Genomic DNA, 57,671 nt, shown 5'->3' with positions numbered 1-57,671 from the left:
TCATCGCGTGAGGTTGAATACCCATATTCAGCAACAGTTTGGCTAGTGCGTATTCGAATGCAAAAATCAGCGGTTGAGCATTCTGCGTCTTACGCATCTCTTCCTCTGCGACCGCTACATCTCCAGTTGGATACAACACATTTCGCAGATGTGAGTATCCCAAATGATTGAGAATCGCGAAACAGCGGTCGAGTTCACTACGGAATACCGCCTCTTGCTCATACAAGTCCCGTCCCATGTTGACATACTGCGATCCTTGACCAGGGAAGAGGAAGACGACTGGACGATTTTTCTCGCGAGAAAAATGGGTGTGTACCTTACGCGTGTCCAAAGTCTCTGAACGCAGGGCCTCTACCGCTTCCTGCACGTTCGTGACCACCAGATGACGACGATGGCTGAACAAGTTGCGTCCCGTTTGAAGCGTATACGCAACGTCCTCTAGATTCACGTCCGCTTTCAATTCCAAGAAATCGGCCAACTCGGATGTCATGTTCTTAAGCGACGCGTCCGATTGAGCAGATAACGTGAGGAGATGGGCTTCTCGACCTTGTCCCGATGGCTGACGTGGCGGTGCTTCTTCAAGCACGACATGCGCATTCGTTCCTCCGATCCCAAACGCACTCACACCCGCGCGTAGTGGAGTGTTCCACGTTCTTTCCCACTGTTTGAGTTCGGTGTTCACGTAAAACGGGCTGTTCTCGAAATCGATTTTTGGATTCGCCTTTTTAAAATGTAGAGCCGGTACCAGTTCTTTGTTATACAAAGAGAGCACCGTTTTGATGAAGCCGGTGACGCCTGCAGCTTGGTTGAGGTGCCCCGTGTTGGTCTTAGCTGATCCCAAAGCGCAAAACCCCTTTTTATCGGAGTTGAAAGCGAGTTTCAGGCCTTCAAACTCAATCGGGTCACCGAGCGTCGAACCCGCTCCGTGTGTCTCGACGTAGGTGATCGTTTCAGGATCAACTTCGGCAACATGATGGGCGGAACGAATGGCAATCATCTGACCTTTCGACGATGGTGCGGTGTAGCCGGCCTTGAGATTTCCGTCATTGTTAACCGCAGTCCCTTTAACCACCGCATAGATGTGGTCGCCGTCTTGAATCGCGTCGTCTAGCATTTTTAACACGACACATCCAGCCCCGTCACCAAACACAAGTCCGTCTGCCTCTTCATCAAATGCGCGGCAAGCCCCACTCTTTGACAACAGCATTCCCTCTGCGTACAGGTAGCCATTTTTGCGTGGAACCACGACAGAAGCGCCACCTGCGAGTGCCATGTTGCACTCGCCTGCGATCAGCGATTGGCTGGCCAGGTGGATCGCCACCAGCGAGGTCGAACAAGCGGTCTGCACGGTCAATGCTGGCCCTCTCAAGTTCAATTTGTACGCCACACGTGTACTGAATGTGTTGCTGTCGTTGAGGCTGACGATCTCAAATTGATCGTTCGGAGATTGCATATGAGGGAGCAGGTGCCCCATCCAGAAGAGATTCTGGGTATTCCCGGCGTAGAGACCGATTCTGCCTTTATATGTCTCGTTGGCATAGCCTGCGTCTTCCAGCGCTTGGTAGCAAATCTCATGGAAGAGTCTGAGCTGCGGGTCCATGTAACTCGCTTCCTTTGGGGTGTAGCCAAAAAAGGAAGCGTCAAAGTCTTCGATAGCGTCGAGGCTACCCTTTTTTTTCACGTAGTCCGGATGGCTAAGGAGTTCGGGATCGACCCCAAACTCTAGCAACTCCTCATCGGTAAACGTAGAGAGCGCGTCCACGCCCCCCCGCAGATTTTCCCAAAACTCCTGAATGTTCTTCGCTTTAGGAAAACGTCCAGACATACCAATAACGGCAATTTCTAAGCCGGTTCTCTCATCACTCACTGAATTCCACCTCGCGTGCCTGTCTTCTTCGTTTTCGATTTTCGCGATCTTTCTTTTGCTCATCGAGCCAATCGTTCTCTTCCTTGGATACGGTCTCTATTCCATTTGGTGTGACCAGATGATCGACCAGCGCACGGATCGTAGGATACGTGAACAATGTCAGCACTGGGACTTCAAGCCCTAAGACAGCTGACAGTTCCTTTGTAATCTGCACCATGTCGATCGAGGACACCCCGAGTTCAAAAAAGTTGTCATGCACACCCACTTGCTCCAAACCAAGGAATTCCTTCCATATCTCGCAAAGTTGCAGCTCCATTTGATTGGCTGGTGCAAGATAAGACGTGGTCAATTCTGGACGGGCAAACACGATGCCCGCTTCTTGCTTCTTTTCCTTATCGCTGAACTTAACCCAACTGTTGAGGCGCGGTTGCAACTCTACGGTGGAAACCAGCACCTGTGTCAGTCCCTGTTGAACCAAGATGCGTCCCAGCGCGTCACCGCCCTCGTCTGGAGCGATCATCATCTGATCATCAATCGCGAACACTTCGCGTTGCGGTTTGTTTGCGATTCGCCAGCCATCCCATGCCACACTGATCCAACGGGTCTGTGTGAGTTGCGACTGTTGCTTGGCAAACGCATCGAGGAATGCATTGGCAGCAGCATATCCCGCGTACCCGAGACCGCCAAGGATCGATGATAAGGACGATGTCAGTACAACAAAATCCAATTCACGACCACGGAGCGCCTGTTCCAACGCGAGCGTGCCGTAGACTTTCGGTGCAAATTGGGTTTCCACATCTGTTTCGGTGATGGATTCGATGGCGGTAATCGAAGTGCCCTTGGTGATACCTGCAGCGTGAATCACGCCGTGCAATGCCCCGAAGTGCCCCTCCGTTTGATTGATTGCAGCAGCGAGCTCTGCTTCGTTCGTAACATCCGCTTGCAGAAACAAGATCTTGACTCCGTGTCCTTGCAACTGTTTGGCACGCTCTAGTTGTTCGTCACTTGGTGCTGATCGACCGAGTAAGGCGAACTTCACGCCTTTACCTACACTTTTCGCGATGTATTCAGTGAGAGTCAGACCTACTCCGCCGAGACCACCCGTCAAAAGGTAGACACCATTTGCACGCAGAGGCAGGTTCTGCTGATTGTCCAATCTCCGTGGGGAGAACGACTGCAAGAGTCGTTGTCCGCCACGATACGCAACGACTGGATCGAAGGCTTTAGTTGTGAACTCCGTGATCAACTGGTCGAGCAATTGATGTTCTTGCCATCCACCTGCTATTGGCACCGTTATGTCGACAGAACGGACTTTCAGGAATGGATACTCCTGTCCAATAACTTTGAGCAAGCCAAGCAACGTAGCTTTCCCTGCTTCCACTGCCGTTTCACCCGCTACATCGTGCAATCCAGAAGAAAGCACATAGATGTCGAGCGGAGAGGAGTTTAGCACTTTCACGAGGTGCAAGAGACTATAGAAGCCACGCTCTTGCGCCTCTTGTACGTTTGGCAACGAATCAATTGTCCACGCATGAACGATTTTTTTTGGCTTTACAGTTTGTAAATGAGTGGTGAGTTCATCGTGAGAAACCGCGGTGAATACCTCGTGCCCTCTCAACTTCAACTCAATTTCCAGTCTTGTTGCCAATCCACCGCGGTCGAGAAGAAGCAACCACGTTTCTGGTTCTTCCGATGTCTCCTCTACTAACGGATTCTGTATCCATGCTGGGAGATAGAACCAATCCTCCAGCTTTTTACGCTTCGACGCATTGCCATGATGCGGAATTTCTTGACCGTTTTTCTGCATATCTAACAGTTCTTGCGCGTGTTTCCAGAAATATTGGCGCTCGAACGGATACGTTGGGAGCGGGATACGACGGCGGTTTTGTTCTCCGTAAAGGTGCGACCACTCCAGACGCAGGCCCGCAGCATACAGAGCTCCAATATTCGAGAGTAAATGTTCGCGGTCGGATGTGACATCCTGTGGATGACGGATCATATTCAAGATCGTGTGTTCGAAACGTTTGGCTGGATGTTTGCGCAACAGAGTTACAAGGGTGTGGCCCGCACCGATTTCGATAAACACCGCTTTCTCCATCGTCAGTAAACGGCCGATCCCATCACTAAAACGCACAGTATTGCGCAGATGGCCTACCCAGTAGCGGCTATCCTTCACGTCCGCTTCCGTAATCTCCTCTCCAGTCACGTTCGAGAGATATGGAATTTGTGGCGCATGGAAGGTGATTTCCCGAACTTTTTGCTCAAACTGCGCCAACATTGGTTCCATCATCGAAGAATGGAATGCGTGCGACGTATGCAATCGTGCGAAGGAATGTCCTGCCGCTTGCAAAGTACGCTCGAACGCATCCACCGCGTCGAAGGAGCCAGATACCACGCACATGCCCGGACCGTTCACGGCTGCCAATGCGAGGTTATCGCTAAGCAGCGGACGAATATCCTCTTCCGAAAGCTGAACAGCTGTCATCGCACCCGGTGCCATACGTTGCATCAATTTGCCACGCCATGCCACCAGTTTCAACGTATCTTCAAGCGACATGACCCCCGAGAGGCAGGCCGCTGTGAACTCGCCGATGCTGTGACCAATCATTACTTGCGGGCGGATTCCTAAGCTCAGCAGATATTGAGCAAGCGCGTATTCCACTGCGAAAATAGCAACTTGTGCTACTTCCGTTTGGTTGAAGCGCATAGCATCTTGCTCAGAAGGGACTGACGGATAGAAACGTTCTTTTAAATCAAAGTCCACATAGGGACGTACGAGTTTGAAACAAGAGTCCAGCGCGTCACAGAATACAGGTTCTTGCTCGTAGAGCCCACGTGCCATGTTTACATACTGCGACCCCTGTCCAGAGAACAGGAACACCACTGGCGATTCAACCGATTCCTTGGTGTGGAACGTTTGCGATTTGGATGGGTCTGTCAACGCCGCCGCCATCTCCAAAAAGTTTGAAGCGACCACTGCTCGCTTGTGTACGAACGTACGGCGACCCACTTGCAACGTATAGGCAGCATCGGCCAGGTTCAGTGTCGGATTCTCGAGGAGATACGCGGCGAGATCAGCGCTCATTGTTTCGAGTGCAGTCGCGGTCTTCGCACTGAGCAGGAACAGTTGGGCCGCTCCCGTTGACGAGGAAGAACTGTCTCGTGGAGCTTCTTCTAGAACCACATGAGCATTTGTACCTCCGATGCCAAAGGAACTGACCCCCGCCCGACGCGGTGTCGCCCCTGTCCACGAAGTGAGTGCGGTGTTTACCACGAATGGCGAGTTGGCGAAATCGATCTTCGGATTTGGCGCTTTATAGTGCAGCGTTGGCGGAATCAGACCATCACGGACGGTCAGCACCGCCTTGATGAAGCTAGCAACACCAGCGGCTGTGTTCAAATGCCCCAGGTTCGATTTGACCGAACCAATGCGACAAAATCCTGTCTGCTTCGTGTCGAACGCAACTTTCAACCCTTCAATTTCGATCGGGTCACCAATCGCTGTACCTGTGCCATGCGCTTCAATGTAGCCGATGCTTTCTGGTTCCACTTCCGCCATATAATGGGCGGCCTTGATCACTTCAGCTTGTCCTTCCACTGACGGAGCTGTGTAATCCACTTTGCGCGCACCGTCGTTGTTAGTAGCCGATCCCTTGATCACAGCATGAATTGTGTCACCATCGGCAATGGCGTCTTCGAGACGCTTTAATACGACGATCCCAACGCCATCCCCTTCCAACGTCCCTTGTGCGTCGGCATCAAACGGGCGGCAATGACCATCTGGAGAGTTGATCATGCCTTCTGTGTAGAGATACCCTTTTTTATGTGGCAGAGAAAGCGATATACCGCCAGCGAGCGCGATATCACAGCCGCCTGTCAGCAAGCCTTTGCAGGCAAGATCGATCAACACGAGCGATGTGGAGCAAGCCGTGTCGATGGTATAACTCGGTCCCGTCAAATTCAGATTGAATGAGACACGTGTAGCCAGAAAGTTTTTGTCGTTCAAGAGCCAAGCCATGTGATTGGCTTGAGCGTCATCGGAGAGCACAGGCAGTCGGTGCCAAAAATAGTTCACAGCAGCACCTGCGTAGTTCCCAATCAAACCGTTGTACGATTCACTCGCATAGCCTGCGTTTTCCAAAGCCTCATATGCGACCTCATGATAGAGGCGAATCTGCGGCTCCATCAATTCAGCCTCGCGTGGCATGTAACCGAAAAACGAAGCGTCAAACCATTCAGTTTTTTCCAAGAATCCTTTGGTTTTGACATACCGCGGGGAGCGGATCAGGTCGGGGTCTACCCCGGCCTGTTCCAGTTCCTCGTTGGTGAAGTGTGTAATGCTCTCCACACCGTTTTTCAGATTCTCCCAGTAAATCTTAACGTTGTCTGCTCCAGGGAAGCGCGATGCCATTCCAATAACCGCGATCTCCAATCCGGTGCGATCCGATTCATTCTCAGCGTGGTTTAACGTGTCCGTCATTTGGACCTCCTGTTGAGCTTTTGCAGGGTTTGTTTCATGGTCTTTTTACCTTTATCCATCGTCTCCGTGCGTTCTATCTCTACTTGTGCAGCAGCAACTTGAGGGCTTCCATCCATCTGCTCGATCAGAAATGCTGCTAAAGCTTGGATCGTCGGATACTGGAACATCTTAACAACTGGAATATCCAGCCCAAATTCTTCTTGTAACTTGCCGTTCACTTGGATCAGAGCGAGCGAACTGCCGCCGACTTTGAAAAAGTTGTCTTTCGTGCCCACGTTGATGCCCTTCTGACTTAAGTGCAAGGTGTTCTCCCAAAGTTTCAACAAGTGCTTCTCCATCTCGTTTTTCGGTGACTCGTAAGAGACGGTTATAGGCTTCTCCGTATTCTCAGGGGTTGCCGTGAGATACACTGGCAACGAAGTCAGCTTCTGACCAGTTGCATATTGGAGTGGCAACCAGTATGAACGGTGCATCAAGCGGTCTTCATTCAGCAACGTAACACGCCATTCAGGGCTCCCTTGAGTTACGGGTTCACGAATAGACTTCAGCTCTCCTAAAAGTACTTCGTAGAGATGCGGACCATTTACTCCGAAGTGTTCTCGCTCTGCTGGAATCGTAGAAACAAACAGTTCCAACACGCCAGAACCTGGTCTGCTCAGGCGCACCCGGTGATCTACAGCTTGCAGATCATTCGCTTGGCTATAGCCAAGCGCTTTAAAGAAAGCCTGTGTCGAATACAAATCGGTCACTGCCATGCGGGTAACCGTCTTGATCATAGCGACTTCTGACACTGCCGGTGCCTTTGTGAACTCAGCATCTTCAAGCAATTCAATCAAGCCGACATCCTTGACATAGACGAACATGACTAATTTTTCGCCGAATATTTTGACTGGTTGCAGATCGCTGACTACTTGGTACTCCACTTGCCAACTGGATAGGAATGTCAGGAATGTCTTGGTATCCTGCACACGGTAACAGAGGTGATAAGGCGAGTTATCGCCGTTTTTCACGAGAATACCAAGCGTCGGCGAGGTTTCATCCATCGGTGCGACCAACTCAATGTTGTCAGAGTCTGCTTTCGTACACATGACCAGTTTCGAGAGCTGCGTCTCTTCCTCGAAGATGGGACCACATTGGTAACCCAGAGCTTGATACCTGGTAATGGCTTCGTCCATGTCTGTCACGGCGACACCGATGTGATCGAACGCGAGCACAATCTGATGCTTCTCTTGCTGCTCTTCCTCGGATGGAAGCAACTTTCTATCGAGAATTTCAATCGCTGGAAGCATTTCGCTCACATCCGACACGAGTGTCAAGTAAGTCCTGCACACTTCGGAACGATGTGATTCTTTCCAGGGTGCTTTTTGCAGGAATTCGAGGAATGGTCGATTCTTCGCAGTTGGATAGAAATCAGCTTTTAGCGACTGCAATCCCTTTTCAAGACAGAACCTGCGAAGAACCCCCAAGATCGCCTGTTCGACTTTGCGCCCCAACACACGGCAACTGAGCAGGAACGTGTCAATTTCCAGTGTCTCATTCACTTCCTTGGTGAGGATCACACCGACTAGCCCGTAATCGCCAAAACGATCGGCTACCTCGACGATCCATCCGTTCGCATTAGGCGCTTGCAACCACTCAGTCAACTCTTCCTCCGTGCGACGGATTGTGCTTAAGTTGAACTGATTCGTACGGAACGTCAATTGCGACGCACGCGGGATGTGATTTGCTTCGATCGGTTGAAAGCTCACTTTTAACTGCAGACTCTCCAAATAATGGTCGAGTGACAAGACGTCCGCTTGTAATTCTTTGCGTTTACGCTCTGTCACGTACATGGCGCTGCGCTTACGGTCTTCCTCTGTTACTTTTGCTCGGTCGAACGCCCAGACGTGGCGTAGGAATGCTGGAATGTTATCTGCGTTCTCTGGCAATTGTAGAGCGAGGACTTCCGGCAAATTCTGCATCATCTCATGGGTTTCAACAGTGTTATCATCAAGAAGTACAAAGCTGTCCACGCCTACGTTTAACTCGTGAGCGAGTTCACGGACGTTCTCGGACTTTGCCTGCCAATTGATCCGCCATGCTGCAATATGTTCCTTCTTCAAGATCATCTGTGGATTTTTCTCGAAGACTTCCATCACGTCGGCTTCGTTGTTTTTCGAGACCAAAGTCAGAATCATGCCTTCATTGTACTTCTCCACCAGGAAGCGTTGTAGGTAATGGTATGGTGCCTCTACCTGCACACCCAATGCTCCCTCTTCTCCACAGACACCACGCCAGAGCGTGTTGTCACAATCCAGTGCGATCACCTTGAAAATTGGCTGTTTCAAAGCGATGATCTTACGTACGATCGCTGTGGCTACCGTTGCGGAAAAATCGTTTGTGAATGGCACATGACCTTCACGATCAGTTTTCGCATCGAACATCTCCTGGATCTGGTACTCATCAGCCAGTGTTGTGCAGTCGATAAGGGTTGCGTACTCAAGTTCTTGAATGAATGCTTTCCAACGCTCGTTCAACTGATTAAATTTGACCAAGATCTCCGTGCTGAGCCCAAGGTGTCTCGATACTGGGAACAGAGCAACGAGCAATGGGGCTTGGAACGTTTTTTGCTTCAAAATCACGGTAAGTTGCTCATAGTTTGCCTCCAGACTGCGACAACGCGCGTCATCAGAAGATGTATCATCGCGAATCCAATCCTCAAAGCGTACGAGGAGGGCATTCACACCCTTGTTCGTCGATAGCAGACTCTTATCATCAAGCAGTTCTTGGAAGACTTGGTTGTACGGCGCAAACTGCACATCGAGTTCGAACCCAAACTGCGTTCCCCACCATGCCATATGCGGACGGAGAGTATCTGCAGTAAACGTCGATGCGACGGCAAAAATCGTAGAGGCAGAGCCACTTGTACCTGCTTCCTCTGTTGTTTCCACCTGTTCGCTCGACTGTTGTCCACGCTCGTACAGGAAATACGAACCTTGCGCCTCACGAATCGCTATCACAAAGTCATACACATCAGCTATCACATCCAATGGCGATGGGAGATATTGCTCACTGACGTTGGTGATTGTCTGATCAGAGAGGAACTTTTGTGGACGAATCACAGCCTGTTTCACGTGACGGAACTCACGAGACAACGATTTCATCAAGCCCTCAATAGCCGATTTCGCAGTCACGTACTCTACGAAACCTTCCTCTGGCATATCGACGTAATTAGAAGAGATCGTCAACATCATACCTGCTGTACGTTCCAATTCCGACAAGAATGCCTTTGCCATCTGGAAGACCATGCGCAGAGCATTGGAGACAGAAACTTGGAATTCATCAAACAGAATCGTATTCCAACCGCGCTTGACGATAAAATCGAATGCGTTGTTGACAACAAGATCCACTCGTCCGAATCGTTTGAGCGTTTCCGTGAGCAGATGTCCACAATCTTCTTGACGGGTGATATCGCCTTGGACGATCATCACCTCTGCACCCGCTGCTACCAATTCATCTTGAATGGTTTGGGCTTCGAAGAGGCTGCTGCGGTAGTTAATCACGACCTTGGCCCCTTGAGTAGCAAATAACTTAGCCAGATTCGCACCCAATCCACGGCTCGCACCTGTTACCACCACCACCTGTCCATCAAAATCTCGTCCAGATGGGATGCGACCATGAGACGCGAACTCTTCCAGCCTATATTGTCGTGGGCGGGGACGCACAAAGCTCTCCAGCCGAACATTGCCAAGCATCGTACCACTTGCAAAAATCGTGCCTATTACAGACAGCGAACCGAGTTGTGCATCGAACTGATCTGTATTCACTATGTAGGAGATAACCGTTGCTTGCTGTGCTTTTTCAGGTACATTTGGCAAAAAGTCCAATTCCAAGCCTGTGAACAACGCTTGACGCCCAGGTGCCAACATCCCGACACAATAGCTTGTCCAGATGATCGAAGTCAGTTGGGGTTGCAATAGGAACGTCTCGGCCAAAGTGGAGGCATTCAGACTGTATTGCCCAGCGTTCGAGAATGTTGCCAGTCCATCCTTTTCCAGATCGGAAACATTTGACGAAACGGATGCCGCGGTATAGTTGAGACTATACCGTTGACGAGGCACTCGTTTATAACTCACGTCGATTTCAAACAAGGTCTCATCGTGTTCATAAATTGCGAGTTTCGCATGCGAGCCGTCCGTAGAACACAACTCCGACTCGTACACATTTCCGACTTTCAATGGTCCGCTAAAGCGAACTTTCAAGGAGTGTAAGTACAACGATTCCTGCATACCCGGATTCAAGTGTTGTTGTAAAACCGTCAACGTACCGAGCACACCATGGACAAGGGAACCCCCATATGGCGTTTTCCGTGCGTACTCAGCATCCACATGAAGCGGGTTGATATCGTGGGAAAGCTTCGCAAAGGCCAGAATATCCTGCTCAGTAAACGAGACAATCTGACGTGAGTGTTTGATCTCCAACGATAATTCCAGCAGCTTTTGTTCTGGAGCACGACTGATTTCTTCTAATAAATAGAGGAATTGCTTGCTCATCTTCTCGACTGTCTCAGACCTGAAGAGACGAGTCGCATATTCCAGATTGAACTCAATATCCCCATTTCGTTCCCAAGCTTCTAAGAAGAGGTCAAACTTCGCCGTCATGGTCTGATACTCATAAGGCGCAAACGTGAACGAACTCGATTTAACATCTGTGTTATAAGCATTTTGCAAGATGAATAACGTGTCGAACAGCGGGCTGCGCGATGGGTCGCGTTCCAACCCTAAACGCTCAACAAGCAGGTCAAATGGATAGTCTTGATTCTCAAACGCTTCAAATACATGTTTGGAAGTCTTCGCGAGGAAGTCGAGGAACGACATCTCTCTGAGTGGACGATTATATAAAGCAAGCGTGTTGATAAATACGCCCATCTGATCATTTAGATCTTCGTGTTTACGATTGGCAACCGCTGTACCGACGACAATCTCTTCCTGACCCGTCAGCTTGTGCAGAAACACATTGTAAGCCGCCAGCAACACCATGAACAGCGAAGCGTTCGTCTGTTTCGCCAGTCCTTGGAGTTTCGCTGTCAGCACTTCGTCGGCCTTAAAAGTGAGACGTCGACCCTCTACCGTTTTCATCTCTGGACGCGGCTCGTCTGTCGGCAAGTTCAAGACAGGAACACCCATCTTAAACTTTTGAAGCCAGTACTGCTCTTGGCGTTTCAGTTCGTCCGTTTCGAGTAACTTATTCTGCCAATCGGCGTAGTCTTTGTACTGCACTCGTAGATCGGGCAATGTTAGTCCTTCATACAATGAGACGAATTCGCGGACGAGCACAGCCATCGAAGTTCCGTCCGAGATGATATGATGCATGTCGATCACGAACAAATAGCTGTCTGTCGCTCGTCGGATCAACCCGACACGGAACAGCGGCGCTCGGGTGAGGTCAAACGGACGCACGAACCACTCGATCTTTGCGTTTAAGTTGAAATCATCCGCTCCGAGCGCTTCGATCACTTCCATTTGCACTGGAACTTCACTCGCACAGACCACCTGTTGCACAGGCTGACCATTTACGAACAAAAAGAGGGTACGCAGTGATTCGTGGCGCTCCACCAACTGGCGGAATACCGATTCACAGCGCATTAGATCAACAGGACCACCATCTATCTTCATGACGATGGTAGCGTTATAGTACGTGCTCTCTGGATCGAACTGATTCAAGATGTAAACTCGGGTCTGTGCAGATGACAACGGATAGTAATTCGATTCAGCCACAGGCACCAGCGGCAGCACTGATGCGTCGTCTGTAGTCGTTTCTGGCACTTTTTCCATAAGCAACTGCACTAGTTCAGAAATAGTTGGCGAACGGAAAAATTCCTGAAGCAAGAGTTCCGTCTGGAACTCTTTGCGAATCTTCGAAACCAACGTTGCAGCGTTGAGCGAGTTACCGCCAACCTCGAAATAGTTGGTATGTACGCCAAACGGTTCATGAGTTGCGAGCACATCCTGCCAAATCGCAACAAGCTTTTCTTCCATCTCGTTACATGGTGCCATGACCTCCTGCGCGCCCAAAAGAAAATCATTAACTTCAGGGAACGCTTTTTTGTCCACTTTGCCGTTCGCGCTGACCGGGATACGTTCGAGTTGGACAAGTGAGGCTGGGATCATGTAAGACGGGAGTGCTTGAGCGAGGAACACACGCACTTCCTGCATGTCAAGCTGTTCATCAGCGACCAAGTAGCCGACGAGGTATTTATCCCCACGCTCATCACCATGTGCAGTTACAACCGCTTCTGTAATCAGATGGTGCTTCACGAGGTGGCTCTCAATCTCCCCGATTTCGATTCGGAAGCCACGGATCTTCACTTGATCATCATGGCGGCCAAGGAACTCCAAGTTGCCGTCTACGAACCAGCGCGCGCTGTCACCCGTCTTGTAAATGAACTCGCCTATAGTAAACGGAGATGGTAGGAATTTCTGTGCCGTCAATTCTGGATCTGTATATCGTGCAGCCAGCACTTCCCCACCGATGTAGAGTTCACCAGGCACGCCGACTGGGCATAGTTTGAGGTCTGCATCCAGTACGTAGTACTTCGCATTTTGGATTGGCTTGCCATACGGAATTGAATTCCAGCTAGGACCGACTTGCTCCACTGGAAAATAGTTCGACCAGACCGTGGCTTCTGTTGCCCCACCGAGCCCGACCACCTGTAACCCCGGGAAGTGTGCCTGAAGTTGGCTGGGCAGTTTGACAGGAATCCAGTCACCCGACAGGAAGACAAGGCGCAATTTCGAATCAACAGCCACACCCTCAAAGAATGGTACGAGTTGCATCAATGCTTGTGGTGCTGAATCCCAGAACGTAATGCCTTCTTTACGGATGATGTTGAGCAATCGCTCTGGCTCACCGATCTCTTCCTCGGCTGACAAGCGAACTGTCGCACCTGCAGCGAGAATTCCAAAGATATCATACACGGACAGATCAAAACTCAGCGAGGTGACAAACAGCAGTTTGTCACCTTGACCGACTTGGAACTTACCATTTACCCACTCTATCAAGTTGATCACCGGTTGATGTTTCACGATGACGCCCTTTGGCTGACCCGTCGAACCAGATGTGAAAATGGTATAGGCGATATCGTCTGAGTTGTTCACAAGCGTGAGATTATCTGACGGTATAGTATGGTCCATCTCCTGCGGTACCAGCAGGTGTTTCAAATCGGACAATTGTGCTTGCAACCTCTCCACGGACTGATCCGTAATCAACGACTTGACCTGTAACACGCGCAAGATGTGCAGCAAACGCGCATCTGGCAACGTCAACTGTAATGGAATATAGGCACCGCCTGCTTTCAATACGGCGAGGACGCTTACGATCATCTCCACAGAGCGGGTCAAATATATCCCGACGAACTGATTAGGTTCAATGCCTTGTTGGCGTAACACGTAGGCCATCTGATTCGCCCGAGCGTTCAGTTCTCCGTAAGTCAACTTAATTCTTCCGTCATCAACAGCCAGCACATCTGGTGTTTCGATCACACGCTGTTCGAACAATTGGTGGATCAAGGTTTCCGAAGCGTATGTAACTTGGGTATCGTTGAAGCCAAACAGTACTTGCTCACGCTCTTCTGGCAACAAAATAAAATCTCGATCCATTTTTGACTCTGGATTTTCAATCATGCATTGCAGGAAGCGAACGAAGTACGCGCAGAGCTTGTCATCCACGCCTTCACCAAACACCGTGGAAGTGTAACGCAAGGTCAGTTTCATCTGACCCATCGTGGTGTCTAACATAAAGTCAAACAGCGTATTCGTATCTTGATGGCCCTCAACTTCTAGAGATTCATTGACAATCTCCTGGGAAAAATCGTTCAGGATGTGAAAATCCATAAAGTTGAACAGCGTATCAAAGAACGGGTTCTTATTACCGCTCTTTTCACCGATGACGTTGGCTACCTCAAAGAGTGGCATGCGCTCATAACGCTTCACTTGCAACAGTTTGGTATCCACCTGTTTCAAAAACTCGCTCCAACGCCTGCCACGTGGCACTTCCATTCGCACAGGCACCGTATTCAGAAAACAGCCAAGCAAGCGGTCACCATCTTCGTGAACAGGACGATTGTTAGTGAGATACCCCACAACCAGTTCTTTCTCGTAGGAGATCAGATTCAGCACATAGAGATATCCGGCAAAGCAAATGTTTTTCACACTGGTGTCGTACGTCTTTGCCACCTTATTCAACTGCACTAGCAGATTACTTTCGAGGTGATATACCTTTGTTACCCGTTCCACCTGATCAGGCTTGTTCGGCCCTGTCTTCACCGAGAAGTCCAATCGCTGGTAACCCGCGAGTTCTTCCTGCCAGTAGCGGATGTTCTCTTCGTTTCGGGTCTCCACCAACTCGTCGATGACACTGTCTTTGTACGTGATCCCGAGTTTCTTCGGTACGAACGATTCATTGTTCTCAAGTGCCTTGTAGATCTCATGCATCTCAATGAATAGTTGGTTGATACTCCAGCCATCAAGCAGAGCGTGATGGCAAATGAAGAGGAACGTCACATTTCCTTCATCTAATAAGAACGTGCGCAACTTCCACAACGGACGATGCTCCAATAAATCGAACGAATGACGGCGATCTTCGGCAATGTACTCACGAACATGAGCCGACTGCTGCTCGAAATACAAATTGGAAAGATCGAAATGTTTCAGATCGTTTTCCAGTTCCCGATAAACAACTGCCATCGGACGCTCGAAATCTTCCATGTGGAAGACGGTACGCAGTATATCATGCTTGTTGACTAACAATGCCCAAGCATGATTCAAGCGATCACGATCGAAGGACTGGTAGCATATGCGAAATACGAACTGCTCGTAGTAAACCAACTTTTCTGTATCCTTCAAATAATAGAAGACCATGCCATTTTCAATCGCTGACAATGGATACATATCCTCGACTTCTCCTTGTAGGCGGAGGTTTTTAAGCAATTTGCCTTTTAAACTATCCAACTCTTCTACAACTTGTGTACGCACCGTCGAACCCTCTCCGGCCACAGTAGCCATAAGTTTGGCAGCCATTTTTTCCACCGTATCGTGCTCGTAGAGGTCTGAAAGCGATAAGCTTGCACCCATTTTTCCGTTCAAGGCACTGACCAGACGGATCGCTCGCAAGGAATCGCCACCGCTATTGAAAAAATTAGCATGTATGCCAATCTGTGCAACTCCCAAGATACGGGCAAACTGAGCGGCAATATTCATTTCCAGTTCTGTGCGCGGTTCAACATAGAACGTTTCCTCCAAGAACGTCTCCAACATGAGCAAAGCCTTGCGATCGGTTTTTCCACTTGCAGTGAGCGGTATGCTGTCAATACGGGTAAACGTAGATGGCAGCATATAGTCAGGGAGGCGCAACGAGAGGTATTCACGCAGCTCGGCGTTAGTCAACTCACGGTCTGCTACGTAGTAAATGTTGATGCGATTGGACCCGTCATCCTCCAGCTTCGTCAATGCCACAGCCTCGCGAATCTCACTTTTAGCGAACAATGCCGCTTCGATCTCACCCAATTCAATGCGATAACCTCGCACCTTGACTTGATGGTCTATCCTACCCAAGAAGTCGAGATTCCCTTCTGGCAACCAACGCGCCATATCTCCCGTGCGATATGCGTGCTCACCTTTTACAAACGGATGAGCGACAAATCGCTCCGCTGTCAGTTCTGGACGGTTGAGATAACCACGAGCCAACTGCACACCAGCAATGTACAACTCACCTGGCACACCAATCGGTTGTACCTGACCGTCATCACTCAAAACCAACAACTGTGTATTATGTACTGGTTTACCAATTGGCGTTCGATCCGCATCTAGATCCGGTGTGCATTCAAAGTACGAAACGTCGATGGTCGCCTCTGTTGGTCCGTACAAGTTGATCAGTCGAGTCGCAGTACCCTGCGCATGTTTTGGCACCAATTCGTACCAACGCTTAACTTGATGTACTCCGAGCGCCTCACCAGAAGTGTACACTTGACACAATTGAGATAATTTACTTCCTTGGTGCGTGCTGCTGATATAGTCAAGAAAGCCTTGCAACATTGATGGAACAAAGTGTATCGTCGTCACACCATAGTTCTCGATCGCTTGTAACAACACTGCTGGATCTTTTTCTGCTCCTGGCGCCAGCATCGCAACGCGCGCGCCTTGAAATGCCCACCAGAACAACTCCCACACTGAAACGTCAAACGTGTAGGCTGTCTTTTGTAAAAGAGTATCCCCTGTCCCGATCGCTGTATGACTCTGCATCCACTGCAGCCGATTGATCAATGAGTGTTGTTCGATCAGCGTACCCTTTGGCAATCCAGTGGAGCCCGAAGTATAGATGACATAGGCCAGATCGTGCGGTTTGCTAATCACTTCCAGGTTCGAATTGTCCCCTGTGTATAGCTCATCCTGTTCGAGATTCAAAATTTCACCCTCAAAAGCAAGTCGTTCGAGCAAGTGTTCTTGTGTGAGGAGCAACGAGCATTGACTGTCTTCCAACATGTGGTGAAGACGATCATCAGGGAATTTGTGATCGAGCGGCAGATAAGCGCCGCCTGCCTTCACGATCGCCCAGATGCCGACGATCATTTCTAGAGAACGCTCTACCATCAGACCTACGATGCTGTCATTCGTCACGCCTTTGGCACGAAGAACACGAGCCAGTTGGTTTGCTTTTTCATTCAACTTGGTAAATGTGAGATGTCCAATTTCTGACACAACCGCTTCCAGATCTCCGTATCGAGCTACTGTCTCCTCAAACACCTGTGGCAACGTCTTCTCCACATCATATGGTGCGTTCGTATCGTTAAATGAAGCCAGCCTTTGTAACTCTTCATCCCTAACCAATACCAATTCCTTGATGTTCACCTGTCCAGCAGAATCGATGATCTGGGTGAGAAGTTCTGCGAAATGCTGAAGCATCGTACTCGCGAATTCCTCGGTATACAACTCACTTGCATATGACAAAACCGCATGGAGACATTCATCAGCCACGAGGTTCAGGGTCAGAGCGAAATTCGTCTGCTCAAAAATAGAATACGATTCGACGTGCAGGCCCTCTTGCCCTTCAATCAACAACTTGTCGAGCGGGTAGTTCTCCAAGACAACAATTGAGTTAAACAAGCTCTCATGAATTTTAGCGCCACTGTACGATTTGATTTCTGTAAGAGACGAGGACATGAATTCCCCACGCTCTTGCAGGTCGTGTGCAACTTGACCGAGCAACGTCCGAACCGAAGTGTCTCCCGTAGATTTCAAACGCAATGGCAACGTGTTGATGAACAACCCGACCATTTCTTCAATACCGTCCACCTGCGCTTCACGCCCAGATACTGTAGTGCCGAACACGACATCTTGGCTATTGGTATAGCGTTGCAACATTAGGCCCCACGCTGTGTAAAGCAGGGAAGCTAACGTGATGTTCTGCGTGAAACAGAACGCTTCCATCTGCGCAAATTGCTCAGCGGACATAGACAATTCCACCGTTTTAATATCTGCATCCGCAGTCGTGCCGTTCGTAACCTTAAGGATCGATGGTGAATGAAATTCCTCCAAATAGTGCGTCCAGAACGCTTTTTCTTGTTCCTTATTCTGACTTTGCAGGTACTGAATGAACGACTTAAAGGACATTTTCTGAGGCAATTGCAAAGTGACACCATTACTTAGACGATGATATGCGCCCAGAAATTCTCGTAACAAAATCCCAGTAGACCAACCATCGTACAAAATGTGATGGTTGCTGATCAACAGGGCGTACTTTTCATCCGGCAGCTTGACCAACGTCACTCGAAACGGTATCTCACTCAAATCGAACTTACACTCACGATCTAAACGCTTGACCGCTTCGAGCTCCTCCGTTTCTACGATTGCCATTTCGAACTTCCTATCGTTCAGAATGATCTGAAGTGGTTGCCCGACTTTGTCCCAACGAAACGTCGTCCTCAACATCTCATTGGCTCTGACTACCTCGTTCCACGCTGAGTTCACCCATTCTTCATTCACTCCGCCCGCAAGATGCAGGCAGAGTTGTTCGAAGTAGCTATCCGATTGCGGATCCTCAAGATAATGGAAGAGCATACCTTCTTGCAAAGGTGTCAGGGCGATGATATCTTGGACGTTTTTACGATCTAACTTTCGCGACATCGACATTGCACCGGCCTCCCTTGTTATCGCTTACAAGCTTTGCTGTATTTACGCAGAGCATATCCAGATATGATCTCCTGCTGAATCTGCGAAGTACCTTCGATGATCTCAAGCATCTTCGCCTCACGGAACAATCGTTCCGCTGGGTAATCCGAGATGCATCCGTTTCCACCGTGTACCTGCACGCAGTCGGTTGCAACCTTCATTGCCACTTTCGAGACAAAGTACTTCGCCATTGTCGTCTCCATGGCAGCGTCCTGCAATTTGTTCTTGCGCATTTCACCCGCTTTTAGGCACAGGGCACGAGCCGCATGTGTTTCGGTAGTTGCGTCGGCGATTAGACCTTTAATCAATTGGAATTCCGCTAAGCGCTTACCAAACTGCTTGCGCTTACGAGCGTATGAAACCATCTGGTTGACTGCCTCTTGAGCGATTGATACCCCTGCCCACGCGATACTGTAACGTCCGTGATCAAGAGCCGTCGAAACAATGTACGTGAAGCCCCCACCTTCCTTCCCGAGCAAATTCGCGGTTGGCACTTCCACGTTGTCGAACTCAATCTTCGCGATGTGCGTTGCTCGTCCAGCTAACATCCCCCTCAGCGGCCTAGTTGTTACACCAGGGAAATCTCGCTCAACGAGAAATGCAGAAACCTGCCCCTGATCATTGCCCGCTATCACCACGAACAGATCCGCTTTGTCTCCAAAAGAAATCCACTTTTTTTCACCGTTCAAGACATAGATGTCACCCACCTTGCGGTAGCGCGTCTCGACAGACTTTGCATCCGTCCCTACGTTCGGCTCGGACAAAGCAAATGCGGCCAGCGATTCACCTTTTGCCATGCGTGGTAACCACAATTCCTTTTGCTCCTCATTGCCCCAGCGGAGCAAGCTCTCACCACACAAGGCTGAATGTACCGTGATCAAAGTGCGAGTTGCGCAGTCCGCTTTTCCGATTGCCTGCTGGAACAAGCCGTAATGTACCGGGTCCAGACCGAGTCCGCCGTACTCCGTCGGGAGGTTGGCGGTTAAGTATCCGCGAGTGGCCATATTTTGAATCAAATCGTCTGCCAGCACCCCTGCTTCATCAAACTCACGAGCGCGTGGACCGATATGTTCTTCTGCAAATTTTTCCGCTTCTGCGACGATCTGCGCTTGACGTCCCTCTTGCGTTAGGTCGATAACGTGGCTCATCGGCTTATCCAACCTTTCTGTTGACCAGTGCTGCGATGTTGTTGACGGTGGAAAAGTTTTTAATATCAAGGTCTTCGTTGTCAATGGTCATGCCGAACTCCAACTCGATGTATTCCAGTAATTGCATCGCAAATAAGGAGTTCACAAACCCCATTTCGAAAATGTTTTCGTCGTCTTCAAATTTTGCGTCATCTTCAAATACGACCAGTTGGGATTCAATAAACGAACGAATTTTTTGGTTGAGTTCCATCTATGTAACGCTCCTTAGCCGATGTATTTTGTTCACGGACATTGACTTCGATATAAGGTGGGAACGGCTGAATGGTGCTCAAGTCGTTCTCAAACAAAATGTTGCCTTGCCCGTCGTTTTCAATTTCTTTAAAGTTAGCGAAACGGTAGGTCACGTACATCATACGGTTGCGATCTGTCTGCTTAAAGTCAGCGAGCAATTTTTTACCGTCCTTCTTCGCTTGCTGCATAATGTGTGACATCAGGACCGTTCCCACACCGCGCGACATTACACGGCAGGACATCAACATCAATTTGAGATACCAGTGCGTTTCAATCAGTTCAATCAGTGTGAGACCGATCTTCCCGTAGGAACCGTAGCGGTCCGTCAACTCACAAACCAGCAGGCGATGTCGATCCGAATGACGGAATGCGTTCAGTTCGTCATAGTCGAACGTTCTCCCTGTCGAATTCAGCTGGTTGGTGCGCTGGGTTAACTCCTCAGCACGCTTCAAATCCTCCTCTTCACAATCTGAGAGGATAAATTTCATCTGCAGGGAAGCCAAGAACGACTCTTTTGGTCCTTGGTACTCCTCTTCCTCTTGGTTTCGATGCATGTCTTCGAGATACATGAGGCGACGGCGTTTCGAGTCTTCCGTGATGAACTGCGGATTAAGTCGTGGATGAGCAGGCAGTTCCGCATACTCCAGAGCGTCCACACAAAACACCTCCGAGAATATGCTTGCCACTTCATCGCGCTCAAAGCTTTGGTCGTCCACAAAGACGAATGTGTCAATCCCGATATTCAGCTTCTCACGAATCTTCGCAATCGACTGTGACTTAGCGTTCCAATGAATCTGTGGGTAGAGAAAATAGTGACCGATGTTAAATTCATGCAACTTACTCATCGCGTCATCATAGTTATTTTTGCTGGCAATGGAATGCAGGATGCCTCGGGAGTCTAGTAATTCGAGAATCTCTACAATGCCATCCTTCAAATTCACCTTTTCTGACTCCAACAAAACGCCATCCCAAATCGTATGGTCCAGGTCCCAGACTACACACTTAATTTCTTTGCCTTTCGAAATCACTGAGATTACCCCTTCCGTGTATATTCAAAGAATCCCATACCCGATTTGCGACCCAACAAACCTGCGTCTACCATCTTGACTAGCAGTGGAGCTGGGCGGAATTTCGGATCTTTGAACTGTTCATAGAGGGTGTACAGAGAATTCAAAATCGTGTCCAGACCAATCAGGTCACCAGTCGCCAATGGTCCCATTTTATGCCCAAAGCCCATTCGGAAAATCTTATCAACGTCTTGTGGCTTCGAGACTCCGTCTTGTACCGCCCAGATGCACTCATTGATCGTCAACATCAGAACACGGTTGGTCACAAAGCCTGGGAAATCATTTACAACGACCGGTGTTTTTCGGCAAGATTGCAAAAACTCCTCAGCCACCGCCACCGTTTCATCAGATGTGTGCATTCCGCGGACTACCTCAACCATCTCTTTCAATGGCACTGGATTCATAAAATGCATCCCGATGACAAGTTCTGGGCGTGGCAACAGTGCTGCCACCTTCGTAATCGATATGCAGGACGTATTGACTGCGTAATAGACATCCTCACAGCATACATCACGCAATTCGGAATACACTTGCTTCTTCGTATCCCAATGTTCCGTCACATTTTCTATGACATAATTGACCTTTTCAAATTCTTCGTAAGTCGTCGTAAAAACAACGCGAGACAACAACTCGTCCACGGTCAGAGCCTTCAAGTGCTTTTGTGTCAGCTGGTACATCCGAAATTCTTTACGAATCTTTTCCTTCGCTCGAAGAATTATATCTTCATTAATATCCTTCAAGATTACTTTATACCCATAACCTGCGAGATCAAGTGCAATGTCTGTGCCCATGACGCCTGCTCCGATAACTCCAAACGTTTGAAGCATTCCGCTATCCCTCCTAAAATCAAAATCAATTCATCTAGAACTCCCGGTATACTGAGTTCTTCAGAAACATGAAGTAATCTCCACAGTTATCATTTGCCCCTTGTACTTCGACAGCAGCTCAATGCCATCCATCTTTAGAGTTTTTCATGTCCATTAGAGAAGATTCTCAATTTTCGCAATATGGCTTATCCGGCTATCATTTTCGTGCCGCTACCTTTGCATCGGTACTCATACTGAGAGGTTATAGAAACTACTCTTCAAGAATTGAAATAATATTCCGGATTATTATCTTTTCCATTTCCATAATTTCTTGAAGTCCATTAATTAGAGTCTGAATGACATTTTTATTTTTCAAAAAATTATATTTTATTGCCACATTTCTTATTACAAATGATCTTTTTTGGAGTTCTTCATATTGCTTCCATAAACTTGTTAATTGTACTTTTCCAAGTTCCTCAATCATATATTGAATACGTAACACCATGCACTTCTTATGCTCCCAAAAAAGGTGAAATGCCCTTACATCAAGATCAAATGCTTCCTGTTCCGTTCCTGCTGTTATCTGACTAATCAATTTATTATAGACCTCGACACCATATACACAGTCATATGTCCACCATGAAGGCGGGGTTGGTTGACTCAGGCTAGGCGTGCCTTCAAGATATGCCTTTAAGGATCGAATGACGTACTCTCTATTAAACTTCACTTTTATTTCCGGATCATTTTTTTTGTATAAGTGAATGCCCACCCAATCGAAAGTGACATGTTGAAAAGACGCTTCCAACTCTTGAAAGGTACATTTACTTTTAATATATTTTCCATTTTCAAAGTTATTAGCAATGTAAACCCATTCATTTTCAACATCGTAGCCGAAAATAAGTATTTCATGAAGGCCCTGCTGATCGGTATTAAATGCAGATATATAATACGGATTGACTAAAAAATAAGCATAATAATCGGAATCGATAGATTCGATAACAAATTCAGTCACATTATTATACCTTCGTTGGATAGTTTCACGAGTTAACTTACAATTTTTTAGCCATATGCAAGCATCTAATACATTATGATTCTCAAAAAAATACCAATCATATTTAGAGTCGTAACATATTTGTATAAAGCTGCTATGAAACCAAGGTAAAGTGACTTTATCTAGCTCGATTATTGAAAATACGCTTGCATAAGAATTATATGTATTTAATATAGGATTTTCATTCATTTGCAAAATCTTTATTTTCTCCTGTTGGTTCGTATGTCCAATCCTCTGCCTTGTGATTGCTTTAAACTTTTGATGCTCCTTTAAGGACCTTATACTAAAAGTATTAAATGTGATCTTCATATCTAACAGCGACATTGGATGCACTAGATACTCTATATCGGATTCTATCGCCAAAAAAATGGTTTCATCCCCTATGTTTTCTATCATAATGCAATGTTGTTTTTGGGTATAATTATAATTTGTAAGCTCAGGCCTTGCCGTATCAGTGAACAAAATTTCCTCTTCTTCCTCATTAATTGATCGAGCCGGTTCTAATACACTCGGCATTTTCTGTCCCCCCCGACTAAGGTATTGTTTTGCAACTCCATTTAAAAGTTATATATCATGGTCAGGCTTTGATTTAGAATTCACGGCTAGTGCTGTCTTGGCTGCATATCACTATCACTCAGCCAGTAAAGAAGAAGTGGCTCGACTGCTTTATAACTTCACAGCTGTTAGAACGTACTACAGAAAAAAATGCAATACCAGTCAGAGTCCTATTTTCCAATTCACATATCTGCCGACCTTACGATCAAGAAAGTACCTATCAAGCGAAATAACGATTACGGAACCTTAGAATGTGTCAAATTCCTCCTATAACCCAGTCAATACCTTTGAAGTCTAAATGATTGGTAGGTTCATCCAAGAGTAGTACGATAACGACCATCAAAATTGCATAAGAGTTCAAACCAAGGCGATTTTATCAGCGTATCTAAGGAAAACTCAGCTTCTTCTGCCTCCAGCTCAAGTACCTTCTGAATTATTTTTAATGGCTATCAACTGTTGTATCGCACTTCATCCTTTGCCTCCGCGTGCTAACAGACATCCGTCGAGATCTTGTTAATATAACCTACTACATCTTGAATCCGATCCTTCAAATAAAAATGTCCACCTTCAAATGTATTCAAATGGCAGGAATGTGATGTATAGCATTTCCATGATTCTATATCCTCTCGTGTAACATCTAGATCCTCTCGACCAGTCAAGACCGAAATATCAAATTCATACTGTGAGTGATCGATATGAATATAGGTATCAATAAGATGGAAATCGGCTCTGAAAATCTCGAGGTACATTTCTGCCAACTCTGGTACTTCAAATAATTCCTTTGGTGTCCCTCCGAATCGTAAAATTCTTTGGATAAGTTCATCATCCGACTGATATTTTTCAAATGACTCCTTACGGATATGAGGAGGATATCTTCCTGAGAAAAATAGATGTTTAGGAAAGGGCCCTCCTTTATTTCGTATGCGCTCGATCAAAGCGTAGACAAGCAATGCACCCATGCTGTGACCAAACATCACATATGGTCTTTCTTCCAATAAGGGGCAAACTTGCTCATATATATCGTCAATCGCCTCCTTAAAATCAATATAAAAAGGCATTTTACACCGTGCGCCGCGACCGGCCAATTCGACAGACTGAAGCTTGATAGCCGGATGCAAATAGCGTTTCCATGGAAAATATGCTATCGAAGATCCTCCGGCAAATGGAAAGCAAAATAAATTCACAGATTTCATATTGAGCACCTCAAACTATTAATTCCATAAAGATCGCTTCCATTCCATATATTACTACATTCTTAACTTGTGTAATCCCTATGAAATTAGTCCTATTTTCATGTCATAATTAGACATTTTACAGCATAATATTTTTAGATCATTTTATTCTTATTCACTTATTTACCTAAAGGTTGTTCATGTGGGTATCCTGCCTGTTGCAGGCTGACATAGTTCACCATATGAGCCAGCCTTGGCTACCCAGAAAATTCCGTCAGATCACTTCGTATCTTCTGATCCCCCCATCAGGCGATCATAGCGCTGCAGTGACTCGCCTCCATGAGTGCCTAGAGAGGAATGCTTCTCGGTCCAGTCGACCGGAATGTTCCGGCTCATCTGTCCTGATTCCCAGAGCAGCCGTTAACTGGACGACCGTCACCTCTCTTCCAGCTCGCCTGCTAAATCTATTCGATTGAGTGTAAACCACACCAGTGGATGAGGCACTTGCAACCGCTCTTTTCCTATGGTCGACTCGGATTTTTATGATTAAATAGAAATGGAGGTTTCGAACAGCGGAAAGTCCATGGTGATCCCAACAGGAACTCTCTGATCGAGACTGTAAATTTGTGTATGGAAATCCATCGGGTCGTCTTGAAATTTCGTACAGTTATCTGTCAATTTGTCTTAAGGTCTGCAACTTCCCCTCCTCAGTCCCCTCAACCCCTTACCCCACAAAGACTTTCAATCCCTTGTCCCTTCATCTCCCCAAATCTCTGAAGTAAATTAAGTTAGATATGAAAATAGGGAAATGACAGAGAAAATCAGTAATAATCGAGGAAAAACGGGGCCGAAAAAGCAAAATAAGTTTGAGCTGAAGGCAGGAAAACACAGGGATTTGGGCTTAGGTTTGAAGGAAACAACAGAGGAACAGATCGGGGGAATGCCTGAATTTCGCTCGGCTTAGTGGCAAACTTTAAGTGATCAATGGGAAACTTTGTGGGATAGGTGCAGACTTAAATTGCGGTCTACTGTAGAAAGAAAATAAAGTATTAGACTAGAAATGTTGGTCCCACGCGGCTTTTCGAATTATAAAACCGTCAGATCTCGTAAAAAAAGTATTAGACTGGTCCCAACTATAAAAATAGCATCAGCCGTAGACGAGAAAATAAAGTCCTAGACTGACGCTGTTTTATTGAGCTAACGTTTCCCGTTAGAATTCCTGTAGAATGAATAATTTAGCCTTTACACAAAAACGAGCGCCTTTGTACGATGGGTTTACACACGAGGTGATTGCCTCAAAAAGCCCATCATCTAGGAGGTCGCTCTACTATGAAGTTTAAATCTCAAGATAAACAAAATCAACTCATTGAAAATATTACCGTTTATCACTTGGTTATTGGTGTAGACATCGCACAAGAGATCCATGTAGCTCGTGCCGTCAGCTTTCGTGGAATTGCTCTGGGGACTCCGCTTGAGTTCGGTAACCATCGTGAAGGGTTCGATCTCTTCGAACACTGGATTCAAGATCTACTCAAATCCTGCGAACTTAGGAGCGTCATAGTTGGTATGGAACCCACTGGACACTATTGGTTTAACCTTGCACGTTGGCTCCTCGATCAAGGTATAAGATCCTGTGTTGGTTAATCCTCATCTCGTCAAAAAGAACAAGGAAAACCGTGATAATACTCCCTCTAAAAGTGACCATAAAGATGCACTTGTTATTGCAGACATGGTCAAAAAACGGGTACTACTCCCCTGTTCGTTTTCATTCGGAAGCTTACGAGGAACTCCGTATTCTAATGGCAAACCGAGAAATGGTTACCAAGCGCCTCAACGCTGCGGTTAATCAAATCCATCGCTGGGTAGACATTGTTTTCCTGAACTTCACCAGGTCTTTAAGATTCTTACTTGCACCAGTGCAATCGCAATACTCAGACTCTTCCCTTTACCGAAATAGATCAGTCGGTTAACCATAGAACAGGTCCTTGACGGTTGGAAGAAATATGTGAAGCGTCATGCTGGAGTTAAACGTACTGAACTACTCATTTCACTTGCAAAATCCAGTGTGGGCACCACTCAGGCGCTCCAAGCTTCATCTTGGGCAATTGCTCGAAGAGTTTGACCTAGCTCAACGCCAGCTTGAACAAATTGAGCACGATCTCCGCCTTATTCTTGTGCGTATTCCTTATGCACAGAAGCTCCTTGAAATACGAGGCATTCATGTAACGAATCTAGTCGGTGTACTCGGTGAAGCTGATGATCTAAGCGGATATAGCACGGTAATGCTTTGCTTCGTCATGCTGGGTTAAATCTAGCTGAAGCTAGCTCCGGGAAATGGCGAGGAAAGATGGTGCTCAGCAAACGAGGTCGGCCACGCTTACGTCATCTTCTTTATCTCATGACGATGAGTATGGTCATGACAAATGCGGAAATTCGAGCGTCACATCGTTACAATGTTGAGGAAAAGAAACTGAAGAAAATGAAATCTATCATGAAATTATGCGGTAAAGTAATACGATTGCTAATCGCTCTGGCTAAAAACAATACAACTTACGAACCGATCAAGGTATTCTCGGCAGCATAAAACCAATCAATCCTCACCAGCTCATGCATTCACAGGATTTTAAAAAGCACGGAGTATCGGGAGACGTTACGCAAAAGGGCTCGGACCCGTTCCGTTAGAAAGACCGACCTCCACCCCGTAGTTAGATGTGACGAAGGAATGAAAGGGCTATGACCCGTTGAGACGTGGGAGCACTAGGGGGAAGTTGAGACGTGCGTATATGGAACAATATGAGTGATAGCTGTTCACGAGTCTGTAAAATATATTGTGTAAACTCTCAAACCCATTAAAATGGAAGTAAGAGAAAGGTTGGGGAGAACACATGGGACTTTGGACAAAACAGCAACTGCGGGAGTTTATTAAGGAAAACAACTTGGTCAGCGCAAAAGATGCGCAGAATGCCTTAAAGGATTTATTTGCTGAGACGATTCAGGAAATGCTGGAAGCCGAAATGGATACGCATTTGGGTTACGGAAAGCATGAAGTGAAGGCGAAACTCACTCCAAACAGTCGTAATAGAAAAAGCCGCAAAACTGTAGTTAGCGAGTACGGCGAACAGGAAATCATTATCCCTCGAGACCGTTTAGGCGAGTTTGAGCCTTTGGTGGTCAAGAAGCATCAATCGAATGTAACGGGCATCGAAGAGCAGATTGTGGCGCTGTACGCCAAAGGCGTCAGCACGAGAGATATCCAAGATCATCTACAGAATATGTACGGGATTGAGGTCTCGCCCACGCTTATTTCCAATGTCACTAACAAGATTGTTCCCCTCATTAAAGAGTGGCAGAATCGCCCCTTACAAGGTGTTTACGCGGTAGTCTATCTGGATGCCATCCACTTCAAAGTCAAGCAGGACGGGGCTATTATCAACAAAGCAGCCTACATGGTCATTGGCATCGATCTGGATGGAAACAAGGATGTACTGGGCATGTGGATTGGCGAGAACGAGTCCTCTAAGTTCTGGCTTAGCGTACTGAATGAACTGAAGAACCGCGGGGTTCAAGACATCCTCATCATCTGTGTGGACAACCTGTCGGGGTTCTCTCAAGCGATTGCGCCTGCTACCCTCAAACGGAAATCCAAAAGTGTATTATTCACCAAATCCGCAGCTCCACACGGTACGTTTCGTACAAGGATCTGAAAAAGGTCACCGCCGATTTAAAGCCCATTTACAAGGCAGCTACCGAAGAAGGAGCCTTGCTTGAACTCGACCGTTTTGAAGAGATGTGGGGAGCCAAATATCCGCTCATCCTCCGTTCCTGGCGGAATAATTGGGAGGAGTTAGCTACCTTTTTCAAGTACCCCCCTGAGATCCGCAAACTCATCTACACGACAAATATGATTGAGAGTTACCACCGCCAGCTGCGTAAAGTGACGAAAGGAAAAAGCATCTTTCCCACGGATGAGGCGCTGCTTAAAATGCTCTATCTCGCCACCGTCGACGTGACTCGCAAATGGACGGGGCGCGTTCAAAACTGGGGACAAATGCTCCTTCAGCTTTCGGTATTTTTCCCAGATCGGGTCGGTCAACACTTGCGATGAATCACCACTCCCCCTCGGGGGAATCTGTGCTTAAAAGAGTTTACACAAAATTATTGACAGACCCCTGTTCACCTTTATTTCCGTATGCCCAATGCTCCATTTCCCAACCACCGGCCCAACCATCTTCCTTTATATAATATAACCACAGGGTGAAATCCTACGAATTCATGAGCTAGAGTGAGGATACTGAACCATTTCGAGGGAGCTTAATGAATCACCGTCAGTCTAACACTTTATTTTTCTAGTCTACAACTTTATTTTCTGAGTCTAACACTTAATTTTTCTAGTCTAAGACTTTATTATCTTCTGACATCTACACTAACGCTATATTTTCTTCGAACACTATAGATTTCATTTCCTCTGGTCCCTATAAAAAAGATTGTCCTGAGGATATTTATCAGGACAATCTTAGAAGTATTATTAGTTACGCACTTTATTATCTAGTTACACATTCTTTTGTCAATTACAAAGTATATTGCTCAGTTACAGACAATATTTAACACATTCATCAGGACGGCTCATGATATCTGTGTTGCTTTTCCACTTTTTCAAATGGTCTTATGCCTTCAGAACGAACTAAGGCATTAATGTAATTCATCACTTCATACTACTTCATAACTTTAATGTTCACTTCATAACTTTAATGTCTACTTCATAACTATATTGTCTCTATACACCAGACAGGACAACAACAACAGAACTACTCCCTACTCCACAGTTACACTCTTCGCCAAATTCCGTGGTTTATCCACGTCATGACCAAGCGCTAGAGAAGCGTAATAAGCCAACAATTGCAACGTCACTACGGACAGAGCAGGTGTCAGTAACGGCAAGGTTTTAGGAATAACAAATACTTGGTCTACCGATCTGAGCAGGTCAGTTACATGCTCTTGGTGCGTGATGGCCATAACGTCTGCGCCGCGGGCTTTCACTTCTTTGATGTTGCTGACGGTTTTCTCAAGAACAGACTCCTGAGTAGCCATGGCAATTACCGGAACACCCTCTTGGATCAGCGCCAATGTGCCATGTTTCAACTCGCCCGCAGCATAAGCTTCGGAGTGAATATAAGAGATCTCTTTCAGCTTCAGCGAACCTTCTTGAGCTACAGCATAATCTACGCCGCGGCCGATGAAGAACAAGTGCTCATGCTTGGAGATCTGTTCTGCATATTTCTTAATGTCATCCTTTTGTGCCAGAACTTCTTCCACTTGCTCAGGCAATGATTGCATCGCTGCCAGAATTTCAGCAACCTGCGCTTCAGACTGCGTACCACGTATTTCCGCCATGTATAGGCCCAGCAGAGTGAACACGATCAGCTGTGAAGTATAAGCTTTGGTCGAAGCTACAGCAATTTCCGGTCCAGCCAAGGTAACCAATACATCATTAGCTTCGCGGGCAATGGAGCTGCCTACCACGTTAGTGATTGCCAGTACATGCGCGCCGTTCGCTTGACCTTCACGCAGAGCAGCAAGAGTATCCGCAGTTTCACCGGATTGACTGACTACAATAACTAGAGTTTCTGGTGTCACGATCGGTGAACGGTAACGGTATTCTGAGGCGATGTCATTTTCCACCGGAATACGTACCAGCGACTCAATCAGATTACGTCCTACTAGCCCTGCGTTATAAGCAGTACCACAAGCAACGATCTGAATGTTGCGGATATTTTTGATTTGTTCAACGGTCAGATTAAGCTCTGGCAAAATAACCTTGTTGCCTTCAGCGTTGATGCGGCCGCGCATAGTATCGCGGTAAGCCTTAGGCTGCTCATGGATTTCTTTCAACATGAAATGCTCGTAGCCGCCTTTTTCTGCGGTAACTGCATCCCAATCGACAGTAATCATTTCCCGAGAAATAAAGTTGCCTTCAATCGTCATCAATTCGACAGCATCCCGTGTCAATACAGCCATTTCGCCGTCGTTCAAAATATATACGTTACGGGTATATTCAAGCAGAGCAGGAATATCCGACCCGATAAAGTTTTCTCCTTCGCCAAGACCAATGATAAGAGGACTGGCCTGACGTACTGCTACCAGTTTATCTGGTTCAAATTCTGTAAGAACGCCCAGTGCAAACGCACCGCGCATGAAAGTAATCGCCTTTTGTACAGCTTTAACGATGTCTCCATCATATTCACGAGCGATCAGGTGAGAAATAACCTCAGTATCTGTTTCAGAAGTGAAGTGGCATCCACCAGCAATCAGTTCTTCTTTGAGATCCAGGTAGTTTTCAACAATACCGTTATGAACTACCGAGAATTTCTGGCTATCATCCGTATGAGGATGGGAATTCTCATCAGAAGGTTTACCGTGAGTGGCCCAGCGTGTATGTCCGATCCCTGCGCTGCCTGTAAGAGGATGGGTTTCCAGTCTCGTTTCCAAATTCACCAGACGTCCCTGTGCCTTTACAATTTGCAATCCTTCTTTGGTAAATACAGCGATACCAGCGGAATCGTACCCACGATACTCCAACTTTTTCAAACCCTCGACCAAGATAGCCTGCGAATTCTGATTACCAATATATCCTACAATACCACACATATTTTTTCCTCCGTCCAATTTATCGTAATATGGGCGGCATACGGAAAGAAACGTGCCGTGCGGCATGTTTTTGAGAAAAAGCAAATATTCTGTTGCAAGCTTTGGCTCAACAAAATAAACTGTCATCTTATGTTCATGAAGTCCAGCCTTCTTCTCTGCCGTGGCAGAACTGCATTGTTTCCTTCCGATGCCCTAACCCTCGAATAATTTATTTCTATTGCACCCACAAAAGCGTTGTGTGAAAGGTCGCCCTTCCATTTTCCGCTTCCATTTACGGCTCTGGTGCATCACCGGGAGGTCCCCGCCGAACATTTCGAACACCTCCACCTCGTCAACTTACGTCTGCCGTGATTTGTGCCAGCCTCGCCTATATCAGGCACTTAATGACTTACACATCTCCCCCGCGCAAGACCAAGTTCTGGCGCTTGTATGCTAACCTCACAACCCCCGCTTTCCTTCTGGAATGACACTTAGTCTATTATATGCACCTTACATCACTTTGGCAATGCTGTGCCTCAGGAATATTTAAAGAGCCGGTGCAGCGAAGCTAAAGCACTCCACTCACCAGCCAACAATCCCTTGCGAAGGTATGCAGTTATACCAGTTCACGCTGTACTACATCTACAATCTGACTTACATATAAATCCAAATCGGCTTTGTCAGGTCCTTCTGCCATTACGCGGATCAGTGGTTCTGTACCCGACGGACGCACCAATACACGGCCATTATCGCCTAATTTACCCTCGACTTCATTAATAGCCGCTTCAATAGCCACGTTATTCGGATAATTAGTCTTATCCAGCACACGAACATTCACAAGCACCTGTGGGTATTTCGTCATCATGGCTTTCAACACACTTAGCTTCTTTCCTGAAGCCTTCATGGTATCCACCAGTTGAATAGCCGTCAGAATGCCGTCTCCAGTCGTATTGTAATCAAGGAAAATGACATGTCCGGATTGCTCTCCACCCAGGTTATAACCGCCACGACGCATTTCCTCCATGACATACCGGTCACCAACTGCTGTTTTGGCAGTGTTGAGCGATAATTTCTCAGTTGCCTTGTAGAATCCAATATTGCTCATTACGGTCGAAACAATCGTACCGTCCTTAAGCTTGCCTGCACGATTCATTGCGTCTCCGCAAATGCAGAGGATAAAGTCCCCGTCGACCTCATCCCCCGTTTCATCAATAGCAATCAGGCGATCAGCATCTCCGTCAAAAGCAAGTCCTAAATCTGCCCCGTGTCGTAATACTTCCGCACGCAATGTAGCTGGATGTGTGGAGCCGAATCCGTCATTAATGTTCAGTCCGTCCGGCTCTGAACCAATGGCTATAACCTCTGCGCCCAGTTCTTTGAACAAACGTGGTGCAAGCTCATACGCTGCACCGTGGGCACAGTCCAATACGATCTTGAAACCTTTGAAGCTTTGGGAGATCGTTGTTTTCAAATACTCCAGATAGAGATATTTAGCATCATTATCGACTGCTAGTATTCCTAACCCTGAGCCTATAGGACGAGGCAGTTCATCGACCTCGGCATCCATCAATTCTTCAATGCGAAGCTCCGTTTCATCGGTTAGCTTGAAGCCATCTCCACCAAAGAACTTAATACCATTATCTTCAACCGGATTATGCGAAGCTGAAATCATCACGCCCGCATCAGCCTTCAATAGTCTTGTAATATAAGCAACTGCAGGTGTAGTTACTACACCCAGACGGATAACATCTGCCCCAATAGACAGCAGACCAGCTACAAGTGCCGATTCCAGCATTGGGCCGGAGATACGCGTGTCCATTCCAATTACAACTTTGGGCTTTTCTAGATTACCCGCTAATACATATCCACCACATCGGCCAATATTATAGGCCATTTCTGCAGTTAATTCCCGGTTTGCGACTCCGCGCACGCCGTCAGTTCCAAAATACTTACCCATGTGTTTTCTCCTTTGATTATGCTGCTATAGCTTAATGAATTATTGTATGGCTTAATACCTGCTCTGTGTGCAAATAGAACATATAAATAGACGTGAATTTATCCAAAAAGTTACGTCCCGCCTGTACTTGCGGCGTTCCCTGTAATCTCGGTGCCATTAGCCGTCCCGCTGTTCGACCCAGCGCTATCAGACTGAACGGGGCTCGGGGTCGGTGCTGTCGTTTCAACAGCTCCGGTACTATGCGTAGGAGCCTCTGTAACGTCTCCATCGCCTACGACAGGTTCAGAGCTTGGCTCCGGAGTGGCTACACTCCCCGTTTCCGGTGCTTTCGAGGGAACTGGAGTTGCTGGTGATTGCACTTGCACAGTTACAGTTAATGGTTCACTCGAATTTCCAAGTGCAATGAACCGGGGCAGAGACACCTGTAAAGCCACTTCGTGAGTGCCAGCAGCAAGTCCGCTAACATCAGCAATTACCACAATATTGTCCTGATCCAGCTGGTCCAATAGAGTGGGTGCCCCAGCTAATGTAAGTGAAATAGCTTTGCTCTCAGGTGTAGTGATAACTGCCTCTAATCCGCTGCTCACGCCCTCCAGCTTAATTGGAATGCTGTCAATGGTCCGCTCTGCTATCTTTGAGGTGGATACCGTAACATTTACCGTTGCAGGCTCAATTTTCTCAATACCTGCCGGAGGCTTTAGTTCCGCCTTTAGCTGCGCTGTACCTGCGGCATCAATAGAACTAAGATCAATTGCAGCCTCATATGAAGATAAGGATGCCAAAACGTCTTTCTGTCCATAGACTACAACCGACTCGAGTTCTGGAGTGACTCTGGATAATACCAGCGAGTCCGGAAGCTGACCCGTATAACCAATTTCCAGGGGTAAACTTTTGAAAGGTAAGGTTATCGGGATTTCAACAGATACGCTTGAAGGCTCGATTACTGCATTTGGAATTTCATTGCCGCTGCTATCGTAAGCATAAAGCTTCATTTTATTTTCTTTGAATGTATCGCTTTCGCCATCCAGCTCAATCGTTCCTTGCACCTTCGCCACTTTACTCAACTCACTGGCAGCAAGGGTAACCTCGGCTGTACCTATTGGCTGAAGGACAGGGGTGCCGAGCTGATAACCATCCGCAGGTTTACCTTTAGTTATCATCGTTATCGGAAAAGACTTCGTATTCCGCAGTTCTATATGCACGTTCACTTCTTCAGGTGTCATTCTGACGAGTTCCACACCTTTAGGCAGCGAATACTGCAGTGGGAGCGTAGTATCGCCTGGTTGAACATCACTTAGGTCAAGCGTCACCTCGTAAGCATCCGATACTTTGTAGGTGATATCCGATCGTTTGCCCTGAACTTCCATTCTTACGCTATCCACATCTTTATCCATAACATATTTATCTTCATCAAAGCCGGTAACATTGATCTTCACGTTCTCAATAATCTTTGTTTGGGTGCTTACCGTCGTCTGCGACACAGGCACGGTATCGACATGTACCATGGCCCACAGCATAATTCCGAACGCAAGTGCAAGGATTTTATTGAAATTGTTATTCTTCATCCACTTATCCATTGCTCTTGTCCCCCTTCCGTTTCCAGAAAGCAGAACCTTTATCCTTCAGTGGAGAATTCGAACGCAATTCTTGATAGAGCTTGGAAATCAACGATTCTTCTTTTATATCTCTCACGATCTGACCATTAATGGCCAGGGAAATCTGTCCGGTCTCCTCTGATACAATAACAGACACGGAATCTGCCACTTCACTAATCCCGATAGCCGCACGATGCCGTGTCCCCAGCTCTTTGCTGATAAATGGGTTCTCCGACAATGGCAAATAACAGGCGGCAGCCGCAATCTGGTTACCCTGCATGATAAGGGCCCCGTCATGCAGAGGGGTATTCGGTATAAAAATATTAATCAGCAGCTCGGAGCTGACCAAAGAACGCATAGGGATACCGGATTCTGTATATTCATTAAGCCCCGTGGCTCTCTCGAATACAATTAATGCCCCTATCTTTCGTTGTGCTAAATAATTCACAGCTTTAATAACTTCGCCTATTAACTTTCCAATCTCTTCATCATTCTCCACAGCTCGTCCGAAAAACTTCCCTCGACCCAGCTGCTCCAGTCCCCTTCGCAGTTCCGGCTGAAAAATAATAAATACCGCCAGCACTCCAAACGTAAACATCTGATTCATTAGCCATTTCAGTGTGTACAAATCTAAGAGGGTGCTGAGCGCCCAAATAACAACCAGCACTAGAATACCCTTCAGCAGTTGAACCGCACGGGTACCGCGCACCATGTTGAGCACTTTATAAATAATGTAGCTGACGATCAGTATATCGATTATATCTTTAATGGACTCTTTCCATGTAAGGTCTGTAAAATAACTCATTGCCTAAAACCCCCATCATTTCATAATAAGCTGGGTTTATGTAAAATATCTGTTAGCTCTGTATCATACCTAGGTTATAACGTTCACGCTCAGGTTGCAAGTTTAGCACAAATGTCATTTATAAAATATGCCTTTTCAGACATAAAAAAGCGCCATCTTTCCGGAAAAAGAGGCGCAAAGGATATTCCTGCTTAAAGCAACCAACATTAATTAACGGTAGGCGACTTCAGAGAACATGTTTGTCACTTTATACCAGATCCAGCTTACCGCTTGGTCTATGCTTTTGACTTGCCCGGAAATATGAGCCGTTGATGCTTGATATAGAGAACCGTCGATGACTGTTACATTGCCGTTTACTTCCCCGAATACCTGAGTTTTGCCGTTCTCCACTGTAAGATCACCGGAAATGACTTTGCCGGAAGGTACAATAACCGTATCTCCTTTGATGACAACCTGATCAAGATCGGAACCCCTGACCACTAGCTGTCTGTCCGAATTTCCAAGAGTAACTGTACTCATCAGCATGACAACAAGAAATAGGGACGCTGCTGTAAGCGCAGGATGTCTCTTTATCCAGGTGACAAAGCCTCTTTCTTTCTTGGATTTCGGTATTGAATTCATAATCCGGTCTACAAGATCCTCTGAGGCCACAGGATTGTGGTGCATCAGGGAGAACATCAGCATATCGGTCTGTTCCAATTCTTTGAACTTCACACGGCAATCTGTACAGGATAGAAGATGCTCCTTCAATTCTCTCTGCTGCTGTCCGGGCAAGTCGTCATCCAAGTAATCATGCATCATAGAGACGGCCAGTTTGCATTCCATAGGAGCCAATCCTTTCATGAGTGCTATTTAATTATCCTAAGACAAAGTGGCAGGTACATAAGACTTGCTTAACTTACATACGCCATTGTTAGCAAGACGTTTCACAAAATTAAATCTATTTTACATTTTGGGGCCTAATTTTTTACGTAAAAATTCACGCCCACGATGTACACGGGTCTTAATCGTTGTTACAGGTATATCCATCACGTCACTAATCTCCTGAAGCGACAAATCCTGCAGATACCTCAGAATCATCACCGACCTATATTTCACAGGTAGGCTGTCAATGGCCTCATAAATCAGTCTCTGCGTCTCGGAGAGCAACAATTCCGTCTCTGGCGTCACATTGTCGCTCGGAATCAGTGAATAGCCATCAACGCCCTCCTGGTCGTTCATTTCGGCATCCAGAGAAAAGGTTGGCTTCCGCTTGCGCAACCTGTCGATACAAAGATTCGTGCCAATCCGGTATATCCAAGTTGAGAACTTCTGTTTATCATCATAGCGATCCAAGTTTCTATACACACGCAAAAAGGTCTCCTGAACAATATCCTCCGCCTCATGGCGGTTGTTCAGCATTCGGTAAGCTAAATGATATATTTTGTCTTTATATAGTTCTACAAGCTCAGCAAATGCCCTTTGGTCGCCTTTCAAGGCGAGCTTTGTCAATCTGCCTTCCGGATTCTCCACCTGTTAACTCCCCCAGACTTGCCGCCCTTGGTATTCCAGCATTTACAAAATATCCATAGAACAAGCACTTAAATCGTAATTCATGTTTGTGCAAAAATCAAGGTATGTATTGTTACCTTCTATACAATTTAATCCATAACACTGCAAATTCAATTCGTTAATATGCCGCAACTACGAGAACCTGTGACTTTTGAATCGCTGTTATTGTTAGAACATACACAAACAACCGTCCGCCCAGATACGGGCGGACGGTTAGTAATAGTTAAATTGGTCAGAATATCAGCCCGTATTCCGAAGGCCGGCAGCAATTCCGTTAATGGTAAGCAATACCTCGCGCAGCAGATCTGGATCATCACCGTCACCGTCACGAAGTTCTCTAAGTTCGGACAACAATTGAACCTGCAGATAACTCAGCGGATCGACGTAAGGATTGCGCAGCCGGATCGACTCTTGAATAACAGGTACGTTATCCAGAATATCCTGCTGTCTAGTAATTTTGAGAATCAGCTCTGAGGTCAGCTTGAATTCCTCTTCAATCTGTCCAAAGATCCGTAGACGTGCTTCCTCATTCTTGCCCATACTTGCATATTCCTTGGCGATAACCAAGTCCGCTTTGGCAATAGCCATTTGCAGCGTATCAATCAGAGTAGTGAAGAAGGAGAAGCTCTCATACATATGCTGCATGATCTTCATATTCTCTTCCTTACCCTGATAGAAGCTTTGCAGCCCTGTTCCAGCGGCATACCAAGCCGGTAGCAAATAGCGGCTCTGCGTCCAAGCAAATACCCATGGGATAGCCCGCAGATCCTCAAATCGATCACTGTTCTTCCGTTTGGAAGGACGGGAGCCGATATTAAGCTCTCCAACCTCAGGTAGTGGCGTTGATTCTTTGAAGTAGGTCAGGAAATCCGGATCACGGAAGATCAAATCCTGATATTTGTTCAGTGAGACTTCGGAAATGTTGGCGACAATCTCATCCCACTTGGCTTCATACAAATCTGCTTGTGGCGTTCTGGCATTAATCGCTGCCGTCACAAGTGCTGAGGTTGCCTGTTCCAAACTGCGGTAGGCAATACCCTGCATCGAATAACGGGAGGAAATAACCTCACCCTGTTCTGTAATCTTAATGCCCCCACCAATAGTTGAAGCTGGCTGGGCCAAGATGCTACGGTTCAGCGGCATTCCACCGCGTCCAAGCGCTCCGCCTCGTCCATGGAAGAACTTCAGCTTGATGCCAAATTCGTCAGCTGTAGCTGTAATTTGCTGCAGAGCAACGCGAAGCTCCCAGTTAGCAGTCACCACACCGCCATCTTTATTACTATCCGAATAACCAAGCATAATTTCTTGCAGATCATTCATAGCTCTTACCGCATCACGGTAGATAGGCAGACTAAGCAGCGTATGCATGATTTGTGGGGCCTCATGTAGATCTTCAATAGTTTCAAAGAGCGGTACAGCCTGCAAGGTGCATACGACCGTACCATCATTGTCCTTGCGGAATAAACCAACCTCTTTGGAGAATACCATAACCTCAAGAATGTCACTCGCAGCCTCAGCCATACTAATGAGATAACTCGTAATACACTGTTTGCCATATTCATCCTGGGCTTTGAATATGGTCCGGTACACTCCCAGACACTCCTCAGTACTCTCGCTATAAGCCTGATAAGGCGAAGTTAAAGGCCGCGGATCATTAAGCAAGTTCTCCAGAAGATTGACCTTTTCATTCTCTGTCAGCTTAGAGTAATCCGGTGTGATATTCATTTTCTCCAAGATTTCTGTCATCGCATTTTCATGCTCCTGACTATGCTGGCGAACATCAAGGGTTGCTGTATGGAAACCGAACAGCTCGACTTGACGGATTAGCTTCTTTATATAGGTGTCGGCCACATAATCGGCATAATGATGCCGTAGACTGCGGTCGATAACATTCAAATCATCAATGAACTCCTCAGGTGAAGAATAGCGCTCCGGCGTGCCCTTTTTCTCATCATCCAGCACGTTCTGTGTCTTGGCGATCATATAACTAAGCTTAATTCGGTAGGGTTCGTTGTCATTATGCCACATTTTACCCTTATCGATATTGAGAATGCCCCGGTTCAGTTCAATGGATTCGAGCAGTTCCGGTGTTACATTGACAATACTTGTGCTAAAGCTTAGGTACTGCATCAATTCACGCATGATACGCTGGTATTCCCTGATGGCTAACTTACGTTGCATACGAAGCGTCTCCAGCGTTACGGAAGAAGTTACGGAAGGGTTACCGTCACGGTCGCCGCCAATCCACGATCCAAAGCGTAGATAGGTTGGCACATGCCAGTTCTGCCCTGGATAATATTTACTTAAACATCGTTCGAGTTCTTGGTAAACATCCGGCAAAACATGGAAGATCGTCTCATGGAAATAATACATTCCATTACGAACTTCATCGAGAACCGTAGGCTTACGATCACGAAGCTCATCCGTTTGCCATAATGTAATTACTTCATTAAGTAGCTTCTCCCGAAGTTGCTCACGTTCCCGGAAGGTTAAGGTTGGGTTATCGAGGCCCGTCACATCGTCAGCTATCCGCTTATGAATATCAAGAATAGCCCGGCGCATGGCTTCTGTGGGGTGAGCCGTCATAACTAGCTCCAACGACATGCCTTTGATAATCTCACGCACATCTTCCTGGGAGAAATCACGTTCGCGGAGCTCCTGAATCGCGCTTTCGATCGAACCCGGCTGTACTGTCTCCCCGGCTGAACGTTCATAGTCACGCTTGCGGCGAATCCGGTGATTCTGTTCGGCAATATTCACCAATTGAAAATAAATGGCGAAAGCCCGTATCACCTGATGACGATTCTCTGGGTCCAGAGAACTGATTAACTCCTTAAATTCACTGTGCAGTTCAGGCAAAAACAATGAGCGCAAAGATTTACTGGTCTCGCGGATCTTCTCCACGATCTCCAGCAGTTCGTTACCACCTTGGTGAACCAAGACCTCGCCCAAAATATTCCCCAGGAACCGTACGTCCCGCCGCAGCAGATTGTTGGAGTTGCTTTTGCTAACGGTAGTCGTAAGTTCGGTCATTCTGCTCCCCCCATCCTCTTCCGGATCAATGTTTTTAGCATTGTCTATTTGAAGCTTTCCTCATATCATACAATAAAACCGCTCGGAAATCTCCAACTATATTACGCTGTAAAGCGCTACAGCAATTAAGATTATACACCAATTCGAGTATTTATACAGTCAAAAATATTTAACGACGTCTGTTAGCTATATAGCTTCTATAATAGAGTATTTATGTACTTAGAGGCGAATTGTGCGGAGTAAATCTATAAACAGTCCAATTAAAGGAGAGTAATGCCGATCACGATTATAGGAATAAAAAATATGCCTGTGAAAGTTATAGTCTGGTATGGTCCGCATCATTAGTATCCCTCTAGCTACCTCATCCTCTACAGCCAGCTTTGAAATGAAGGACACATGCTTCCCGCTTAGCAAGGATTGTTTAATAGCCTCAAGAGAATCCAGCAGAATTGGAGCTTTTGGCTGCAATGTACATTGCTCGAACCATTTATCCGTCATTTGGCGCGTGCTTGATTCCTTTTCGTGCAGAATGAAGTTTGCCGAAGCAATGACCAACGGACTGAGTTCAGAGAGGACAGCAAACTCATGACTGGGAGCAAATACCAAAACAAGTTCATCCTCGCAGAGCGCCTGATTATGCAGATTGGGCAGATAAAAGGATTCCGTGGATAAAATACCAAGATCAATCTCATGGCTCACCAGCATTTCTTTAATCATAGGAGACGGCTTAACGGATAATGAGATAGTTACCCCTGAATGCTGTTCTCCAAACTGGCTCAATATTCTTGGAAGGATATAGGTAGCAGGTACATAACTAGCACCAATCTTAAGTGTTCCCCGCCCTGCGTTACTAAATTCCTTAACGACCCGCTCCGCCTCAGCGGCGAGGGCATTAATCTTGACTGCATAATGAAGAAACGCTCTTCCGCTCTCCGTCAGAATCATTTTGTCCATCCTGGATTCAAATAATTTTCCACCCAATTGCTGCTCCAGATTCTTCAGGTGATACGTAACCGTAGGTTGCTTTAGTCCGAGTTCATCGGCTACTGCCGTTATTTTCTTATGTTTATTCAGCAGCTCAACGATCTGCAGTTTAATTAAATTCAGATTCACACTCAACACTCCTCGCCTATAACTACACGATAGCATTGAAAAATTCTATGTATGTTAAAACAAATCGCTGAAAAAGTTAATATCTGCATTACACCCAGTAAATATAGTGGGAAATCTTCATTTATAGTAAAATAGGGCTTTTTCCTTAGGTCAATCAAGACCTTTCAGAAAAGCCCCTGAAATTATTCACCTACTTATCCAGTTCAACTACTTCGACGGATACGCCTGGATCTTTATTGCATTACTACTTGGCGCGTGCTGTAATCTCAACCGTTTTAGTTGTAGAGTCGTAACCTACCTGTGCTCCCAGTGCTTCAGCAAGAATGCGCACTGGTACATAGGTTATACCGTTATCCAGAAATCCATCTGCTATCTTAACCCCATTAACTTTCACAACTGCGATGACCTCTTTCTCCACTATCTGGTTCTCCTCCTGATTGATGATCCTGTTCGCTGCTTCTACTGCAGAGGGGGAGGGTCTAGATCCCGCACATAGCTGCGTAATTGTTAGTCCAAAAGTCAGCTGAAAATGAGAGTAGTCCTTGAAGCTGGTCCAATCCCCTCCCCATTCCAAACCTAAAGCCTTCCCCTGACAAACCACCTCTTGCCAATCCGCAGTATGATCCCTGTTGCCGTCCCGATTCATATCCCAAGAGACGCTTTTCCCATCCGGCAACAATAGTGCAAAATCCACAGCCAACCCATAATTGTGGTAGCTCTCCCCCCCGCGGGCATTAGTGACAATGGAACCCGGCTTAGTACGGCCTTGCGCATATAACGCATTCTGCTCAACAATTGTGCGCAGCCCTTGGGTAATAAGAATTGGAACACCGCGTGTATAAGAGCGCTCAATCAGCAGCGTAGCAGCGGTTAGTACTACGGGGTGCAGGCCGAGTAGATAGGGGGCTGATTTATTTTTCACCTGGTTCATCGTTAACATCATTATTGCCTCCGTTCTCCTGCTTGGTACCCGATTTACTCTCAAGTAAAGCCACTGCATCTTTAAAAATCGGAGGCATCGGCACCCCCATTTTCCCGGCGTTCTCAATGATACTGAGCAGTTCGTTTGCTAAATAAAAAAACACTACTGTATCACGCAAATAGTGCATATCTCCAAGCACAGCATCAATAATATGAGCAACTGTAACAAAAATAAAAATAGATATCTTCTTCGCTACTCCAATGAATCCTTTCATGCTACGCAATTCCCCGTGTATCCATGCAGCCGCCCAACCTGTTACCCAATCCACGAATACTAATATAAGCAATGCCTGCAGCATAATGGTCCATCCTCCAAATAGGTACCACACAGCAGCCCCTACTGCGGCAGATACAGCTATTACGATTTGACCTTTTTCATCCATATCGCTCCCCCCTTCTTTAGGACAAAAATAGCCCTCGGGAAATCCCGAGGGCAAAATAAAAACGCCTTCTCTATAGGCGTTGCTAGTTTTGAACATCATCCAATAACAACCTAACTTCCTCGCGGATTACAGTAGGAACCTCTTCCAACGTCTTAAGCCCCTTACGGATCAAGCTCGCATAAATTTTTGGCATTACTTCTCACCTCCAGCCAGTACAAGAACCAATTCGTACATCTCCGCTAAAGCCAACTGCGCGCTCGTGGCTTCATCTTGAGTGGCCAACAATTGCTCATAGTTGTCAGTAAGTGCAAGCTGCGTCTGTGCTAGCTCTTCACGGACTTGTTCAATTTCTGTCAGTTGCGGAGGCTTGTTGGCTTCGGCTTCTTGGTAGGCTTCCCAAGCTGATTGCAGTTCCGCTTCGGTAGGTTGGGGATCCGGTAGATTCCATGCAGCGATATACGGGCCCTCGCCGTCCGAATCATCTTGTACTACGAAATCAGTCATAGGATTGGCTGTCGGGTTTAGATACATGATTGTTTGTGCTATATTCATCCTTATTTTCCTCCTATGCTACTCTGACAATCTCGAAATTGCTATCTGTTGCCAAAGATAGATTACAAGCACTCCCACAACATACATAAATCTCTACGGTATCGTTTTTGTGTAAAAGTTCGGACGCCGATCCCGTAACGCACATGCTAGTACCCGCTTGTGCTGGAGCGTATCCCAAACGTCGATAACCAGCACCATTAACGTATAGATATAACTCACAAGCAGCGCCAGCTGATGGATTGAGAAAAGTCACAACCGAATTAATTTGGTAAATTCCTTCTTGCGACACGGTAAATCTATGCAAAGACGGGTCATAATTAGAAAGGTTATCTACGTTTTCTTGTGGAAACTGCGCCTTTGTCCACACGGCTGCTGATAATGCTTGACTAGTTGTACCATGAGCGTATGCTCTCATCGCTGGGCGCATGCTTAAAGTATTGTCTCCCCATGGGTTAACAATGCCCGGAGCACCCATGATTATTCCAGCATCTGAAACGGCGTCAAGTCCTGCTATTGCGCAATTGAAATAATCAATGCGACCACCTGCCACTGTACGGAATCGGTAGGTGTTCCCAGTTCCTATTGTTTCTTGCACTGCAACACTTCCCTTGTAGGAGGCAAATACGGCATATTGCTTATTACTTATTTCACAGTTATACACGTTAACCGTGGCACTTCCTGAAATACTAACCCCGTTTTTAGCGGTATTCACGAAGACAGACCGCGATATTGCGACTTCAAAAAATCCTGGATTCTCCATTACATAGACGCAGGAGTTATTTCGGATTGCTGGAGCATCCGTGAACTCAAAACCGTTAATGTTGATACGAATTGAGTTTCTTGTAGCGAATACATTTTTTACTTTATAGTTGATAGAAGCAGACACGGAAGCAGCGCCAGAAATTACAATTTGACCACTACCCGAATACCCACCAAGAACTATTTCATCCGTATACGTACCCGCCGCCGTTGTGATTGCTACGTCATGATTGACAATCTGTGGAATCATAGAAACAGCCTTAGCTATCGTCTTAAACGCCCCACCCGCCGTATTCACCAACCCCGTATTACTATCATTCCCATCCGTCCTTACATAGTACGTAAGTGCCGCCGTTGTCTGCTGCGGCGTAGTCGTCAACAATGGCCGTGCAGCGAGCTGCGCCTGAATCCCACTAGTCACACCATCCAAATAACCAAATTCAGTGTTGGATACCACACCTGTCCCAATCTTGGTTGCAGCAATCCCCGCTGTAGCATTCACATCAGCGTCCACAATAACCCCGGGGGTAATGGCTGTTACGCCATCTCCAGTGCTGGTTACGTCCCCCGTGTGATTGGGGTGTGTGTAATTATTCGCACCCGCAGCAATCCCCGTTAGCTTTGTTTTCTCAGCTGCAGTGTAGTCGTTGGTGGACAACTGTTTACCTGAGATTTTATCTACCTTTCCATTCACGGTGTTATCCAAAATATCCATATTCCCGTTTAGATCTGTAATATCAACAATATCTGTACCCTCTGGCTTCTTCAGTCCTAAGTTTCCTGTGGTTTGCATGATCTCACCCTCCTAACTATAAGTTCTTAATTCATTCCATGTCTTTGCACGAGCAACATTCCAATTCATCGATCGGAGCGTGGCCCACCAGGTATAGCTGTACACAAACTCATAAGCTAAATGCGCCGGTTTGATCTCTTCAATGATCTGAATTAACCCCGCCATGTTCAGCGGGATGCCCAGGGTTCCGACAAAACGTATCTCAAAGCGATACTCCGCCGGCACTTCGACAACCTCTACATCCCCTCCGGAAAAAGCCGACGCGGTCCGCCGGATCATCTCCGGCGTTGTCGTCCCGCTCCCCCGCAGCTTCGCTTTAATCATCTCCTGGCGGCTAGTCTGCGACTTTGAGGGATCGCTAGTTAATCCAAGCTCCAGTTCCCAGCGTCCAAGACTCCAAGTAGCCGTTTCGACAAAGGCCTGATTCAATACATCTATTGATCCTATTTTTAGACCACCGATCTCAATACCGAGTATTGCCTGCAGCTCCTCCATTTCCTGAACACCTTGGTAATAGTCCGGCAGATATTGCATAAGATCCTGTGCCTCAGCAGCGTTCTGGTCGGCATTGTCCATGTTCGCTGGGTACCCTACGGAGCTGTATAAAAAATTACCATCGCTCACTCATTACACCTCCAGTGCAACAATGCCGAACATCAGCACTTCAGCCTCATTTAGCAGCACGTTTCCAGCCCCACCATTTAATCTCAACTCTGTATAGTCAACAACACCCTCCGTAGAGAGCAACAAAGCACCGATTACGGACTGGCTAACATAAGTAGCCGCAAAAGCTTTCTGCTTGCGGTAATTCTCCAGAATTCCCTTGAATTGATCATTGACCGTTTGCAGTACATAACCCGGAGCAAGTGTGACCTTAGCACTGACACTGATATTTTTCCCTGCTGCCGGAGCTACAGTCACCACTGCACCAACCGGAGCTTGCCCTTCGCCTTGACCAGGTAGTGGGTCGATATACTGTTGAACCTTGGACACTAGCAGCTCGGAAGCAGGTAGAATTTCACTATCTACAATAATAACTTTTACCGTTTTGGGACCGTTCCACAGTGGAAAAACACGTGCTCCGCCCACACCCACAATCTTCAGCGCCCACTCCATATAATGATATTTATTGCCGCTGGTCGCTGGGCGTCTAGCCGAATCGAAATAGCGCTGACGCAGCGCTTCATCATCCTCAACATCATCACCAGGGATTAGCAATGCTGCTATTTCTCCACGCGCAAGCTCGGGAATATAATCTACCGGCAGCAGCGCACCAAAATAACGATTGCCATCCACACCGGCAGTTTCACTCTCTAAACGATAGGTGCCTGGGGAAAGCTTCTCCACAGCCTTATAATTCAACAATTCCAGGGAAAAGCGGCTGCCCAGTGGAACATCCAACAACTCTCCGCTACTGTTATAAAATAACCCCCGCAATTGCGCCTTACTTGCCGGACGCCGCTGAATTCCTGACCAAGCAATACAACGTTCCAAATACTCACCGGTAGCCGTATCCGCAAAATTCAGATTATTGTTCACATCAAGCTCTATATACATCTGAGCCATCTCAGCCGCTGCCGGAGATAATGCATCATAAAGAATGCTGCCTTCGCGCTTGTCCATTCCTTCCGGAACCCTGTCCAGCATCCGTTCCAGCAGGACCTCAAACGTCTGATCCTCATACACTTTCCTTCAACTCCTTTCTCAACTGGAAATTTCCATAACGTGTAATGACATTACAATAGATACTCAGAGTGTCACCGATAAAGGCAACATCCAGCGCTTCGAGTGCGGTTATTCGTTCATCCTGCAGCAAAGCTTCGCTAACGATGCGCCTGATTTCGGATCTTGCCAGCAATCGGTCTTTTCCAAGCACCAGACTCCACTCTGTTCCATAATTTGTGCTGTAGATCAAATGCTCGTAACGATCGGTTCGCAAAATCTTCACCGCTGCTTGCTCAACCGCTTTAAGTGCATCCACATGGCTCAGAATTCTTTTCCCGTCCCAATCCATCCTGTACGTAAGACTCGGAACCTCTGCACTCTCCAGCGTCGAATCTCCTGCCAACAGCGTTGTTATCGGTCCTGCCGCTCCTATCGCCGGTATCATAGGCTCACCAACCGATCGAGTACGAGATAGCTCTGTCCGCCCTGCATACGAACTAACAGCACTCGGTCTCCAGACTCTAATCCCCGTCGCAGCACTATCTCTTTGCCATCCAGCTCAAGCTTGCTTTCCATTACGGTTTCGGGGAGAACAAGCGCTGGTCCTGACAAAATGAAACGTTGATCGATCTGAATTTGCAGCGGAACTGCTGATGTTACCGTTCCATAGGAAAAAGCCACCGGATTCGTACTGCCGACGGCTCCGAGGCTCGCTTTTTTAATAATATCCAACATCAATTGCTACACCACCTTTATATCGAGGGACATGGTATGCTCCCCTCCAGAAATCTTATGTGTACATTGGTCCACCAGGAACAGCTGGGTCTCAAAGTCAGCAACCAATACATAAATGAAGTTGCCTGCCCTTACCCGCATATCGCCAATTGCCTGCACAGAGAGACTTAACTTTTCCCGATTATGCAGCTTTAACAGATTGTTCGCTTTCTCGCGGATCTGTGCATCGTTAGCCTTGTCATCCGCTTTTTGATACAGATGCAGAATTCCCCAACGTTTCACATTCTCCTTATCACTAACCGGGAAAAATTCACGTTGCCCATTCTCTTCATTGTCCTTATACAGGAAGATCGTGTTGTACGTATCGTCATCAATGCTTCTTTTTAGCGAGTAGTCGTATAGATAGTGTCCCGCTCCCAGTACCAGATTCAGCAGCATCGCATCCGGTTGATGTAGTGTCAGTTTGCCAAAGTCATCGTAAAAAGCCATTAGCATCCCCTTGTACTGGAGTTCACTGCCAATGGCTCCCATGATAATATCGAGCAGCTTTTTATCATCTTCGATCAGCGAAGGGATACGATATTCCGTCTGGTCCAACAGACCGGTCTTCAGTCCGTAATCCTTCGCGATTTTCTCAATGACTTCACTCGCAGTCACATCTTGCAATACATAACTCCCGTTGCCCAGCAAATAACGAATCTGGTCATACGCTGTCAGCTTGATTTGTTCATCCGAACCCGTATCCAAGCTAAAGACAAAGCCATAAAATACATCCATGCCATCTTTACTAAACTGGACAATATCGCCGTTATTAATGCCGAACTTCGGGTGCTGGTACACTCCGCTGTCCACTAACGTCAGCTCCAGTGTAGCCGGCTTACCAGTACGTGCAGTCTTAAGCGAGATATCCGTCACAATGCCAGAGATATCCCAGATCCTGCCCTCCTTGTTCTTTACAAGCAGCTCCATGTCTTCCCCTCCTACGGCAGCTTAATGACTTTGCCGACCGGAAGCTTCTTCAGCTCACTATCAGGAATGCCATTCAGCTTCTGTATGGCCTTATACTTACTGCCATCGCCAAAAATCTTTTGGGCAATGCTCCACAGACTGTCCCCAGCCTTCAGGGTGTAGGTAGCCGGAGCTTTTTTTTCACTGGCTCTTTTCTGCTCCGCCTTTGCTTCACCATTGACGACTTTAACAGCGACTGCCTGATAGAATACGTACTTCTTGAGGGATAGCGTGTATTCAATATCACCCGACGTCCCTGCGCTAAGCTTCCAGGTGAAACCTTCGATACTGACAGCCATATTAATCGCAAAATCATTCGTAAAGGACTGTTTCTCACTACGCTTGGATTCCTCAAGCCAATTCTGTACCTTATTCTTTTGCTCATCCTTTTCCATTTCCGGGATCTTTACTCCGGAAAAAACAAACCGGATCGGCCTGCGGCTCACCATCCACTTCTTAATCAGCTCCACGTAATCGAAAGGCTTCCGCAGTTCCGCATCCGGCACAAGCACGAAGGGATACCTTTGCGCCGGAAAAACACTTTCGATGCTAATCTCCGTCAGCTTCGGATAAGCAATCGCATTAATTTCACCCAAATCAATAATGGTGTAGCTTTTGCCATCCCCTGACTCCTTGATCTCCAGCGTTTCCGGGTTGATGGGCAGCCTGAACAGATCCTCTTGATTGTTAAAGCTAAGAAAAATACCATACTCCTCCACGTTACGTATACACCCCCTGAGCTGTAGAGACAAATTCCTCATTCAGCTTTTGCCCGATCTTATTAATAATGGCGTCGATGTCTCCAGCATTGTTGATATTGCCAGTCGTCACCTGCACCGTCGGCGTAAGCTCGACAAAATTCTGAATGGACTGAATCTCCGCCAGCTCACGCAGCATTTTCAGGTCATCGCTGGAGATGTCTACGGTGTCGTTGATGGAGCCTAATTCGTTCACACTCTTTACGTTGTTAATATTTGTCGGAGTTGCTGCCGGCAGACCCGAATTACCCGTGAAATTCTTCATACCATCCAGTATGCTAGGGACTGGTACGCTTTTGGGAATTGGCGCCTTCGGAACGATGGAGGTGTCCCCAGGATGGGTTGAATTCCATTGGTTGGTAGTGCTTTCATTATTTGAACTATTGCCCCCAATATTCAAACTCTTTTTGAGTTTATCCATATTGAAATCTTGGGTATTATCCGCTGCTGCATTGAAAGTCCCCTCGATATTGGCCTGAATATCCTGCTTGAACTCACTGCTATCCACATGCTCAAGCTGTATATTAATCGCCGTATCAATCCCGATGAACTTCCCAACAGCCCCAACCACTTTATTAATACCACCAATAAGAAAGTTGGCAGCGTCAATAACACCATTGATAAATCCTGCCCACATATCAATCACAAATCCAACAAAATCAGCTACAATTTGCCCTATTGACCGGAACAGATTAGCCAGAAAATCCCTCACCGGTTGAAGAGCCGCAACAATTCCCAAGAAAGCAACAATCAGCGCAATAATTAGCCCAATTACAAGCGCAATAGGATTAGCATTCATCACAGCGTTGTAAATGCCTTGTGCTACAGTTGCAATACCTGTGGCAATTGCAGCCATATTAGTCGCAATTGCGGCTACTCCCATTGCTATTTGGTACGCTAATACACCCGCAACAATCCCCAGAATGATTGGTAATACAAATGGTAATGTAGTACTAAGCACACTCCAAAGGAATAGCGCACCCTGCACAACTGCTGAGAAACCTTGCGCCAACAGGGCCAACCCGATTGCCATACCATCGATGATCGGTTGAAAGGTTCCATCCGAAAAAGCTTCGTTTAGAATACTTAGTAGTGGAGCAAAAGCTTGCAAAGCCCCCTGTCCCATAGAAGCCAATGAGTTATTGTAATTACCCATCAGCGTCTGCCATTGGTTCACAGGAGAATCCATCATTATCTGCAGCGCATCGCTAGTCATTCCCGCTGTACTCATGATATCGCCCAAGGTGCTCAGGAACGCTTCCATATTCCCCGTCTTGGCTACCAGATCCAGCCCACCCAGATCTTCTTCATCGACCTGCAACATAGAAGCCAGCTCACCGGAATCCCCCTCAAAAGCGGAGCTAATCGCCGATGAGGTGTCCCCGATGTCCTTGCCTTCCGGAGATAACATACTCATTTTTGTGGAATAGTCCATTAACTTGTCCAATTGATCAGTATTTTGAGTTTTGGGGTAAAAGGATAAGGCACTCTCCATCGACTTGCTTACATCCTGTCCGGTCTCAAGCGCTCTTTCTTTAAATTTATCAAACATGGCCAGGCCGACAGCAGAATCGCCAGTTTTGGCCTTGAACAGATCCCCCCATTTTTGCTGTTCCGCGGCTGGCTCAAGAACCTTCTCCATTACACCTTTAACTTTTTCCGCAACACCTTTAGCTTTATCAAAAGCTCCTGTAAGCTTTTCCCACACACTCACTTGTTTTTGAGCCTCTCCGACTCCGGTGCCCGCCGCTGAATTCAGCCTTTTTTGAGCTTCGACAGCCCCTCCAATAGAAGCTTCTATCCTGGTATAAGCAGAACTGTAATCATTAATAATGTTATATACCGGTTTATTGACTACTTTCATACTAATTCGGTTCAGCGTCGCGGAAAAGGAATTCGATATATTCGCAGAAACCTGATTAGTAATCTGGTTCGTAATGTCAGTAAGCCATTGGTTTGAGACCTGCTGTATTCCAGCCATATTAGTCTGTATACCTGCCATTCATTCACCTCCCTCATTATCTTTTCTTCCCCTTACTCCTTGCCTGCTGACGCTTCTCCTCATCCACCCGAACAGCGATCATCGCATAAATAGCAGCTCGTTCACGTGTAGACAGCTTCATCAGCTCATGCGGTAAAATATGCAGCTCGTGGAGAGCGTAGTAAGCCAGGTTGGCTTCACTGTCGCCTCCGTTAATTAGTTTTTTACTTCATCTACCAGCTCATTCATATCAGTACCAAAGCCATTCAGGGCCTGTACCCGCTCCCCAAGTGCCGCGAACTCACCGGGCAGCAGCATTTTGCGCAGCAGTGCTTCAGCACCAAGGACACTGTAAGAGCGCTGCAGCTCCGCATTTTTCAGATCGGGATGCATGACACTGGATGTCATCAGCTTGGCCATATAATCATTGGGATCAATTTCAGGAGTGTAAGCTCCATTCTTCCCCTTCACCTTACGAGTAGCAGCTTTACGGCATTCCTGATTCTCATCCTCGGTCATACTGCGCAGCTTCCAAGCAACGGCGGCCCCTTCCTTATCTTTAAATCGTTGGGAGACCACAAATTCTTCCGTTGTATCACAAGCCACATTCTGTGCAAAAAACAAACTTAATTCACTCATTGTTATCCTCCTGAAATTGATTTAATTATAGACAGAGAAGAGGCCCGCTGCCAACCTCACACCCGGGCCGTTCTTGCTCACATCTATATTGGTTCTTTCACATCTCGATAGATATCCTTAACAGCTTACAGACCAGTTCCTGCCGCTGTCCCGAAGGCCTGTGCAATCTCCACATCCTCAAAGGTAAAGCTCACTTCTTCTTCCAACGCATCCGACTCGGTATCGAGCGAAGCCATAATAACGCTATCCAAGTTCACACCTTTTAGCAAAATCCGCTGCGCTCCAACGCTGGATGAAGGGTCTTCATTCGTGACTTCAATATCAAAATATTGATCGACACCCGTATTCATATAATCCAGCATCATTTGGCGGAAACGGCTGGTCATATAGAAAATCGTCATCGATCCGCTGCCCGACCACCCGGTCGCTTTATGCTGAACGCCCCGACGGCCAAGTGTCTTCACCTCCGCTTTTTGCTTCTCTACAGTCGCTTCCATCGTCTTCACGTAGAACATTTCTTCCGTTTGTGTACCAATTACAGCATAAGCGCGGCCTTCCTGGCCGGAAAGGGTATCGCTAGCTTTCAAGAACGCCATCTTAAACCACCTTCACTTTCATATATACTTTTTCAACCGAATCTACTGGCTTCACGGCAGCTTCCAGCACAATGCTGTCACTATCCGTACCAGCCACCACGACGATATCTGTTTGCGAATTGAAACCTTCAATGGCCCCGATATTTTGCAGTTCATTCATGTAAGTCGCACATTGCGACCAGAAGAGCGCACGGCCGTCCTCATTATTTGCTACCTTGCCGATAAAATAGCTTTCAAAAATAGTCTTCAAATCATTCGCAATTCCGTCCAACACACGCAGCACACGATTCTTAGAGAAAGCTTTGCCCTTGTCCGGTGAATAAGCCGTAAATGTATTAATATCCTGTTCCACCACAGCCCGGCCTCCGCTGTAAGTAAAGAGCAGCTCACCGTTTAACAATGCTGCTGTCGTCTCGGAATAGCTAAAGCGTACATCAGCGTCAACCGCATCGTCATAGGCTTGATAAGTCAGCGATTCATTCACCGCAGCAGCCGCAGTAGCACCAGCCACCCAGGCAACCGCGCCTGTTTTATCGATGGTTGTACCGTCGCTCAGTACCACACCATTCTTGACACTGATTATCCCTTCATGGTCAGCCGTGGCGTAGTCCGACAATACTGTTTGTACCTTTTTCCCTTCGACATCACGCAAGCGCTTCACGAATGAGGTATATAACGCCTTAAGTAAGTTGTCCTGAGACAATAAACCTACCGTTTGGAAGTCCTGAACCTCCAGCGCAGATAGGAAATCACTATGCTCCTGATTAGTCACTGTACCGTTCGTTCCACCTATTAGCGGCAAACCTGCGGTCAGCGACAAGCCAGTCGTACCGTTCACTTGAAATTGCACATAATCATTGGGTAGCAATGCTTCAGCAACTCCCACCGTTTGCTTATCCTGCTCTATACCATCAAGGAGCGTTTTCACATCAAACAACACATTGTTTTCGATGTTTTTCTCAATGACCACAGAAATATCATTGCCGCGAGCGCCACCGTATTTTGCAGTAATCTGTAGTCCGTTATTAGTCACCGCCGCTTTTACGCCCTCATTCAGACGATACAGCAGCAACGTTCCAGCCCGCTTCAGTGCTTCACGCACCGACAGCAGCGTAGGATGGGTCAGATCATAGCCTAGCAGCTTAGCCACATCATCCTGCGGTGTTAGCTTAACAATCACTCCTGATTGCCCCCAAGGCAGTGTAAGCGCCAGTGCCGTGATTCCACGTTCCCCCATTTTACCGATGGCACTTTGATTCGTTGCTACATTTACGTAAACTCCGGGGCGCACCTTATTTTGCGTTGTCCATGTTCCTCCAACCATTAAATAACCTCCTTATTTAAAAAAAGTACCAGTAATTCTTTCGCATCTTCCACCGTATAGCTCTGTTCATCTTGCAAAATAACGTTCAGCACATCTTTTTCCTGTGGTAAAAAAATCGTCGATTCCATAATCTGCCCTTTGCCAAATAAATTACTGTTACTGCTTGTCTCATTTGTACTCATTTCAGTTGTTCTCCTCCTGTCATTTGGCCCATCTTCACCGCTTCCGACTGATCACTTTGCAGATAAAGCATATAATCCACCGTAAAAAGCGGCCCCCGCTCGGCTGTCCCAGCCTCCCAAGCATGCCGAACACTGCGCACAGAAACATCTTCCTTCTCAATCACTGCCAGCGCTTCTCGAAGCTCATCAGCCATTTCCTCACCTCTTAGCAGGCTGCCCTGCTCATAGCGGATACCAAAGTGGTAAACAGCCAGATACCTGCCCTCACGCTGCCGATCAAAGGTTGCTGAGATCATTGCCGGTTGAAAATAAGCTGCCTGCGGTTTCTCTCCATTCACGTAAACGGGTATATCTGGAAAATACCGTTCAAGCGCATTTGTGATGTTATCCCGCAGTTGTTGTTGTGCGGACATGTTAATAAATACTCATCCTCCTTTTTGAACTAGGAATTAAAAATGGATACGATCCACTAGGGATAATATCCACTTCTTGGTTAGGCAACTGCTTAGAAGAATCTTTCACCGCGATAGTGTTTAGTAGAGCATTCATGCTCCTGCGGTGTTCTTCTGCTTCATTTGCCATGTTATAATCATACCCCCTCAACTTCCGCCTAGAGACGGTATTCCAGCGATGTTTGGGATGAGTTAGGGATGGCTTAGAGCGCTTTTTCGCCGAAAAAAAACTGCATCATCCATTAAGGACAATACAGCCAGGATCGTTGTTTTTAAAATCCAATTTTCCATCTCATACTTCTGATTTCACCCACCCACTTAAACTGTGCTGCCGATTCTCTCTGCATGTTCTTTCAGTTCCGTCTGCGTTTTAGGAGTTGCTTTTGTTAGTGAATTCAGAGACAGCAGTCCAAGATCCATTAAAGCCAATGCCATCTTATAAAAAGCCTTCGAGCGTATCTTTACATAAGTGTCCTTGCTGACAGGCGGATCAAACACATGATTATAGATCGTGTAATCGTACGTCTCATCCCGTTTCATATACCTTTCGTGCACCAACTGCTGCTCCCTCGTCTCAAGTCTCTCCACAACAGAATCAATCGCCGTACAAAAAGCTCTCCTAGCAGCAGGCACGTCTACATTATGCGCAGCAAGCGCGGCAGTCTGATCAGTAACAGTATTCGTAGGACCATGGAATCTCTCAGTATAAGAGTAAGTGATTCCGGCCTCCTTTGCCTCAAATGTAACTGTCTTAAAAATGCGGTATTTCTCTAACAGACCTTCTATAGCAATTTGAGTCTGACGGCGATCCAGTTCCGGTAAAGTTGAAGTTAACAAGTTCATCATGTATGCACTCCTTTGTGATTAATGGATAGAAAATAAATTAGCAGAAATCCCTAGAGAAATATGGTAGAATTCTTCTTGTTCGTATATTGTTCGTATTTTTCTATAATATACCACTTATCTACCAATTCCGTAAAATGCCGTTTGAGGCTGTTTTAGTCCAAAAAAGCCATACTTCCCTATTTTATCTTGCCTTTTGGCATCATACTGCTCTTTTCATATTTACCTTTTGGTAAAAATGGCTTATATTAATAGCAATAGCCAATAGCAGATAAGGAGTCGGTCAAGATGAAAGCAGAATTTGGGGATTATCTGAAACAGCTGCGAGAGGCAAAGGGACTGACGATTAACCATTTGGCAACAGCAGCCGGAATTAGCGGTTCACAGATTTCACGGATAGAAAATGGACTGAGAGGTGTTCCTAAGCCTGATACATTGCGTAAAATTGCTCAAGCTATTGAGGTCTCCTATGAGGAGCTTATGGAGCACGCTGGTTATTTACCGCAACAGGCCCCATCCAGTGTTAATGTCGTTCCAGAGTGGGCTACAAGCAAGGATAAGCGAGATTTTCGAAAGATGCTGGAGGATGACGGAGAGCTAATGTTTGACGGGATACCGTTAGATCAGGAAGACAAACAGAGGATAAAGGATGTGCTGACTGGTTTGTTCTGGGAGGCCAAACAAATGAACAAAAGAAAACAACAGAAGAATGATCCAGAGTCCAATAAATAACACTACTACTACACTAACATGCTGCAGGTGAAGAAAATGGATGAATTGATCAATAATTTGCTTAAAAAATATAAAACCAACTGTCCATTTGAGCTTTCCAGAGCGCTCGGGATACACATTCGTTTCATGAATCTGGGAGCAGTCACAAAGGGCTTATATTACAGGAAATTAAGAAGAAGATTTATTGTCATTCATAATGAGCTACCTCTAGAGTGGCAGCGATTTGTTTGTGCGCATGAATTAGGACATGATCGCCTCCACAAAGGCATCAACCGTTTTTTTCTGGAAGAGAGTTCCTACTTCTCACCAGGTAAGCTGGAACGTCAAGCCAACCTTTTTGCCTTGAAGCTACTATCTGCCAATAGTCTTCCCGATCAGGATGAGTCACTGAACAGTTATTATTTGCGGATTGGAATTCCTCCGGAAGTTAGATTCTACACACAAGATTAATAAATGGTTCTTTCTAATAAAACAACAAAAAACTCTTACCTAAGTAAGAGTTTTTGTCAGCTATGAACTGTAAGTGTATCGGGACGACACGATTTGAACATGCGACCCCCTGGTCCCAAACCAGGTGCTCTACCAAGCTGAGCTACGTCCCGAAACTATAAAAATAAAATATGGAGCGGGTGATGGGAATCGAACCCACGCTATCAGCTTGGAAGGCTGAAGTTCTACCATTGAACTACACCCGCAAAGGTGTAAAATCGGGACGACACGATTTGAACATGCGACCCCCTGGTCCCAAACCAGGTGCTCTACCAAGCTGAGCTACGTCCCGACAATATAAAATTAAGAATGCTTCCAAAAAAATGGTGCGCCCTGAGGAATTCGAATCCCCGGCCTTTTGATTCGTAGTCAAACGCTCTATCCAGCTGAGCTAAGGGCGCATATAAAACTATTGGAGCGGACGACGGGAATCGAACCCGCGACCCTCGCCTTGGCAAGGCGATGCTCTACCGCTGAGCCACGTCCGCAAATAAGTGGTGCGCGTGGAGGGACTTGAACCCCCACGTCATAAACGCTAGATCCTAAGTCTAGTGCGTCTGCCAATTCCGCCACACGCGCACAATACAAATAAAAATGGTGAGCCATGAAGGATTCGAACCTTCGACACCCTGATTAAAAGTCAGGTGCTCTACCAGCTGAGCTAATGGCTCTCACTTGGCTGGGGATATAGGAATCGAACCTATGATGACGGAGTCAAAGTCCGTTGCCTTACCGCTTGGCTAAACCCCAATGTTGGATACCTTATATTGCCCATAATCTCACAGAATATAATGACGATTATGGTGGAGGCTGAGGGGTTCGAACCCCCGACCCTCTGCTTGTAAGGCAGATGCTCTCCCAGCTGAGCTAAGCCTCCGTATGTATGGTGACCCTCAAAGGGTAAGGATAAGTGAAATTTGGTGACCCGTATGGGATTCGAACCCATGTTACCTCCGTGAAAGGGAGGTGTCTTAACCCCTTGACCAACGGGCCTAATAAATCTGTGGAGCTCTCAACCGGATTCGAACCGGTGACCTCATCCTTACCATGGATGCACTCTACCTACTGAGCTATGAGAGCATGGCTCCCCGAACAGGGCTCGAACCTGTGACAACTCGATTAACAGTCGAGTGCTCTACCAACTGAGCTATCAGGGAAAATCGCTTGGCAACGTCCTACTCTCCCAGGACCCTTCGGTCCAAGTACCATCGGCGCTGGAGGGCTTAACGGTCGTGTTCGGGATGGGTACGTGTGGAACCCCTCCGCTATCGCCACCAAACGGGCATTTACAGCGTAAATGCATTATTCAGGTACAGCATCGCCAAATGCTGAAAACAATATCTTCACCAAGTAGCCACTAGGACTCCATCGATTAGAAAATTGATTCCTGAAAACTGAATCCGAATCGAATTTGCGTTTCTTGCTTGTTTAGGATAAGCCCTCGACCGATTAGTATTGGTCAGCTCCATGCATTGCTGCAC

Annotated in this window: 39 protein-coding genes, 12 tRNA genes, 1 rRNA gene and 2 pseudogenes (1 of these 54 running past the window's edge); 5 read left to right on the top strand and 49 right to left on the bottom strand. The window is 46.7% G+C overall.

Annotated features, from left to right (window positions below):
- The 9 genes from GJB61_RS29250 to GJB61_RS29210 all read right to left on the bottom strand — a co-directional run.
- On the bottom strand, window positions 1-1,930 hold the beginning of the coding sequence (locus GJB61_RS29250; RefSeq protein WP_154122555.1) for a type I polyketide synthase. 4,031 nt of this gene lie to the left of the window's left edge; 1,930 of the gene's 5,961 nt are visible here — the first part of the coding sequence; its start codon is at window positions 1,928-1,930; its stop codon lies off the left edge, out of view.
- Window positions 1,860-6,347 carry a type I polyketide synthase gene (locus GJB61_RS29245; protein WP_154122554.1) on the bottom strand — a complete coding sequence of 1,496 codons (4,488 nt, stop codon included), beginning with the start codon at window positions 6,345-6,347 and terminating at the stop codon, window positions 1,860-1,862. Before GJB61_RS29245 ends, GJB61_RS29250 begins: the two co-directional genes overlap by 71 nt.
- The gene (locus GJB61_RS29240; protein WP_154122553.1) at window positions 6,344-18,511 is read right to left on the bottom strand and encodes a non-ribosomal peptide synthetase; all 12,168 of its coding nucleotides are present in this window, start codon (window positions 18,509-18,511) and stop codon (window positions 6,344-6,346) included. Before GJB61_RS29240 ends, GJB61_RS29245 begins: the two co-directional genes overlap by 4 nt.
- A 17-nt stretch (window positions 18,512-18,528) precedes the next feature.
- Window positions 18,529-19,698 carry an acyl-CoA dehydrogenase family protein gene (locus GJB61_RS29235; RefSeq protein WP_154122552.1) on the bottom strand — a complete coding sequence of 390 codons (1,170 nt, stop codon included), beginning with the start codon at window positions 19,696-19,698 and terminating at the stop codon, window positions 18,529-18,531.
- Window positions 19,699-19,702: 4 nt separating this feature from the next.
- Window positions 19,703-19,948 carry an acyl carrier protein gene (locus tag GJB61_RS29230; protein ID WP_154122551.1) on the bottom strand — a complete coding sequence of 82 codons (246 nt, stop codon included), beginning with the start codon at window positions 19,946-19,948 and terminating at the stop codon, window positions 19,703-19,705.
- Complete coding sequence (locus GJB61_RS29225) at window positions 19,914-21,017, bottom strand: HAD-IIIC family phosphatase (RefSeq protein ID WP_338116193.1); 1,104 nt, start codon at window positions 21,015-21,017, stop codon at window positions 19,914-19,916. Before GJB61_RS29225 ends, GJB61_RS29230 begins: the two co-directional genes overlap by 35 nt.
- A 5-nt stretch (window positions 21,018-21,022) precedes the next feature.
- Window positions 21,023-21,883: a 3-hydroxyacyl-CoA dehydrogenase family protein gene (locus GJB61_RS29220; RefSeq protein WP_154122550.1), complete on the bottom strand. Its 861-nt coding sequence runs from the start codon at window positions 21,881-21,883 to the stop codon at window positions 21,023-21,025.
- Window positions 21,884-22,133: 250 nt separating this feature from the next.
- Entirely contained in the window at window positions 22,134-23,429 is a 1,296-nt protein-coding gene (locus GJB61_RS29215) for a hypothetical protein (protein ID WP_154122549.1), read from the bottom strand.
- A 527-nt stretch (window positions 23,430-23,956) separates the two neighbouring features.
- The gene (locus GJB61_RS29210; RefSeq protein ID WP_154122548.1) at window positions 23,957-24,661 is read right to left on the bottom strand and encodes a thioesterase II family protein; all 705 of its coding nucleotides are present in this window, start codon (window positions 24,659-24,661) and stop codon (window positions 23,957-23,959) included.
- Between the two features lie 787 nt (window positions 24,662-25,448).
- Here GJB61_RS29210 and GJB61_RS31390 point away from each other — a divergent pair.
- The 3 genes and pseudogenes from GJB61_RS31390 to GJB61_RS29200 all read left to right on the top strand — a co-directional run bounded on the left by GJB61_RS31390 (window position 25,449) and on the right by GJB61_RS29200 (window position 28,745).
- The gene (locus tag GJB61_RS31390; RefSeq protein ID WP_195724518.1) at window positions 25,449-25,604 is read left to right on the top strand and encodes a hypothetical protein; all 156 of its coding nucleotides are present in this window, start codon (window positions 25,449-25,451) and stop codon (window positions 25,602-25,604) included.
- A 365-nt stretch (window positions 25,605-25,969) separates the two neighbouring features.
- Window positions 25,970-27,224 (top strand): annotated as a pseudogene (locus GJB61_RS29205) (IS110 family RNA-guided transposase).
- Between the two features lie 301 nt (window positions 27,225-27,525).
- A pseudogene (locus GJB61_RS29200) lies at window positions 27,526-28,745 on the top strand (IS256 family transposase).
- A gap of 707 nt (window positions 28,746-29,452) precedes the next feature.
- Here the strand turns inward: GJB61_RS29200 and glmS are convergent.
- The 27 genes from glmS to GJB61_RS29070 form a co-directional block, all read right to left on the bottom strand.
- Window positions 29,453-31,285 (bottom strand): glutamine--fructose-6-phosphate transaminase (isomerizing), encoded by a 1,833-nt coding sequence (gene glmS, locus GJB61_RS29195; protein ID WP_154122547.1) that lies wholly within the window; start codon window positions 31,283-31,285, stop codon window positions 29,453-29,455.
- A gap of 595 nt (window positions 31,286-31,880) precedes the next feature.
- On the bottom strand, window positions 31,881-33,221 hold the full coding sequence (gene glmM / locus GJB61_RS29190; protein ID WP_154122546.1) for a phosphoglucosamine mutase: 1,341 nt from the start codon (window positions 33,219-33,221) through the stop codon (window positions 31,881-31,883).
- A gap of 110 nt (window positions 33,222-33,331) precedes the next feature.
- Window positions 33,332-34,798, bottom strand: a complete 1,467-nt coding sequence (locus GJB61_RS29185; protein ID WP_154122545.1) for a CdaR family protein — start codon at window positions 34,796-34,798, stop codon at window positions 33,332-33,334.
- Window positions 34,791-35,621 carry a diadenylate cyclase CdaA gene (cdaA, locus tag GJB61_RS29180; protein WP_154122544.1) on the bottom strand — a complete coding sequence of 277 codons (831 nt, stop codon included), beginning with the start codon at window positions 35,619-35,621 and terminating at the stop codon, window positions 34,791-34,793. Before cdaA ends, GJB61_RS29185 begins: the two co-directional genes overlap by 8 nt.
- 210 nt (window positions 35,622-35,831) lie before the next feature.
- Window positions 35,832-36,446 carry a zf-HC2 domain-containing protein gene (locus GJB61_RS29175; RefSeq protein ID WP_154122543.1) on the bottom strand — a complete coding sequence of 205 codons (615 nt, stop codon included), beginning with the start codon at window positions 36,444-36,446 and terminating at the stop codon, window positions 35,832-35,834.
- 120 nt (window positions 36,447-36,566) lie between these two features.
- Complete coding sequence (gene sigW, locus GJB61_RS29170; RefSeq protein WP_239714445.1) at window positions 36,567-37,133, bottom strand: RNA polymerase sigma factor SigW; 567 nt, start codon at window positions 37,131-37,133, stop codon at window positions 36,567-36,569.
- Window positions 37,134-37,412: 279 nt separating this feature from the next.
- Window positions 37,413-40,205, bottom strand: a complete 2,793-nt coding sequence (ppc, locus tag GJB61_RS29165; RefSeq protein WP_154122542.1) for a phosphoenolpyruvate carboxylase — start codon at window positions 40,203-40,205, stop codon at window positions 37,413-37,415.
- 219 nt (window positions 40,206-40,424) lie between these two features.
- Window positions 40,425-41,318, bottom strand: coding sequence for a LysR family transcriptional regulator (locus GJB61_RS29160; RefSeq protein WP_338116192.1), 894 nt, complete (start codon window positions 41,316-41,318; stop codon window positions 40,425-40,427).
- Between the two features lie 244 nt (window positions 41,319-41,562).
- The gene (locus GJB61_RS29155; RefSeq protein WP_420819782.1) at window positions 41,563-42,249 is read right to left on the bottom strand and encodes a M15 family metallopeptidase; all 687 of its coding nucleotides are present in this window, start codon (window positions 42,247-42,249) and stop codon (window positions 41,563-41,565) included.
- A complete protein-coding gene (locus tag GJB61_RS29150; RefSeq protein ID WP_154122539.1) occupies window positions 42,230-42,682 on the bottom strand; it encodes a phage holin family protein in 453 nt (150 codons plus the stop codon). The genes GJB61_RS29155 and GJB61_RS29150 overlap by 20 nt, the downstream gene beginning before the upstream one ends.
- Window positions 42,683-42,764: 82 nt before the next feature.
- Window positions 42,765-42,875 carry a CD1375 family protein gene (locus GJB61_RS32040; RefSeq protein WP_229522518.1) on the bottom strand — a complete coding sequence of 37 codons (111 nt, stop codon included), beginning with the start codon at window positions 42,873-42,875 and terminating at the stop codon, window positions 42,765-42,767.
- Window positions 42,875-43,234: an XkdW family protein gene (locus GJB61_RS29145; RefSeq protein WP_154122538.1), complete on the bottom strand. Its 360-nt coding sequence runs from the start codon at window positions 43,232-43,234 to the stop codon at window positions 42,875-42,877. Before GJB61_RS29145 ends, GJB61_RS32040 begins: the two co-directional genes overlap by 1 nt.
- Before the next feature lie 13 nt (window positions 43,235-43,247).
- Complete coding sequence (locus tag GJB61_RS29140) at window positions 43,248-44,786, bottom strand: hypothetical protein (protein WP_154122537.1); 1,539 nt, start codon at window positions 44,784-44,786, stop codon at window positions 43,248-43,250.
- 12 nt (window positions 44,787-44,798) lie between these two features.
- Window positions 44,799-45,410 (bottom strand): putative phage tail protein, encoded by a 612-nt coding sequence (locus tag GJB61_RS29135; protein ID WP_338116191.1) that lies wholly within the window; start codon window positions 45,408-45,410, stop codon window positions 44,799-44,801.
- A 3-nt stretch (window positions 45,411-45,413) separates the two neighbouring features.
- Window positions 45,414-46,472 (bottom strand): baseplate J/gp47 family protein, encoded by a 1,059-nt coding sequence (locus GJB61_RS29130; protein ID WP_338116190.1) that lies wholly within the window; start codon window positions 46,470-46,472, stop codon window positions 45,414-45,416.
- Window positions 46,465-46,896, bottom strand: a complete 432-nt coding sequence (locus GJB61_RS29125; protein WP_154122536.1) for a DUF2634 domain-containing protein — start codon at window positions 46,894-46,896, stop codon at window positions 46,465-46,467. The genes GJB61_RS29130 and GJB61_RS29125 overlap by 8 nt, the downstream gene beginning before the upstream one ends.
- Complete coding sequence (locus tag GJB61_RS29120; RefSeq protein ID WP_154122567.1) at window positions 46,893-47,186, bottom strand: DUF2577 domain-containing protein; 294 nt, start codon at window positions 47,184-47,186, stop codon at window positions 46,893-46,895. The genes GJB61_RS29125 and GJB61_RS29120 overlap by 4 nt, the downstream gene beginning before the upstream one ends.
- A 6-nt stretch (window positions 47,187-47,192) precedes the next feature.
- Window positions 47,193-48,155 carry an XkdQ/YqbQ family protein gene (locus GJB61_RS29115; protein WP_154122535.1) on the bottom strand — a complete coding sequence of 321 codons (963 nt, stop codon included), beginning with the start codon at window positions 48,153-48,155 and terminating at the stop codon, window positions 47,193-47,195.
- A gap of 11 nt (window positions 48,156-48,166) precedes the next feature.
- Window positions 48,167-48,913 carry a LysM peptidoglycan-binding domain-containing protein gene (locus GJB61_RS29110; protein ID WP_338116189.1) on the bottom strand — a complete coding sequence of 249 codons (747 nt, stop codon included), beginning with the start codon at window positions 48,911-48,913 and terminating at the stop codon, window positions 48,167-48,169.
- A 1-nt stretch (window position 48,914) separates the two neighbouring features.
- A complete protein-coding gene (locus GJB61_RS29105) occupies window positions 48,915-50,954 on the bottom strand; it encodes a phage tail tape measure protein (protein WP_154122533.1) in 2,040 nt (679 codons plus the stop codon).
- 195 nt (window positions 50,955-51,149) lie between these two features.
- Window positions 51,150-51,572, bottom strand: a complete 423-nt coding sequence (locus tag GJB61_RS29100) for a phage tail assembly chaperone (protein ID WP_154122532.1) — start codon at window positions 51,570-51,572, stop codon at window positions 51,150-51,152.
- 125 nt (window positions 51,573-51,697) lie between these two features.
- The gene (locus tag GJB61_RS29095; protein WP_154122531.1) at window positions 51,698-52,168 is read right to left on the bottom strand and encodes a phage tail tube protein; all 471 of its coding nucleotides are present in this window, start codon (window positions 52,166-52,168) and stop codon (window positions 51,698-51,700) included.
- A gap of 1 nt (window position 52,169) precedes the next feature.
- Complete coding sequence (locus GJB61_RS29090) at window positions 52,170-53,492, bottom strand: phage tail sheath family protein (protein WP_154122530.1); 1,323 nt, start codon at window positions 53,490-53,492, stop codon at window positions 52,170-52,172.
- Window positions 53,492-53,674 (bottom strand): hypothetical protein, encoded by a 183-nt coding sequence (locus GJB61_RS29085; RefSeq protein WP_154122529.1) that lies wholly within the window; start codon window positions 53,672-53,674, stop codon window positions 53,492-53,494. Before GJB61_RS29085 ends, GJB61_RS29090 begins: the two co-directional genes overlap by 1 nt.
- Window positions 53,671-54,087, bottom strand: a complete 417-nt coding sequence (locus GJB61_RS29080) for a phage tail terminator family protein (protein ID WP_154122528.1) — start codon at window positions 54,085-54,087, stop codon at window positions 53,671-53,673. Before GJB61_RS29080 ends, GJB61_RS29085 begins: the two co-directional genes overlap by 4 nt.
- 1 nt (window position 54,088) lies before the next feature.
- On the bottom strand, window positions 54,089-54,256 hold the full coding sequence (locus GJB61_RS29075) for a hypothetical protein (RefSeq protein WP_154122527.1): 168 nt from the start codon (window positions 54,254-54,256) through the stop codon (window positions 54,089-54,091).
- A 188-nt stretch (window positions 54,257-54,444) separates the two neighbouring features.
- Window positions 54,445-54,969, bottom strand: coding sequence for an ArpU family phage packaging/lysis transcriptional regulator (locus tag GJB61_RS29070; RefSeq protein ID WP_154122566.1), 525 nt, complete (start codon window positions 54,967-54,969; stop codon window positions 54,445-54,447).
- Window positions 54,970-55,257: 288 nt separating this feature from the next.
- Here GJB61_RS29070 and GJB61_RS29065 point away from each other — a divergent pair, with 288 nt between their 5' ends.
- Both GJB61_RS29065 and GJB61_RS29060 read left to right on the top strand, forming a co-directional pair.
- Window positions 55,258-55,701, top strand: coding sequence for a helix-turn-helix domain-containing protein (locus GJB61_RS29065; protein ID WP_154122526.1), 444 nt, complete (start codon window positions 55,258-55,260; stop codon window positions 55,699-55,701).
- Between the two features lie 36 nt (window positions 55,702-55,737).
- Window positions 55,738-56,151 (top strand): ImmA/IrrE family metallo-endopeptidase, encoded by a 414-nt coding sequence (locus GJB61_RS29060; RefSeq protein ID WP_154122525.1) that lies wholly within the window; start codon window positions 55,738-55,740, stop codon window positions 56,149-56,151.
- A gap of 78 nt (window positions 56,152-56,229) precedes the next feature.
- Here the strand turns inward: GJB61_RS29060 and GJB61_RS29055 are convergent.
- From GJB61_RS29055 to rrf, 13 genes are all read right to left on the bottom strand, one after another.
- Window positions 56,230-56,303: transfer RNA gene (locus GJB61_RS29055), tRNA-Pro, on the bottom strand.
- A gap of 19 nt (window positions 56,304-56,322) precedes the next feature.
- Window positions 56,323-56,396, bottom strand: a tRNA-Gly gene (locus GJB61_RS29050).
- A 12-nt stretch (window positions 56,397-56,408) separates the two neighbouring features.
- A tRNA-Pro gene (locus GJB61_RS29045) sits at window positions 56,409-56,482 on the bottom strand.
- Window positions 56,483-56,514: 32 nt separating this feature from the next.
- Window positions 56,515-56,591, bottom strand: a tRNA-Arg gene (locus GJB61_RS29040).
- Window positions 56,592-56,603: 12 nt separating this feature from the next.
- Window positions 56,604-56,678 (bottom strand) — tRNA-Gly (locus GJB61_RS29035).
- Window positions 56,679-56,685: 7 nt separating this feature from the next.
- Window positions 56,686-56,769 (bottom strand) — tRNA-Leu (locus tag GJB61_RS29030).
- 16 nt (window positions 56,770-56,785) lie between these two features.
- Window positions 56,786-56,861 (bottom strand) — tRNA-Lys (locus GJB61_RS29025).
- Between the two features lie 5 nt (window positions 56,862-56,866).
- A tRNA-Gln gene (locus GJB61_RS29020) sits at window positions 56,867-56,940 on the bottom strand.
- Between the two features lie 51 nt (window positions 56,941-56,991).
- Window positions 56,992-57,067: transfer RNA gene (locus GJB61_RS29015), tRNA-Val, on the bottom strand.
- A 41-nt stretch (window positions 57,068-57,108) separates the two neighbouring features.
- Window positions 57,109-57,183: transfer RNA gene (locus GJB61_RS29010), tRNA-Glu, on the bottom strand.
- 11 nt (window positions 57,184-57,194) lie between these two features.
- Window positions 57,195-57,270 (bottom strand) — tRNA-Thr (locus tag GJB61_RS29005).
- 1 nt (window position 57,271) lies between these two features.
- Window positions 57,272-57,347, bottom strand: a tRNA-Asn gene (locus GJB61_RS29000).
- A gap of 5 nt (window positions 57,348-57,352) precedes the next feature.
- A 5S ribosomal RNA gene (gene rrf, locus GJB61_RS28995) occupies window positions 57,353-57,469 on the bottom strand.
- Window positions 57,470-57,671 lie beyond the last annotated feature (202 nt).

Origin of the sequence: Paenibacillus monticola, assembly GCF_009664975.1 — a bacterium.
GTDB classification, from domain to species: domain Bacteria; phylum Bacillota; class Bacilli; order Paenibacillales; family Paenibacillaceae; genus Paenibacillus_AQ; species Paenibacillus_AQ monticola.
Note: the sequence above shows the minus strand (reverse complement) of the source record. Positions and strands in the feature narration are given on the sequence as shown.

What these genes read in the sequence shown, in the direction of transcription:
- GJB61_RS29245 (WP_154122554.1), bottom strand. Translation starts at nt 6,347, where the DNA reads ATGACGGACACGTTAAACCACGCTGAGAATGAATCGGATCGCACCGGA.
- GJB61_RS29240 (WP_154122553.1), bottom strand. Translation starts at nt 18,511, where the DNA reads ATGTCGATGTCGCGAAAGTTAGATCGTAAAAACGTCCAAGATATCATC.
- GJB61_RS29235 (WP_154122552.1), bottom strand. Translation starts at nt 19,698, where the DNA reads ATGAGCCACGTTATCGACCTAACGCAAGAGGGACGTCAAGCGCAGATC.
- GJB61_RS29230 (WP_154122551.1), bottom strand. Translation starts at nt 19,948, where the DNA reads ATGGAACTCAACCAAAAAATTCGTTCGTTTATTGAATCCCAACTGGTC.
- GJB61_RS29220 (WP_154122550.1), bottom strand. Translation starts at nt 21,883, where the DNA reads ATGCTTCAAACGTTTGGAGTTATCGGAGCAGGCGTCATGGGCACAGAC.
- GJB61_RS29215 (WP_154122549.1), bottom strand. Translation starts at nt 23,429, where the DNA reads ATGCCGAGTGTATTAGAACCGGCTCGATCAATTAATGAGGAAGAAGAG.
- GJB61_RS29210 (WP_154122548.1), bottom strand. Translation starts at nt 24,661, where the DNA reads ATGAAATCTGTGAATTTATTTTGCTTTCCATTTGCCGGAGGATCTTCG.
- GJB61_RS31390 (WP_195724518.1), top strand. Translation starts at nt 25,449, where the DNA reads ATGACAGAGAAAATCAGTAATAATCGAGGAAAAACGGGGCCGAAAAAG.
- glmS (WP_154122547.1), bottom strand. Translation starts at nt 31,285, where the DNA reads ATGTGTGGTATTGTAGGATATATTGGTAATCAGAATTCGCAGGCTATC.
- glmM (WP_154122546.1), bottom strand. Translation starts at nt 33,221, where the DNA reads ATGGGTAAGTATTTTGGAACTGACGGCGTGCGCGGAGTCGCAAACCGG.
- GJB61_RS29185 (WP_154122545.1), bottom strand. Translation starts at nt 34,798, where the DNA reads ATGGATAAGTGGATGAAGAATAACAATTTCAATAAAATCCTTGCACTT.
- cdaA (WP_154122544.1), bottom strand. Translation starts at nt 35,621, where the DNA reads ATGAGTTATTTTACAGACCTTACATGGAAAGAGTCCATTAAAGATATA.
- GJB61_RS29175 (WP_154122543.1), bottom strand. Translation starts at nt 36,446, where the DNA reads ATGGAATGCAAACTGGCCGTCTCTATGATGCATGATTACTTGGATGAC.
- ppc (WP_154122542.1), bottom strand. Translation starts at nt 40,205, where the DNA reads ATGACCGAACTTACGACTACCGTTAGCAAAAGCAACTCCAACAATCTG.
- GJB61_RS29155 (WP_420819782.1), bottom strand. Translation starts at nt 42,249, where the DNA reads ATGAACCAGGTGAAAAATAAATCAGCCCCCTATCTACTCGGCCTGCAC.
- GJB61_RS29150 (WP_154122539.1), bottom strand. Translation starts at nt 42,682, where the DNA reads ATGGATGAAAAAGGTCAAATCGTAATAGCTGTATCTGCCGCAGTAGGG.
- GJB61_RS32040 (WP_229522518.1), bottom strand. Translation starts at nt 42,875, where the DNA reads ATGCCAAAAATTTATGCGAGCTTGATCCGTAAGGGGCTTAAGACGTTG.
- GJB61_RS29145 (WP_154122538.1), bottom strand. Translation starts at nt 43,234, where the DNA reads ATGAATATAGCACAAACAATCATGTATCTAAACCCGACAGCCAATCCT.
- GJB61_RS29140 (WP_154122537.1), bottom strand. Translation starts at nt 44,786, where the DNA reads ATGCAAACCACAGGAAACTTAGGACTGAAGAAGCCAGAGGGTACAGAT.
- GJB61_RS29125 (WP_154122536.1), bottom strand. Translation starts at nt 46,896, where the DNA reads ATGATACCGGCGATAGGAGCGGCAGGACCGATAACAACGCTGTTGGCA.
- GJB61_RS29120 (WP_154122567.1), bottom strand. Translation starts at nt 47,186, where the DNA reads ATGTTGGATATTATTAAAAAAGCGAGCCTCGGAGCCGTCGGCAGTACG.
- GJB61_RS29115 (WP_154122535.1), bottom strand. Translation starts at nt 48,155, where the DNA reads ATGGAGCTGCTTGTAAAGAACAAGGAGGGCAGGATCTGGGATATCTCT.
- GJB61_RS29105 (WP_154122533.1), bottom strand. Translation starts at nt 50,954, where the DNA reads ATGGCAGGTATACAGACTAATATGGCTGGAATACAGCAGGTCTCAAAC.
- GJB61_RS29100 (WP_154122532.1), bottom strand. Translation starts at nt 51,572, where the DNA reads ATGAGTGAATTAAGTTTGTTTTTTGCACAGAATGTGGCTTGTGATACA.
- GJB61_RS29095 (WP_154122531.1), bottom strand. Translation starts at nt 52,168, where the DNA reads ATGGCGTTCTTGAAAGCTAGCGATACCCTTTCCGGCCAGGAAGGCCGC.
- GJB61_RS29090 (WP_154122530.1), bottom strand. Translation starts at nt 53,492, where the DNA reads ATGGTTGGAGGAACATGGACAACGCAAAATAAGGTGCGCCCCGGAGTT.
- GJB61_RS29085 (WP_154122529.1), bottom strand. Translation starts at nt 53,674, where the DNA reads ATGAGTACAAATGAGACAAGCAGTAACAGTAATTTATTTGGCAAAGGG.
- GJB61_RS29080 (WP_154122528.1), bottom strand. Translation starts at nt 54,087, where the DNA reads ATGTCCGCACAACAACAACTGCGGGATAACATCACAAATGCGCTTGAA.
- GJB61_RS29075 (WP_154122527.1), bottom strand. Translation starts at nt 54,256, where the DNA reads ATGGCAAATGAAGCAGAAGAACACCGCAGGAGCATGAATGCTCTACTA.
- GJB61_RS29070 (WP_154122566.1), bottom strand. Translation starts at nt 54,969, where the DNA reads ATGAACTTGTTAACTTCAACTTTACCGGAACTGGATCGCCGTCAGACT.
- GJB61_RS29065 (WP_154122526.1), top strand. Translation starts at nt 55,258, where the DNA reads ATGAAAGCAGAATTTGGGGATTATCTGAAACAGCTGCGAGAGGCAAAG.
- GJB61_RS29060 (WP_154122525.1), top strand. Translation starts at nt 55,738, where the DNA reads ATGGATGAATTGATCAATAATTTGCTTAAAAAATATAAAACCAACTGT.